Annotated in this window: 49 protein-coding genes, 1 pseudogene and 1 other annotated feature (2 of these 51 only partly in view); of the genes and pseudogenes, 40 read left to right on the forward strand and 10 right to left on the reverse strand. The window is 28.0% G+C overall.

Annotation, left to right across the window (positions count from 1 at the left end; genetic code table 11):
- The 12 genes from AACH12_RS03715 to AACH12_RS03770 all read left to right on the forward strand — a co-directional run.
- Positions 1–3283, forward strand: the 3' portion of a protein-coding gene (locus AACH12_RS03715; RefSeq protein WP_338536734.1) for a phosphoribosylformylglycinamidine synthase. Its footprint begins 602 nt before the window's first position; 3283 of the gene's 3885 nt are visible here — the last part of the coding sequence; the start codon falls outside the window, past its left edge; the stop codon is at positions 3281–3283.
- 177 nt (positions 3284–3460) lie between these two features.
- On the forward strand, positions 3461–3955 hold the full coding sequence (gene purE, locus AACH12_RS03720) for a 5-(carboxyamino)imidazole ribonucleotide mutase (RefSeq protein WP_338536735.1): 495 nt from the start codon (positions 3461–3463) through the stop codon (positions 3953–3955).
- A gap of 54 nt (positions 3956–4009) precedes the next feature.
- A complete protein-coding gene (gene purC / locus AACH12_RS03725; RefSeq protein ID WP_338536736.1) occupies positions 4010–4714 on the forward strand; it encodes a phosphoribosylaminoimidazolesuccinocarboxamide synthase in 705 nt (234 codons plus the stop codon).
- Between the two features lie 28 nt (positions 4715–4742).
- Positions 4743–6155 (forward strand): amidophosphoribosyltransferase, encoded by a 1413-nt coding sequence (gene purF, locus AACH12_RS03730; protein ID WP_338536737.1) that lies wholly within the window; start codon positions 4743–4745, stop codon positions 6153–6155.
- 113 nt (positions 6156–6268) lie between these two features.
- Positions 6269–7306 (forward strand): phosphoribosylformylglycinamidine cyclo-ligase, encoded by a 1038-nt coding sequence (purM, locus tag AACH12_RS03735; RefSeq protein WP_338536738.1) that lies wholly within the window; start codon positions 6269–6271, stop codon positions 7304–7306.
- Positions 7303–7884 carry a phosphoribosylglycinamide formyltransferase gene (gene purN / locus AACH12_RS03740; RefSeq protein WP_338536739.1) on the forward strand — a complete coding sequence of 194 codons (582 nt, stop codon included), beginning with the start codon at positions 7303–7305 and terminating at the stop codon, positions 7882–7884. The genes purM and purN overlap by 4 nt, the downstream gene beginning before the upstream one ends.
- A 40-nt stretch (positions 7885–7924) precedes the next feature.
- A complete protein-coding gene (gene purH, locus AACH12_RS03745) occupies positions 7925–9505 on the forward strand; it encodes a bifunctional phosphoribosylaminoimidazolecarboxamide formyltransferase/IMP cyclohydrolase (RefSeq protein ID WP_463670998.1) in 1581 nt (526 codons plus the stop codon).
- 55 nt (positions 9506–9560) lie between these two features.
- Positions 9561–10808 (forward strand): phosphoribosylamine--glycine ligase, encoded by a 1248-nt coding sequence (purD, locus tag AACH12_RS03750; RefSeq protein WP_338536740.1) that lies wholly within the window; start codon positions 9561–9563, stop codon positions 10806–10808.
- Positions 10809–11036: 228 nt separating this feature from the next.
- Complete coding sequence (locus AACH12_RS03755; protein ID WP_338536741.1) at positions 11037–12203, forward strand: efflux RND transporter periplasmic adaptor subunit; 1167 nt, start codon at positions 11037–11039, stop codon at positions 12201–12203.
- A gap of 17 nt (positions 12204–12220) precedes the next feature.
- Positions 12221–13402 (forward strand): ABC transporter permease, encoded by a 1182-nt coding sequence (locus tag AACH12_RS03760; RefSeq protein WP_338536742.1) that lies wholly within the window; start codon positions 12221–12223, stop codon positions 13400–13402.
- A gap of 60 nt (positions 13403–13462) precedes the next feature.
- The gene (locus tag AACH12_RS03765; RefSeq protein ID WP_338536743.1) at positions 13463–14101 is read left to right on the forward strand and encodes a hypothetical protein; all 639 of its coding nucleotides are present in this window, start codon (positions 13463–13465) and stop codon (positions 14099–14101) included.
- 25 nt (positions 14102–14126) lie between these two features.
- Positions 14127–14819 (forward strand): ABC transporter ATP-binding protein, encoded by a 693-nt coding sequence (locus AACH12_RS03770; RefSeq protein WP_338536744.1) that lies wholly within the window; start codon positions 14127–14129, stop codon positions 14817–14819.
- 30 nt (positions 14820–14849) lie between these two features.
- Here the strand turns inward: AACH12_RS03770 and AACH12_RS03775 are convergent, their stop codons facing one another.
- Positions 14850–15158 (reverse strand): hypothetical protein, encoded by a 309-nt coding sequence (locus AACH12_RS03775; protein WP_338536745.1) that lies wholly within the window; start codon positions 15156–15158, stop codon positions 14850–14852.
- 272 nt (positions 15159–15430) lie between these two features.
- On the opposite strand from AACH12_RS03775, the gene AACH12_RS03780 reads away from it, so the two are divergent.
- Together AACH12_RS03780 and AACH12_RS03785 are read left to right on the forward strand one after the other, a co-directional pair.
- Positions 15431–16051 (forward strand): HutD family protein, encoded by a 621-nt coding sequence (locus AACH12_RS03780; RefSeq protein ID WP_338536746.1) that lies wholly within the window; start codon positions 15431–15433, stop codon positions 16049–16051.
- 47 nt (positions 16052–16098) lie between these two features.
- Positions 16099–16743 carry a class I SAM-dependent methyltransferase gene (locus AACH12_RS03785; RefSeq protein WP_338536747.1) on the forward strand — a complete coding sequence of 215 codons (645 nt, stop codon included), beginning with the start codon at positions 16099–16101 and terminating at the stop codon, positions 16741–16743.
- A gap of 86 nt (positions 16744–16829) precedes the next feature.
- Here AACH12_RS03785 and rbr read toward each other — a convergent pair whose 3' ends face one another.
- A complete protein-coding gene (gene rbr / locus AACH12_RS03790; protein WP_338536748.1) occupies positions 16830–17408 on the reverse strand; it encodes a rubrerythrin in 579 nt (192 codons plus the stop codon).
- A gap of 178 nt (positions 17409–17586) precedes the next feature.
- Here rbr and AACH12_RS03795 point away from each other — a divergent pair, with 178 nt between their 5' ends.
- From AACH12_RS03795 to argH, 4 genes and pseudogenes are all read left to right on the forward strand, one after another.
- Positions 17587–18420: a GNAT family N-acetyltransferase gene (locus tag AACH12_RS03795; protein ID WP_338536749.1), complete on the forward strand. Its 834-nt coding sequence runs from the start codon at positions 17587–17589 to the stop codon at positions 18418–18420.
- A 67-nt stretch (positions 18421–18487) separates the two neighbouring features.
- Positions 18488–19648, forward strand: a complete 1161-nt coding sequence (locus AACH12_RS03800) for a sensor domain-containing diguanylate cyclase (RefSeq protein ID WP_338536750.1) — start codon at positions 18488–18490, stop codon at positions 19646–19648.
- A gap of 61 nt (positions 19649–19709) precedes the next feature.
- Positions 19710–19936: a binding site (T-box leader), on the forward strand.
- 127 nt (positions 19937–20063) lie between these two features.
- Positions 20064–21248 (forward strand): annotated as a pseudogene (locus tag AACH12_RS03805) (argininosuccinate synthase); the annotation flags it as partial.
- A 134-nt stretch (positions 21249–21382) separates the two neighbouring features.
- The gene (gene argH, locus AACH12_RS03810; protein WP_338536751.1) at positions 21383–22762 is read left to right on the forward strand and encodes an argininosuccinate lyase; all 1380 of its coding nucleotides are present in this window, start codon (positions 21383–21385) and stop codon (positions 22760–22762) included.
- A gap of 91 nt (positions 22763–22853) precedes the next feature.
- Here argH and AACH12_RS03815 read toward each other — a convergent pair whose 3' ends face one another.
- Entirely contained in the window at positions 22854–24203 is a 1350-nt protein-coding gene (locus AACH12_RS03815; RefSeq protein WP_338536752.1) for an MATE family efflux transporter, read from the reverse strand.
- 322 nt (positions 24204–24525) lie between these two features.
- Between AACH12_RS03815 and AACH12_RS03820 the strand changes: the two genes are divergently transcribed.
- Positions 24526–24873, forward strand: coding sequence for a cupin domain-containing protein (locus tag AACH12_RS03820; RefSeq protein WP_338536753.1), 348 nt, complete (start codon positions 24526–24528; stop codon positions 24871–24873).
- Between the two features lie 80 nt (positions 24874–24953).
- Positions 24954–25442: a QueT transporter family protein gene (locus AACH12_RS03825; RefSeq protein WP_338536754.1), complete on the forward strand. Its 489-nt coding sequence runs from the start codon at positions 24954–24956 to the stop codon at positions 25440–25442.
- Between the two features lie 74 nt (positions 25443–25516).
- Here AACH12_RS03825 and AACH12_RS03830 read toward each other — a convergent pair whose 3' ends face one another.
- From AACH12_RS03830 to AACH12_RS03840, 3 genes are read right to left on the reverse strand one after another with little or no spacing between them, the layout of a single operon-like run.
- The gene (locus AACH12_RS03830; protein ID WP_338536755.1) at positions 25517–26317 is read right to left on the reverse strand and encodes a metal ABC transporter permease; all 801 of its coding nucleotides are present in this window, start codon (positions 26315–26317) and stop codon (positions 25517–25519) included.
- Positions 26310–27065 (reverse strand): metal ABC transporter ATP-binding protein, encoded by a 756-nt coding sequence (locus tag AACH12_RS03835; protein ID WP_338536756.1) that lies wholly within the window; start codon positions 27063–27065, stop codon positions 26310–26312. The genes AACH12_RS03830 and AACH12_RS03835 overlap by 8 nt, the downstream gene beginning before the upstream one ends.
- The gene (locus AACH12_RS03840; protein ID WP_338536757.1) at positions 27066–28007 is read right to left on the reverse strand and encodes a metal ABC transporter solute-binding protein, Zn/Mn family; all 942 of its coding nucleotides are present in this window, start codon (positions 28005–28007) and stop codon (positions 27066–27068) included. It abuts the gene before it with no gap.
- A gap of 183 nt (positions 28008–28190) precedes the next feature.
- On the opposite strand from AACH12_RS03840, the gene AACH12_RS03845 reads away from it, so the two are divergent.
- From AACH12_RS03845 to AACH12_RS03865, 5 genes are all read left to right on the forward strand, one after another.
- Positions 28191–28835 carry a TetR/AcrR family transcriptional regulator gene (locus AACH12_RS03845; protein ID WP_338536758.1) on the forward strand — a complete coding sequence of 215 codons (645 nt, stop codon included), beginning with the start codon at positions 28191–28193 and terminating at the stop codon, positions 28833–28835.
- 16 nt (positions 28836–28851) lie between these two features.
- On the forward strand, positions 28852–29874 hold the full coding sequence (locus AACH12_RS03850) for an HlyD family secretion protein (protein ID WP_338536759.1): 1023 nt from the start codon (positions 28852–28854) through the stop codon (positions 29872–29874).
- Positions 29867–30685, forward strand: coding sequence for an ABC transporter ATP-binding protein (locus tag AACH12_RS03855; RefSeq protein WP_338536760.1), 819 nt, complete (start codon positions 29867–29869; stop codon positions 30683–30685). The genes AACH12_RS03850 and AACH12_RS03855 overlap by 8 nt, the downstream gene beginning before the upstream one ends.
- The gene (locus AACH12_RS03860) at positions 30675–31787 is read left to right on the forward strand and encodes an ABC transporter permease (protein WP_338536761.1); all 1113 of its coding nucleotides are present in this window, start codon (positions 30675–30677) and stop codon (positions 31785–31787) included. Before AACH12_RS03855 ends, AACH12_RS03860 begins: the two co-directional genes overlap by 11 nt.
- A 122-nt stretch (positions 31788–31909) precedes the next feature.
- Positions 31910–33139, forward strand: a complete 1230-nt coding sequence (locus tag AACH12_RS03865) for an aminopeptidase (protein WP_338536762.1) — start codon at positions 31910–31912, stop codon at positions 33137–33139.
- Positions 33140–33231: 92 nt separating this feature from the next.
- Here the strand turns inward: AACH12_RS03865 and AACH12_RS03870 are convergent, their stop codons facing one another.
- Both AACH12_RS03870 and AACH12_RS03875 read right to left on the reverse strand, forming a co-directional pair.
- A complete protein-coding gene (locus tag AACH12_RS03870; RefSeq protein ID WP_338536763.1) occupies positions 33232–34323 on the reverse strand; it encodes an alanine/ornithine racemase family PLP-dependent enzyme in 1092 nt (363 codons plus the stop codon).
- Between the two features lie 26 nt (positions 34324–34349).
- Positions 34350–35375 carry a threonine aldolase family protein gene (locus tag AACH12_RS03875; RefSeq protein WP_338536764.1) on the reverse strand — a complete coding sequence of 342 codons (1026 nt, stop codon included), beginning with the start codon at positions 35373–35375 and terminating at the stop codon, positions 34350–34352.
- 315 nt (positions 35376–35690) lie between these two features.
- On the opposite strand from AACH12_RS03875, the gene AACH12_RS03880 reads away from it, so the two are divergent.
- Genes AACH12_RS03880 through nuoB form a run of 6 tightly spaced genes read left to right on the forward strand, consistent with a single transcriptional unit; the run spans position 35691 to position 42845 of the window.
- Positions 35691–37478, forward strand: a complete 1788-nt coding sequence (locus tag AACH12_RS03880; RefSeq protein ID WP_338536765.1) for a proton-conducting transporter transmembrane domain-containing protein — start codon at positions 35691–35693, stop codon at positions 37476–37478.
- 53 nt (positions 37479–37531) lie between these two features.
- Entirely contained in the window at positions 37532–38461 is a 930-nt protein-coding gene (locus AACH12_RS03885; protein ID WP_338536766.1) for a respiratory chain complex I subunit 1 family protein, read from the forward strand.
- A 12-nt stretch (positions 38462–38473) separates the two neighbouring features.
- Positions 38474–39085: a hydrogenase gene (locus tag AACH12_RS03890; protein WP_338536767.1), complete on the forward strand. Its 612-nt coding sequence runs from the start codon at positions 38474–38476 to the stop codon at positions 39083–39085.
- Positions 39086–39088: 3 nt separating this feature from the next.
- The gene (locus AACH12_RS03895; RefSeq protein WP_338536768.1) at positions 39089–40552 is read left to right on the forward strand and encodes a proton-conducting transporter transmembrane domain-containing protein; all 1464 of its coding nucleotides are present in this window, start codon (positions 39089–39091) and stop codon (positions 40550–40552) included.
- Between the two features lie 5 nt (positions 40553–40557).
- Positions 40558–42126 carry a hydrogenase large subunit gene (locus AACH12_RS03900; protein ID WP_338536769.1) on the forward strand — a complete coding sequence of 523 codons (1569 nt, stop codon included), beginning with the start codon at positions 40558–40560 and terminating at the stop codon, positions 42124–42126.
- An 8-nt stretch (positions 42127–42134) separates the two neighbouring features.
- Positions 42135–42845: an NADH-quinone oxidoreductase subunit NuoB gene (nuoB, locus tag AACH12_RS03905; RefSeq protein ID WP_338536770.1), complete on the forward strand. Its 711-nt coding sequence runs from the start codon at positions 42135–42137 to the stop codon at positions 42843–42845.
- Positions 42846–42894: 49 nt separating this feature from the next.
- Here the strand turns inward: nuoB and AACH12_RS03910 are convergent, their stop codons facing one another.
- Positions 42895–43458 (reverse strand): 5-formyltetrahydrofolate cyclo-ligase, encoded by a 564-nt coding sequence (locus AACH12_RS03910; RefSeq protein WP_338536771.1) that lies wholly within the window; start codon positions 43456–43458, stop codon positions 42895–42897.
- A 90-nt stretch (positions 43459–43548) separates the two neighbouring features.
- On the opposite strand from AACH12_RS03910, the gene AACH12_RS03915 reads away from it, so the two are divergent.
- The 7 genes from AACH12_RS03915 to AACH12_RS03945 all read left to right on the forward strand — a co-directional run bounded on the left by AACH12_RS03915 (position 43549) and on the right by AACH12_RS03945 (position 51972).
- Positions 43549–43920 (forward strand): CGGC domain-containing protein, encoded by a 372-nt coding sequence (locus AACH12_RS03915; protein ID WP_338536772.1) that lies wholly within the window; start codon positions 43549–43551, stop codon positions 43918–43920.
- Positions 43921–44042: 122 nt separating this feature from the next.
- Positions 44043–45866 (forward strand): putative bifunctional diguanylate cyclase/phosphodiesterase, encoded by a 1824-nt coding sequence (locus AACH12_RS03920; protein ID WP_338536773.1) that lies wholly within the window; start codon positions 44043–44045, stop codon positions 45864–45866.
- A gap of 994 nt (positions 45867–46860) precedes the next feature.
- A complete protein-coding gene (gene ftsE / locus AACH12_RS03925; protein ID WP_338536774.1) occupies positions 46861–47547 on the forward strand; it encodes a cell division ATP-binding protein FtsE in 687 nt (228 codons plus the stop codon).
- A complete protein-coding gene (gene ftsX, locus AACH12_RS03930) occupies positions 47537–48433 on the forward strand; it encodes a permease-like cell division protein FtsX (protein WP_338536775.1) in 897 nt (298 codons plus the stop codon). The genes ftsE and ftsX overlap by 11 nt, the downstream gene beginning before the upstream one ends.
- 9 nt (positions 48434–48442) lie before the next feature.
- On the forward strand, positions 48443–49588 hold the full coding sequence (locus AACH12_RS03935) for a murein hydrolase activator EnvC family protein (protein WP_338536776.1): 1146 nt from the start codon (positions 48443–48445) through the stop codon (positions 49586–49588).
- 54 nt (positions 49589–49642) lie between these two features.
- Positions 49643–50830, forward strand: a complete 1188-nt coding sequence (locus tag AACH12_RS03940; protein ID WP_338536777.1) for a S41 family peptidase — start codon at positions 49643–49645, stop codon at positions 50828–50830.
- Positions 50831–50859: 29 nt separating this feature from the next.
- Complete coding sequence (locus tag AACH12_RS03945) at positions 50860–51972, forward strand: AI-2E family transporter (protein WP_338536778.1); 1113 nt, start codon at positions 50860–50862, stop codon at positions 51970–51972.
- Positions 51973–52260: 288 nt separating this feature from the next.
- Here the strand turns inward: AACH12_RS03945 and AACH12_RS03950 are convergent, their stop codons facing one another.
- Positions 52261–53976, reverse strand: a complete 1716-nt coding sequence (locus AACH12_RS03950) for an IS1634 family transposase (protein ID WP_338535872.1) — start codon at positions 53974–53976, stop codon at positions 52261–52263.
- A 935-nt stretch (positions 53977–54911) separates the two neighbouring features.
- Between AACH12_RS03950 and uvrB the strand changes: the two genes are divergently transcribed.
- A complete protein-coding gene (gene uvrB, locus AACH12_RS03955; RefSeq protein WP_338536779.1) occupies positions 54912–56900 on the forward strand; it encodes an excinuclease ABC subunit UvrB in 1989 nt (662 codons plus the stop codon).
- 9 nt (positions 56901–56909) lie between these two features.
- Positions 56910–57671: the start of an excinuclease ABC subunit UvrA gene (uvrA, locus tag AACH12_RS03960; protein WP_338536780.1), read on the forward strand. It continues 2079 nt past the right edge of the window; 762 of the gene's 2841 nt are visible here — the first part of the coding sequence; it begins with the start codon at positions 56910–56912; its stop codon lies beyond the right edge, outside the window.

Here is a 57671-nt window from a genome sequence, read left to right on the forward strand (position 1 = left end):
TCATATTAAGAATTATTTTAATGAAGAAAAAAGAAATCCAAGTTTAACTGAAATAAAAGTTTTAGATACTTATTGGTCAGATCATTGTAGACATACAACTTTTATGACAAAAATTAATAATGTTGAATTTGAAGATTTAAGCAATGAAAATCCAGTTTTAAATAGCTTTAAAAATTATATTGACCTAAGAAAAAAAGTTTACTTAAATAGAGATAAAAATATTTGTCTTATGGATTTAGCGACAATTTCTGCTAAATATCATAAATTAACTGGCGAGCTAGATCAGCTTGATATTTCCGAGGAAATAAATGCCTGTAGCGTAAATGCAAAAGTTCTTATAGATGGAAAAGAAGAAGATTATTTAATTATGTATAAAAATGAAACTCATAACCATCCAACGGAAATCGAACCTTTTGGTGGTGCTTCAACTTGTCTTGGAGGTGCCATTCGTGATCCTCTTTCTGGAAGAGCATATGTTTATCAAGGTATGAGAGTTACAGGTTCTGCAGATCCAAGAGAAAGGTATGAAGATACTCTTGATGGAAAATTACCTCAAAAGAAAATTACTAAAGAAGCGGCTCATGGATTTAGTTCATATGGAAATCAAATTGGTATGGCAACAGGTGAGGTTAGAGAATATTATGATGATGGTTTTAAAGCAAAACGAATGGAAGTAGGTGCTGTAATAGCAGCGGCTCCTAAGAAAAATGTTGTGAGAGAAGAACCAAGAAATGGAGATAAAATTCTATTAATTGGCGGTAGAACAGGAAGAGATGGTATTGGCGGGGCAACTGGTTCTTCTAAAAGTCATAGTGAAGATAGTATTAAAACTTCAGGTGCAGAAGTTCAAAAAGGGAATCCACCTGAAGAGAGAAAAATTCAGCGTTTATTTAGAAACTTTGAAGCTACGAAATTAATAAAAAGATGTAATGATTTTGGAGCTGGTGGTGTCTCTGTTGCGGTTGGCGAACTGGCAGACAGTATTGATATCTATTTAGAGAGAGTTCCTAAAAAATATGATGGTCTAACAGGAATGGAAATTGCAATTTCAGAATCTCAAGAGAGAATGGCAGTAGTTGTGGCAAGTGAAAATGTTGATGAATTTATGAAACTTCTAGAAAATGAAAATATAGAAGGTACTGTGATTGCGGAAGTTACTAATTCAAAGAGACTAAGAATGTTTTATAATGACCAAAAGATTCTTGACATTTCTAGAGATTTTTTAGAAACAAATGGTGCAAGCAGTGAAACGGATGCAATTATTGAAAAAATAAATTATAGGCAAAATCCACTTATATTTTCGAACTTAAATAAAGACAAAAGCAAGAAAAAAATAAATGAATTAAGTAAAGCTGAAAACGATGAAAGTATACTCGCTTTTGAAATTAAAAAAAGATTATCAGATATAAATATTGCATCTCAAAAAGGTTTAATGGATATCTTTGATAGCACAATTGGTGCAGGTACAGTTCTAATGCCATACGGCGGTAAAACATATAATACGAAAACGCAAGGTATGGTTGCTAAAATTCCATTATTAAAAGGAAATACTTCTACTGTTACAATAATGACTCATGGATATAATCCTAAAATTGGAAAGTGGAGTACTTATCACGGGGGCTATTATAGTGTTGTTGAGTCGATTGCAAAAATAGTTGCAATGGGTGGAAAAATTACCGATACAACTATATCTCTTCAAGAATATTTTAGAAAACTTGGAAAAGACAAAAAAAATTGGGGTCTACCTCTTTCAGGACTTCTTGGCACTATTGAAGCTCAGATAGGACTTGGTATTTCTGCTATTGGCGGAAAAGATTCCATGAGTGGAACTTTTAAAGATATTAATGTTCCTTCAACAATTATTTCATTTGCCGTTGCAACATCTGATGTTAGTAAGATTATTAGTCCAGAATTAAAATCAAAAGAAAGCGTGATATATAAGTTTAATGTAAATAGTAATGAAAAAGGTTTAAAAGATATTACTAAATTAAAATCTATGTATCAAACTATAGAAAAATTAAGTGAAAAAAGATTAGTTAAATCTGCATACTCAGTTTCTATGGGTGGTACGATTGTTTCACTAATGATGATGTCACTGGGCAATAAAATTGGATTTGAAATCAATAAGAATATTTCTTTAGATGAACTACTCAATGAAGATATTGGTTCAATTCTTGTTGAAGTTAATAAAGATATTAATATATTTGATGAAATTAATAAAGAAGAATATAGAGAAATTGATGAAGTAAATAATTTCGAAGTTTTAGAAATTGCTAAAACAAATGAATATGAAAGTTTAACATATAAAAACATGAAGATTAGTATAGATGAAGCTACAAAAATATGGGAGAAACCTTTAGAAGAAATTTTTCCAACTAAATACGAATTATCAAAAGGTGAAGAAGAAAATGAAAAGTTAGTTGATATAAAAAGTAATTTTTCAAAAAATAGAAAATATAAATCTAAAATAAAGATAGATAAACCAAGAGTTGTAATTCCAATTTTTCCTGGGACAAATTGTGAATGGGATACCATGCGAGCTTTTGAAAAAGCGGGAGCTAGTGTAAAACTTGTAAATATAAAGAATCTTAATTCTGAGTTATTTAAAGAGTCTATTATTGAGTTTGAAAAGGAAATAAAAAATGCAAATATAATAGCATTAGCTGGTGGATTTAGCGCTGGAGATGAACCTGACGGTTCAGGTAAATTTATAGCTTCACTTCTTAGAAATCCAATTATAGAAAAAGCAATAATGAAGCATATAAAAGAAGATGATGGTTTAATTATTGGTATATGTAATGGTTTTCAGGCTCTTATCAAAACTGGACTTCTTCCTTACGGTGAAATAAGAGAACTTGGTACTACTACACCAACTCTTACATTTAATAGAATAGGTAGACATATATCAGAGGTATTAAATACTAAAATCGTAAGTAATGCGTCTCCGTGGCTTATGAATGATAGTGAAGAAGATATCTTTACAACTCCTGTTTCACATGGTGAAGGTAGATTTTATGCAAAGGGCCAAGCACTAAAAGAGTTGATTGATAATTCTCAAATTGCTACTGTCTATTCTGATTCAAAAGGTAAAATTATTAATTCGCAGAATGTAAATCCCAATGGATCCGTTTTAAATGTAGAAGGTCTTATAAGCAAAGACGGAAGAATCTTTGGAAAAATGGGGCATATGGAAAGAGTGGACAATGGTCTTTATAAAAACATCACAAACATTAGAGCAATGCGAATTTTTGAAAGTGGTGTTAAATACTTTACTCATAAGTAATTTAAGCAGTTTAGAGATAAGTATATAATTGAAAAATCAATAACACGCACAAAAACTAACAAAAGTCATAAAACGTTCGACTTTTTATTGACTAAGGAAGAAGGCTAATTTATTATTAAGGTAGGATATAAATGATAGATTGTTTTAAAGGTATATTTAAAAACTATATTAATATCTATGGAGGTTATTTTGAAAATAGCAATTGTAATGGGTAGTATTTCTGATCTTGAAGTAGTTAAAAAAGGAATTAATATTTTAAAAGAGTTTGATGTTGATTTTGAAGTAAGAATATTATCAGCTCATAGAACACCTATTGAAGCTCTAAATTTTTCTAAAAATGCAGAAAATGAATTTGATGTTATTATTGGTGCTGCTGGTAAAGCGGCACACTTACCGGGAGTAATTGCAAGCCATACTATTTTACCTGTAATTGGACTTCCTATTAAATCATCAACTTTAGATGGATTAGATTCATTATTATCAATTGTTCAGATGCCAAAAGGAATACCAGTTGCAACAGTTGCACTAAACGGATCTGAAAATGCTGCTCTTTTAGCAATTCAGATTATGTCACTTAAATATGAAGTTTTAAAAGATAAATTGAAAATATATAGAGAAAAAATGAGAGAAGATGTATTAAAGCAAGATAAAGAATTAGTGTATAATTTGTAAAATTAAAGTATATATTTTGCATTAATCTAAGAACCTACAATAGGAGGAAAAACATTGAGTAAACTAAATATGTTATATGAGGGAAAGGCAAAAAAAGTATATAAAACAGAAAAAGAAAATGAGTATATTGTTGAATATAAAGATGATGCAACAGCATTAAATGGGCTTAAAAAAGGAACAATAAGTGATAAAGGTATTGTTAATAATAAACTTAGTGCAATTATTTTTAAAATACTTGAAGAAAAAGGAATTGAGACACATTTAATTGAATTATTAAATGATAGAGAAACTTTAGTAAAAGCGGTTGAAATTTTACCTCTTGAAGTTATTGTTAGAAATATTGCAGCGGGTTCAATTAGTAAAAGACTTGGTATCGAAGAGGGAACAGTCTTAAAAAAACCTCTTTTAGAATTATGTTATAAAAATGATGAACTAGGTGATCCTTTTATTAGTGAAGACCATATCGAAATTTTAAATTTAGCAACGCCAAAGGAAGTAGAAATTGTAAAAGAAAATGCTCTAAAAATAAACGAAGTATTAATAGAATTTTTTAAAGGAATCAATTTAAAATTAGTTGATTTCAAAATTGAATTTGGAAGATATGATGGAAGGGTTATCTTAGCAGATGAGATTTCTCCAGATACATGTAGGCTTTGGGATGTAAATACTAATAAAAAAATGGATAAAGATAGATTTAGACGAGATCTTGGAGATGCCGAGAGCACATATCAAGAAGTGTTAAAAAGAGCAAGTAAATAATAAAATCTATGTTTTACTGGAGGAAATAATGTATCATTCAGATGATAAATTAAAGGAAGAATGCGGAGTAGTAGGTATTTATGATCCACAAAAAAACGATAAAATTTCAACATTAACTTATTTTGGACTTATTGCACTTCAGCATAGAGGACAAGAAAGTGCTGGTATAGCGGTTTATGATGAAGGTAATGTTAAATATTATAAAGAAATGGGACTAGTTCAAGAAATATTTAATGCAAAAAATTTAGAATTATTAAAAGGAAATATTTCTATAGGTCATGTTAGATATTCAACTACTGGAGAATCATATGTTACAAATGCACAACCTTTAGTTGTTAGATATAGAGGTGGAAGTATTGCACTAGCGCATAATGGAAACCTTATAAATGCGGGAAAGATTAGAAATGAACTTGAAGACAATGGTTCTATTTTTCAAACTTCAATCGATAGTGAAGTTATTGCAAATTTAATTGCTAGAAATTACAAACGTGGTTTTGAAGAAAGTATTATAAATGCTGTTACAGAAATTGAAGGAGCATTTGCACTTACTATTATTTGTGAAGATAAATTAGTTGGGGTACGTGACCCTTATGGGCTTAGACCTCTTAGTTTAGCTAAACTTGGTGATGGATATGTTTTAGCATCTGAAACATCAGCATTTGATGTTATGGGAGCAAAATATATTAGAGATATTAGAGCGGGTGAAATGGTTATTATAGATGAAGATGGAGTTAAGTCTTATATGTATTCATCAGAGAAAAAACAAGCTCTATGTTGTTTTGAATATGTTTATTTTGCAAGACCAGATTCAGTAATGGATGGAAAAAATGTTTACTCAACAAGGCAAAATGCTGGCAAAATACTAGCAAAAGAGCACCCTGTTGAAGCTGATATGGTAATAGCTGTTCCCGATTCAGGAATTGCAGCTGCTATTGGATATGCAGAGGAATCTGGTATACCTTATGGTGTAGGGCTTATAAAAAATAAATATCTAGGAAGATCATTTATTCAGCCTGATCAAAAATCAAGAGAACTTGCTGTAAAACTTAAGTTAAATGTACTTTCGGATAGTATAAAAGGAAAAAGGCTAGTTTTAATTGATGATTCAATAGTAAGAGGAACTACAAGTGGAAGAATAGTTTCAATGCTAAAAGAAGCTGGTGCTAAAGAAGTTCATGTTAGAGTTAGTTCGCCTCCTGTAAAATTTAGTTGTTACTTTGGAATTGATACTCCGTCAAGAAAACAATTGGTTGGAGCTATAAAAACAATTGATGAAATAAGAGATATGATTGGTGCAGATTCACTTGGATATATATCTATAGATGGCCTAGTTGAGTCTATTGGTAAGAATGCGGATTCTCTTTGCACTGCATGCTTTAAAGGTAATTATCCTATGGAAGTACCAAAACTTGGTAATAAATACGTATTTGAAAAAATATAGGGAAAAGGTCATATACTATTAGTAATTAATAGTGTATGACTTTAATTGTTTAAATTAATTAGACTTAATATAAAATAATTAAACTTAATATAAAATAATTAGGATGGTGTAAAATGAGTGCAAATAGAGATGAATATAAAAAAGCTGGAGTAAATGTTGAAGAGGGATATAAAGCTGTTACCCTTATGAAAGACCATGTTAAAAAAACATTTAATAATAATGTTTTAATGGGTCTTGGTTCTTTTGGTGGAATGTTCGATTTATCTTTTATTCATGAAGAGGGAATAAAAAAACCCGTATTAATTTCTGGAACTGATGGAGTTGGAACAAAATTAAAAGTCGCATTTGAATTAGATAAGCATGATACTGTAGGAATTGATTTAGTAGCAATGTGCGTAAATGATATATTATGTCATGGTGCAAAACCGCTTTTCTTTTTAGATTATATTGCAACTGGAAAGTTAGAAGCTGAAAAAGCTGAAAGTATAGTAAAAGGTGTAACTGACGGTTGTCTTATGTCAGGACTTGCTTTGATAGGTGGTGAAACAGCAGAGATGCCTGGTTTCTACAGTGAAAATGAATATGATTTAGCTGGTTTTACTGTAGGAATAGTTGATAAAGATAAGATTGTAAATGGAGCAAATATTGATGCAGGCGACGTAATTATTGGACTTCCATCAAGCGGAGTTCATTCAAATGGATTTAGTTTAGTAAGAAAAATTTTAAATGACAATAATATTGATTTTAACACAAAATTTAAGAATACTGATAAAACTTTTGGTCAAGTTCTACTTGAACCAACAAGAATTTACTATAAAGAAGTTAAAACTTTGCTAGACAAAGTTAATGTAAAAGGTATGGTTCATATTACTGGTGGTGGATTTTACGAAAATATACCAAGAGTTCTTCCAAAAGGTATGGGAGCCAAAATTGATAAAAATTCATGGAATAAACCTGAGATATTTGATGAACTTAAAAGATTAAATAATATTGATGACAATAATATGTATGCAACTTTTAATATGGGTATTGGATATATGGTGATTGTAAGTAAAGGAGAATCTTTAAAGGCAATTGAAGCTTTAAAAAATGAAAATTTACTTGGATATATAATTGGAGAAGTAGTAAGTGAAGAGGGAGTCTCTTTATGAAAAGAATAGCTGTTTTTATCTCTGGAAGTGGCACTAATCTTCAGCAAATAATTGATAATACAGAAAATAAAAATATTGACGGGAAAATAGTTTTAGTAATTTCAGATAGAAAAAATGCATTTGGACTTGAAAGAGCTGAAAATGCTAATATAGAAACTTTATATATTGGAAAAGCTAAATTTATAGATGTAAATGAAAGAGATAAATTTATAGAAAATAAATTAAAAGAATATGATGTTGATTTACTTGTTCTTGCAGGTTTTTTATCAATACTTCCTAAAACTATAATTAATAATTATGATAAGAAAATAATTAACATCCATCCATCTTTAATACCCAAATATTCAGGAAAAGGGTTTTATGGTGATAAAGTACATAAAGCTGTGCTTGAAAATCACGATAAGCTAACTGGTGTTACAGTCCACTATGTTGATGAAGGAATTGATAGCGGTCAAATAATTGAACAAGTAAAAATAGAAGTAAAAGATGATGATACGCTTGATTCACTTACTCAAAAAGTTCATAAAGTAGAACATAAATTAATAGTTAAAGTTATTAAAGAAATATGTTCGATTTAATGTAAAAGCCTTATTTATGTAACTATTATCTACCATATAAATGAAATTTAATAAAAAAGGAATGGTGAATATTTTGAAAAGAGCATTAATTAGCGTTTCAGACAAAAAAAATGTAGTTAAATTTGCATCTAAATTAATAGAACTTGGATATGAAGTGGTTTCTACAGGCGGAACTGCAAGACTTTTATTTGATAGCGGTGTAAAAGTTACACAGGTTGATGAAATAACTGGTTTTCCCGAATGTTTAGATGGAAGAGTTAAAACTCTTCACCCAAAAGTTCATGGTGGGATTCTTGCAAGACGTGATCTTAAAAGCCATATGGATCAGGTTGATAAACTTGAAATTAAACTCTTTGATATGGTTGTTGTTAATTTATATCCTTTTAAAGAAACATATCTAAATGAAAATGCCACACATGAAGATAAAATTGAGAATATAGATATTGGCGGACCAACTATGATACGTTCAGCTGCTAAAAATTACAATGATGTATTAGTTGTTGTAGATTCAAGTGATTATACTTCAATTCTAGAAGAATTTGAGAAAAATAATACAACTAACGTTAGTGATTTAAGTGAAAAATTTAAAAGAAACTTAGCGCTTAAAGCTTTCGAAATGACAGCTAGTTATGATGCTCTTATTTCAAGATACTTTAGAGAAAGCTTAAACAAAAAAGATGAATTTAATGATAAAATTACTCTTACCTTTGAAAAAGGTGAAGAACTTAGATATGGAGAAAATCCTCATCAATATGGTTGGCTTTATAAAGAAATTTCAAAAAATACTAATACGCTTGCAAATGCAATTCAGTTAAATGGAAAGCAATTGTCCTTTAATAATATTAATGACGCAACGGGAGGAATTAATTTAATAAGAGAATTTAAAGAACCTGCGGTAGTAGCTGTTAAACACACAAATCCGTGTGGAGCTAGCCTTGGTGTTAATATATATGAAGCCTTCGAAAAGGCCTATAAATCTGATCCTAAATCTATTTTTGGTGGTATTGTAGTAGCTAATCGTGAAATTGATAAAGATACAGCAGTGGAGCTAAGTAAGATTTTTCTTGAAATAGTTATTGCTCCGTCATTTGAAGAAAAAGCACTTGAAATACTCAAGTCTAAGAAGAATTTAAGAATACTTAAATTAGATACTTTATATAAAAAAGAGAGTGGATATGATATAAAAAAAGTTGATGGTGGCATACTTATTCAAAATGAAAATGATATTTTGATTAAAGATATGAAAGTTGTGACTGATAGAATCCCAAATAAAACAGAATTAAAGGATTTAGAGTTTGCTATGAAAGTAGTAAAACACACGAAATCTAATGCTATTGTTCTTGCTGGTGAAGGTGCAACTGTTAGTGTTGGTCCAGGTCAAACGAGTAGAGTGTGGGCACTTGAAAATGCAATTAAACAAAGCAATATTTCTACTAAAGGCACAGTATTAGCATCAGATGCATTTTTCCCATTTTCAGATAGTGTAGAGGCTGCAGCTAAAGCTGGAATTACAGCAATTATTCAGCCAGGGGGTTCTATTAAAGATAACGAATCAATTGAAATGGCAAATAAATATGGTATAGCAATGGTCTTTACTGGCATTCGTCATTTTAAGCATTAATATAGGTTAAAATGAGTAAATATAAGTATATTATTTATAGAAGTGGAGGTGCTAAATGAAAGTTTTAGTTATTGGAAGCGGAGGGCGAGAAAGTGCGCTTGTTTGGAAAATAAATCAAAGTAAAAATGTTGAAAAAATTTATATTGCTCCGGGAAATGGTGGAACAAAAGAAATTGGCGAAAACGTTAATATAGATGCTACTGATATAGAGGCTCTTTTAAGTTTTGCTTTAGAAAATAAAATTGATTTAACAGTAGTTGGGCCAGAAGATCCACTTTGTATGGGTATTGTAGATTTATTTAGAATGAATAATTTAAAAATAATAGGTCCAGATAAAAATGGGGCTTTACTTGAAGGTTCAAAGAAATTTTCTAAAGAATTTATGATAAAGTATGGTATTCCAACTGCTAGATTTGTTGAAACAGATAATTATGAAGACGCTCTTAGAAAAATTAATGATTTTAGTATACCTCTTGTGATAAAAGCAGATGGACTTGCAGCAGGTAAAGGTGTAATTATTGCATTAACAAAAGATGAAGCTAAGACTGCTTTAAGAGAAATTTTGCTTGAAAATAAATTTGCAAATGCAGGCAAACTCGTAATAATTGAAGAATTTCTTAGTGGAGTAGAGGCATCAATTATATGCGTATGTGATGGTGAAACTATTTTACCTCTATCATCAGCAAGAGATTACAAAAGAGCTTTAGATAATGATTTAGGCTTAAATACAGGTGGTATGGGTGCTATTTCTCCAAATCCTATTATAAGTGATAGTGTGATAGAAGAAATTGATAGATTAGTGTTAAAACCATTTATTAAAGGCATCAAAAATGAAGGTTTTGACTTTAGAGGAATTTTATTTGTTGGAATTATGATGGATAAAGATATTAATGTCCTTGAATTTAATGTTAGATTTGGTGATCCTGAAACTGAAGTAATCCTTCCAAGACTTAAAAATGATATTGTAGATGTATTTATGGCTATTGAAAATAAAACATTAAAAGATATTAATCTAATGTGGGATGATAAGTCCTCTTGCACTGTGGTGCTTACATCAAAAGGATATCCTTATTTTTATGAAAAGGGTAAAAAGATTACTATTGAAAAAAGTATCGAAGGTTCATTATTATTTCATGCAGGAACCAAAGAAGTTGATGGTGATATAGTAACTAACGGTGGAAGAGTTATTAATGTAGTTTCGCTTGATGAAAATTTAGAAAATGCAATAAAAACGTCTTATAGTAATATTGATAAAATTAATTATGAAGGATTAACATATAGGAAAGATATAGGAAAACTATAGAAAAATTAAAAAAATTTAAAAATGAATATGTTTGTTAAAATAAAACGAATAAAAATTATATTTAACTAAGTTTTGATAAAAATACAAGCACAACCATAAGTTAATGGTTGTGCTTGTATTTTTTTTGCAAAAAAAATACTATTCAATCACAAGCTTGTAACAATTGAATAATATAATTATAGAAGACAAATAATGTTTTACTATGTACAAAAAAAGGGAGTGAAAAGAATGAAAAACAAAATAGTAATAGGAGCTGTAATTACAGCTTTAATAGTAATTGGAAGTTATTATTTTATTAGTAGTGGTAAAGAATCAACTGACGAGTCAGGAAAATCATATACCTTCGCGGACGTTTCAAAGGGAGATATAGTCGTTGATATAATTGCGGATGGTCAAATCGAAATTCCAATTAGAAATTATAATTTTGATTTATCAGGTAAAATAATGAATGTAAATGTGTCTTTAAATCAACGTGTTAAAAAAGGTGAGGAGTTAATATCGATTGATTCTACAGACCTTATAGCATCATTAAATGATGCAAAGCTTAATTTAAACAATGCAATATTAACTAAAGAAAAGAATGAGAATGAGTTTTCAAAGAATACTACAAATTATAAATATCAACTTAATAAATTTATAAATATATATCAGATGAATAAAAAAAATCTTGAAAATATGAAAAATTTATCATCATCTTATTCTCAAAATGAGATAGATATTGCTGAAAATAATTATAATCTTAGTTTAGAAGAATATGAGAACTATAAAATTGTAAATAAACCAATTTCAACTTTAACGAGCGATAATATTGCTATTAATAAAGCTGATAATACTGTAAAAAAATTAGAGAATGATTTAAAAGATAATACGCTTACTGCCCTAAAAAGCGGAAAAGTAATTGAAATAAATAGTGATATTAATGAAAGTGTTAATAATTCAGATGTTGTGATGAAAATTGAAGAAGATGGAAAAACATATGTGACCACTGAAGTACAAGAAATAGACATATCAAGCGTTTCAATTGGCCAAAAAGCATATATTGAAATAGAAGCGCTTTCGGATAAAAAATTTGTAGCAAAAGTAACAGAAATTGATAGAGATCCTATAGTAGACTCTAATGGTATTGTTAATTATAAAGTTACACTTTTACTTGATGAAAACGATGAAAATATTATGGATGGTATGACATCTACAGTTAGTTTTATTTTATTAGAAAAATTAGGAGTTATTAAAATCCCAAATAAAGCAGTTAAAAAAGTTGGTTCAAAACAAGTCGTAATAGTATCTACAGGAGAAGGTACTGGTGAAGAAAGAGTAATTGTAACAGGTCTTACAGATGGTAAATACGTTGAAGTTATAAAAGGTATTGAAGTTGGACAAAAACTTATATATTAATGTTAGGTGGTGTAAAAATGAGGTTGACTGAGATATTTCGTTCGGTTATTGCAAATTTAGCTTCAAATAAATTTAGACTTTTTCTAACTACTCTTGGAATTATAGTTGGTTCTGCTACTATTGTACTTGTAATATCAATTGGTAGTGGAGGTCAAAAATCTGTTGAAGAACAATTTTCAAGGTTAAATGCGGATATTATTACTGTTATGGGTGGTAGAGAATCAAATCTAGAAATTTCTGATGATGATCTTGAATATATAAGAGAAAATTCTACTTTACTAAAAAATTCAGAAATATTTTATCAAGGAAATGTATCGGTAAGTGCAGGATATGAAGATTTTTCAGGTAGTGCACTTGGAGTGCATGAAAATTTTTCTAATATTAATAATTTTGTAGTAGAATATGGTAATTTTATTGAAGAAGAAAATGTTGATAAAAGGGAAAAAAAAGCTGTTTTAGGTAGTGAAGTTGCTTCATCTCTTTTTGAAAACTCATCTGATGCAGTTGGAGAAACACTTAAAATAAAGGGCAGACGATACTTAATTGTTGGTGTATTAAAACAAAATGGTAAGATGGTCGGTTTTTCATCGGCTGATGAGGCAATATTTTTTCCATACTCAACATATGAATCATATATTGCTGGAAAAAAATCGAAGGCAGCTATTATGCTTCAAGCAAGTAGTGTTCAAGAAACGAGTGATTTAAATACAGAAGTAACGGATATACTGAATAAAGAGTATGCATCAACTGGTGGGAATCCATTTATGATTAGAGATGCAGGAAGTGCACTAACTTCAGCAAAAGAATCAGCTAGTTTAATGACAATATTACTTACATCGGTAGCTGTAATTGTTCTAGTAGTAGGTGGAATTGGAATTATGAATGTACTATTTGTTTCTGTAAAAGAAAGAACAAAAGAAATAGGTATTCTAAAAGCTCTTGGAGCAAAGAGAAAAGATATACTTTTAATTTTTTTATTTGAGTCAATTGCAATTAGTGTGATAGGAGGCACTCTAGGAATTGGAATTAGTTTTATCGCAGTACCTCTTATGAAATATACATCAATACCAGTAATTCCATCATTTGATGCATATATTTTAGCAGCTTTATTTTCTTTAGTAACAGGAGTATTTTTTGGATATTATCCAGCGCTTTCAGCATCAAAATTAAAACCAATTGACGCACTTAGATATGAATAAAGATAAAGTATATTTGAATAAACAAAAAAAATAAAAATTAATTATAATAGGGAGGTAAATATGAAATATAAGATAGTAATATTGGGATTAATTATTATACTCGCATTAACGGGATGTTCTTCTAAAGCTACTGATAAAAATGAAATTAAAATAAAGACATTGGAAGAACAAAATATTGATATTAACGTAAATGACGAGGAAAATGTATCAAGTAGTAAAACAGACTCAAATTATGTAGATAGTGCTAATAAAACGAGAATTATGGGCCAGGTGAGTAAAAAAGTTGGAAATGTAATAACTCTTGATTTGTATAAAATGCCAGAGAGAAATGTAAGTAGTGAAAAAGATAGTACCAGCGAATCTAATTCATCAACTACTAAAACGGTTTCATTAGTAGCTGGCAGTGCTCCAGTAGGTGGAGGGATGAAACCACCAGGTACTTTTGGAAAAAACAATGGATTTAGTGCTAGGACTTCTTTTGAAAAAACGGGTGAAACCATAAGTCTTGTGATTCCAGTAGGAACTGATATTATTTCTAGAAGTACTCCGAATACTAGTTTAGATATTGATAGTTTAGTAAAGGGTATTAATATTATGGTGGTTATAGACGATGAGTTAACTAATAGTGAAAAATTGGAAAATCCATCTTCAAAAACTATTTATGCAGATAGAATAAATATTATTCAAACTACTAAATAATGATTTTAATAAAGTGGGTGAAAAAATGAATGAATCATTAATTAATTTAACAAATTTAAATAAATCATATAAAATGGGAAGCTATGAACTTGAAGTATTAAAAGAAATTAATTTATCTATCAATAAAGGTGAATATGTTGCAATCTTTGGACCTTCAGGTTCTGGTAAATCAACTATTATGAATATTTTAGGTTGTATTGATACTAAAAGTAGTGGAAAGTATTTTTTGAACGGAGAAAATATAGACAAAAAAAATGAAGATGAGCTAGCGGTTATTAGAAACAGAGAAATAGGTTTTGTGTTTCAAAAATTCAATTTGATTAGCAAATTTGATGTATTATATAATGTTCAACTTCCTTTATTAATAAAAGGATTAAAAAAAAGTGAAACTAAAATGATTGCTACAAAATATATTGAAAAAGTTGATCTATTAGATAGAATAAATCACAGGCCTACAGAACTTTCAGGAGGTCAACAGCAAAGAGTTGCAATTGCAAGAGCTTTAATTTGTAATCCGGAAATAATTCTAGCAGATGAACCAACTGGAAATTTAGATACACATTCTGGAGATGAAATACTTAAATTATTTGAAAGTCTTCATAAAGAAGGTAAAACAATTATTGTTATTACTCACGATGAACATGTAGCTAGTTATGCAAATAGAATAATTAGGCTAAGAGATGGAGTAATAGAATCTGATGAATACAAAAGTTATTGATAATATTAATCAATAACTTTTGTATTTTTACTATTCATAGATTTTTCTAATTATTTCTTGATTTATCATTCCTTCAAATTCTTTGTTCCATCTCTCGGTTCTATCACTTCCATCAGTTTCACTGTATTCTTTGAAAAATTGATCTTCGGTGTTAATTAATTCTAGATTAATATCTTCAAGTTCTTTGTAAGCTTTTTCATTGTTAATATCTTGCTTAATTAGCAACATTTCTTCTTTTGAGAAAATATGAGTGTTTTCAGAAGATAGTCCGAGTTCAGCTTCAATTATTTTTCTTTTTTCTCTAAGTGAAATAATTTGGTTAATTAGAGCTTTTTTCATATCATCACCACCTTTAAGATAAATGAATTTCTTGGATTCAGAGGGAGTTTTTACTCCCACTGAATCTTAGAAAACATAATCCAGAGCCTTTTTAGAGTTCTTTATCCCACCCGCTTTTTTTAAGAAGTGGGGGGATTAGAACTTTAAGACATCGGATAAATTGATACCAATATTTCTAACATTATATATACCCTAAATATGGCTTTTTAATCATAAATAACTTATAATAAACTATAGATTTAGAAAAGTTTAAGTAAATTTGGAGTGATAAAATGAATTATAAAATAATAAAAAAAGAAAATATGACTTTAAAAAAATGGAGTGGTGGGACTACTAGAGAAATAGCAATTTATCCGGAAAATGCTTCTTACAAAAAAAGAGAATTTATTTATAGAATAAGTAGTGCAACTATTGATGTTGATGAATCACTCTTTACACCTTTGCCAGGTGTAAAGAGAATATTGATGATATTAAAAGGAAACGTTAAATTATCACATGAAGGTAAGTATGAAAAAACACTTTTTCAATATGAAACTGATGAATTTTGGGGCGACAATACGACAAAAAGTTTTGGACGGGCAAAAGATTTTAATTTGATGATGAAAGGAGAAAGTGAAGGGGAAGTAATATCAATTGACTTAAGGAAAAAAATGTTGTTTAGTGGTAGTTTAAATACCAAAGATGATTATGAATATCAAACTAAAGTTATTTATAATCTTTCAAGTAATATAATGATTAGTTTCATGGATAAACACGTAAAACTATATAAAGGAGATGCCTTTATTTTAAATATAAGTAAAAATGAAAGTTTGGACTTCAAATTACTTGAACTCGATAGTGACACATTTTTTGAATCTTCAGTGTGTATTGTTTCAACAATTAATCATAATTAATTATTAGATATGCATATAATATAAATAGAGGAATTAAGGAGTAAAAATTGAATAATTGTAAAATTTGCGGCAAGGAAACAGAAATTTATTACGATAAACAGTTTGACACTGAGTATTTTCATTGCACAAATTGTGAATTTATTCAGATGGATTTAGAAAAAAAAATTACTTTTGCACAGGAAAGAGAAGTTTATAATCTACATGAAAATTCTCTTGAAGATGAAGGTTATGTGTCTATGTTTAATAATTTTCTTGATAAGGGTGTATTAGATTTTATAGATAGTGGTAAGGCCCTTGATTTCGGGAGTGGCCCTACGCCTGTTTTATCTGAAATAATAAAAAGAGAGTATGATTTTAGCGTTGATTGTTATGATTTACATTATCAACCTAAAAAAATATATGAGGGAAAAACTTATGATTTAGTTTTATCTACTGAAGTTTTAGAGCATATTGAAAATCCAATTGAAGTATTTACATTGATTTACGACAGACTTAGAATTAATGGAATATTTTCTTTTATGACAATTTTTCATTACAATGATAAAGAAAAATTCCTTAATTGGTGGTATAGACGTGATAAAACACATATATCATTTTATTCGATTAAAACACTTCAGTTTATTGCAGAAAAAATAGGATTTGAAATTATATATACTGATAATAAAAGGATTTGTACCTTTAGGAAAATTTAATGATAAAAAAACCGACTATTTGATGGAAATTAAAAAGTCGGTTTTTTTATCGTTTTTTAAATGAATTTTAAAGTTCTAATAAATATTTAATAGTTACTTTCTTTTCTCTCAAAATAACCTTGTGGATGGGAACATGCTGGACAAACATTTGGAGCTGATGTTCCTTCATGAACATAGCCACATTTTCTGCACTTCCATTTTACATTTTCTTTTGAAGTAAAAGATTTATTATTTTCAATGTTTTTAGCGAGTTTTAAATATCTTGCTTCATGTTCTTTTTCAACTTTTAATATATTTTTAAATGCTCTTGCAATATCATCAAATCCTTCTGCTTTTGCAACTCTTGAAAATTCGGGATATAAATCTGTCCATTCTTCATTTTCACCAGCAGCAGCAGCTTTTAGGTTTTCTAATGTGCTTGCAATTTTTCCAGCAGGATATTTTGCGATTATTTCAACGGGTTCACCTGAAGGCAAGAATCTAAAAAATGTTTTAGCATGCTGCTCTTCGTTTAATGCAGTTTCTAAAAAAAGTGCGGATATTTGCTCAAATCCATCTTTTTTAGCTTGCTTTGCAAAAAAAGTATATCTGTTTTTAGCTTGAGATTCACCGGCAAAAGCTTTTAATAGATTTTTTTCTGTTTCAGTTCCAATTAATTTTGACATAATACCTCCTATAATTTTATTATATTAGTTATGCTTTACTATTATAGTTTATCATTAATAAATAAAATGTGCAGGATAAATTTAAAAAAGGTATGATTTTTTCTTGCAATATAATAAAAATATTGTTATTAGAATTTTGAAAGGTTATAATATAAACAAATATGAAAGTTGGTGACCTATGGTTAGAGTTGTAAATGAAGAGGATAGAAAAAATGTGTTAGAATTTTTATTAGTTGAGCCATCTATAAATATATTTATAATTGGTGATATTGAAAATGAAGGATTTAATAAAGATTATCAAACTTTATGGGGATATTATGATAGTGATAATGTGATTAAAGGTGTATTACTAAAGTATTATAATTATTTTATTGTTTATTATAATGATCAATTATTAGATACTTTAGAAGAGGAATTAATGATTATTGCCGAATTTAAAGAACTATTAAAAAGCTTTCCTGAATTAAATATTTTATCTGGAAAGTCTTCAATAATTGAAAAATTTTCTGACGTGTTTTACAAATCAACTATTAGAAGAGAATATTTTTTAGAATTATCGTCTAGTGAATTATTAAAAGAAAAAGATGCAAATGTGCAAATTGCAAAATTAGAAGATGCAAAAGCAATATATGACCTACGAAATACAATTATAGAATTTAGAAAAATAGGCCAAGTACCTTTAGAAAGAATTCAAAAAGAAATTTCTGAAAATAAGACAAAAATTTATTTTTATAAAAATAGAGAAGGAGAAATAATTTCATTAGCGCAGATAACAGCTGAAAACAAAGATTCGGCTATGGTGATTGGAGTATGTACCAAAGAAGGAGACAGAGGAAAAGGTTATGCAAGTAAATGCGTTTCTAATTTGGCAAGGGACCTTCTTTTAAAAAATAAAAAAGTATGCCTTTTTTATGATAATGAGTTAGCTGGTAAGATTTATCATAGATTAGGATTTGAAAATATTGGAAATTGGTCTATGCTTATAAATAAATACTATAGTAAAACAAATTAAAGTGTATTTTGATTTTATGAATACTAAAAATTATTACTTATTAAGTAAAATAGTTGGAGGAGGTAATATGACAAGAAAGCAAAAAAGAATTTCAATTTATTTTTTGGTATTGACAATTTTTCTTGAAACTACTTACATTATACATAATATATTAAATATCAAAGTTAGATTTTTTATGTTTATACTTCCAGCTATAACAGCCTTAGTATCGTATTACTTATTTGAGAAAACAGTTTTAAAATATAATAATAAATTTTCGACTAGCGATGATTCTAATAATGATATAAAAATGATAAAAAATTCTTCTGATGAAGATTCTGAATTATATACTACTATAAAAAAAATAAAAAAAGAATTTGAGGGTTATTTAGAATCTGCAAATATTATTTTTTTAATTCTTGGAGAAAAAGCAAAAATTAATATGATAAATAATAGAGGAGCAAATATTTTAAAGACAAGTAAGGAAAAGGTTTTAGGGAAAAATTGGATAGAAGAATTTGTGCCTTTAGAAATAAGATCTTCAGTAGAAGAAGTTTTTTATAATATTTATAGTGGCAGTGAAGAAATGGAAGAATATTATGAAAATGAAATTATTGCAAAAGATGGTTCTGTAAAAATACTTGGATGGTATAATACTGTTCTAAGAAATGATGACAATAAAGTTATTGAGATATTAAGTGTTGGAATTGATTTAACAGAAAAGAAAGAGCTTGAGAAAAAACTAAATGAAAAAGCTACAATCGATATAATGACAAATACCTATAATAGAAATGAAGGAATCGAGCTTTTTAAAAAACAATATCATATTGCTAAAAGAACAAAACAAAATTTGACAGTATGTTTTATTGATATAAATGGACTAAAAAAAGTAAATGATACAATGGGACATGATTTTGGAGATGAATTAATTACAATTGTTACCAAGGTTATTAATGACGAAGTAAGAGAATCTGATATTGTATCAAGATTAGGTGGAGATGAGTTTTTAATTGTATTTCCAAATACAACAATAGATGAGGCTGAAGTTGTACTTAAAAGAATTAATAATGAATATTCAGAACTAAATACTTTTGCAAATAGAGGATATGATATATCTGTTAGTTATGGCTACTCAGAATATCACGGAGAAGTTGAAAAAAGTCATGATAGCATAATTATTGAAGCAGATAAAAATATGTATAATATGAAAAAAAAATTTAAACAGTCTAAAAATATAAAAAATTTATAAAAAAATATTAAAAACTATTGACAGCATATTTATGCATGTGTATAATAAGAACAAGTTAAAAATAAAAACGTTTGAAAACTAGAAAATATATATGAATTTAGTTCAGCGATGCAATGTTGGTGTGAGATTGCACAATAATGATTATATTGAGAACTAGTTTGAGTTCCTCAAAAGAAATTAGTAAGTTGAGGCGGAATCCTTCCGTTATCATAAGGATAGGTATCGATTAATTTCCGTACTGATTAGAGTTATAAAAAAGGGTGGTACCGCGGATAATTCGCCCCTTATTTTTAGGGTTGATTACACAATAAGTTGAAAAAGTTCTTAATCTAAAAAGATTAAGGGCTTTTTTTTATTTTATTTTTCATATTTATACATATAGGTGTATAAATAAACGAAAGTGAGGGGTTATATTATGAAAGAAAAAGTTGTATTAGCATATTCAGGTGGACTTGATACTTCAGTGATATTAAAATGGTTAGAGGTAGAAAAAGGTTATGATGTTATTGCAGTATGTGTAGATGTAGGTCAAAAAGAAGAATATTCTGATATATGGAAAAAAGCACTTAAAACTGGTGCAAAAAAAGCTTATATTGTTGATGTTAAAGAAGAATTCGTTAAAAATTACCTATATAAGGGAATAAAAGCGGGTGCAATTTATGAAGATGATTACTTACTTGGAACTTCATTTGCAAGACCTCTAATAGCTAAAAAACTTGTAGAAATAGCTAAAATAGAGGGTGCTAGTGCTATTGCTCATGGAGCTACAGGAAAAGGTAATGATCAAGTGAGATTTGAAGCTGGAATAAAAGCTTTATCTCCAGAATTAAAAATTATTGCTCCGTGGAGAGAATGGAATTTAAAATCAAGAGAGGATTGTATTGAATATGCTAAGGAAAACAATATTAGTCTTACTGTAACAAAAAAGAATATTTATTCAAGAGATGAGAATTTATGGCATATCTCTCATGAAGGAGGAAATTTAGAAGATCCTTGGAATATTCATAGTGAAGATGTCTACAAATGGTGTGTATCTCCTGAAAAAGGGCAAGATGAAGTTGAAGAGATTTCCTTAACTTTTGAATCAGGACTTCCAATAAAAATAAATGGTATTTCTTACAGTCCGGTAGATCTTATTTATAAACTAAATGAAATTGGTTCAAAACATGGTGTAGGAATTATTGATATTGTAGAAAATAGATTAGTAGGTATGAAATCAAGAGGTGTATATGAAACTCCTGGTGGAACTATAATTTATGAAGCCCATAAATCATTAGAAAAACTTGTTTTAGATAGACAAACACTTTCTTTTAAAAAACAAGTATCTCAGAAATATGCAGATCTAGTATATGATGGATTATGGTTTTCACCCCTTAAGGAAGCTATAGATTCATTTATTGATTCAACTCAGGAGAACGTTACTGGTGAAGTTAAATTAAAACTATATAAGGGAAAATGCACATCAATTGCGACAAAATCAATGTATTCATTATATTCAGAGGAATATGTTACATTTGGTGAAGATGAAGTATATAATCAAAAAGACGCTGAGGGATTTATTAATTTATTTACTCTTCCATTAAAAATAAAAGCAATATTAAATAATAATCTTAATGAAAATAAAACTAATGAAATAGAGTTTGACAATATGTATATGTATGATAGTGAAACTTTAGTTGATTTTATTAAAGAAGATTTAGATGAAAAAATGTTTTCAAAATCAAAGGCTGCAATATGAAAATGTGGGGAGGAAGGTTCAGCGAAGAAAGTTCAAATTTATTAGAAATTTTTAATGAATCAATTTCATTTGATAAAGAAATGTATAAAGAAGATATTGAAGGATCTATTGCTCATGCTAAAATGTTAAATAAAATTGGTATATTTAATGAAAAAGAGCTTAGCCTAGTAGTAAATGCCTTAGATAAAATTAAGGATGAAATTTTACTTGGAAAAACTAAGTTTTCTACAAAGCTCGAAGATATTCATATGAATATAGAATATTTGCTTACAAAAGAAGTAGGTGAACTTGGTAAGAAACTTCATACGGCAAGAAGTAGAAATGATCAAGTAGCATTAGATGTAAAAATGTATACTAGAAAACAAACTGAAATGATAATAAAAAAAATTATTAAGTTGCAAAAAAAAATAATTAAAATATCAGAGAAAAATTATGATGTTATTTTACCTGGTTATACTCATTTGCAAAGAGCACAGCCAATTACTTTAGCTTTTTATTTTATGACTTACTTCAATATGTTAAAAAGGGATTATGAAAGATTTTCTAATTCTCTTGAAAGATTAGCCACTATGCCACTAGGATCAGGAGCACTCTCAGGAACTCCATATAATTCAGATAGATTTTTTTTATCAAAAGAATTAGGATTTGATATGCCAAGTGAAAATGCTCTTGATTCAGTGAGTGATAGAGATTTTATTGTTGAATTTCAAAGTAATTCCTCGATGCTAATGATGCACCTTAGTAGACTATCTGAGGAAATGATACTTTGGGCATCAAGTGAATTTGCTTTTATAGAAATATCAGATAAATATTCTACGGGAAGTAGTATAATGCCACAAAAAAAGAATCCAGATGCATTTGAACTAATTAGAGGTAAAACTGGAAGAGTATACGGAAATCTTTTTTCTATATTAACAGTTATGAAAGGACTTCCACTTGCATATAATAAAGATATGCAAGAAGATAAAGAAAGTTTATTTGATACAAGTAAAACAATAACAATTGTGCTTGAAGTTCTAGAAGACATGATTTCAGAAATAAAATTTAATAAAGAAAAAATGCTCTCTAGCGTCAAAGATGGATATCTAAATGCAACTGATCTTGCAGACTATTTAGTGACAAAAGGCTTAGAGTTTAGGAATGCACATTCTGTGTCAGGTAATTTAGTGAAATATTCTATAGAAAACAATAAAAGATTAGAAGAATTAACTATTAAAGAATTCAAAAGTATTTCTGAAATAATAGAAGAAGATGTATACGAATATATAAACGTCGAAAAATCAGTTAACAGAAAAATATCTTATGGAGGAAGTGGAAAAAAATCAGTAGAAAAATCAATAGAAAATGCCAAAGAATGGTTAAATAAACTGTATTAGAACTCTAAGGCATCGGATAAAGCTCCTAAAAGGTTAAAATCAAATAATAAAACGAAGCGCCTCACGGCAAAGCCGTTGAAGCGTAGTTTTACTATTTGATTTTTTTTCTTTGCCACTTACCTGTTTTATATATTATATATCCTACTATACAGATTATTAGGTTACTAAGTATCATAGCATACCATACAGAGTTTGTTCCAAGATTTGTATAATTTTTAAAAATAATTATCATTGGTATCCTAAGAGCCCAGAGTCTTCCCATCATCATAATCATAGCTGAAAGCGTATGACCAGAGCCTTGAAAAGTTCCAATTAATATCTGAAAAAATCCCATAAGAGGAATAGAAAGAGTGACTAGTATCAAATAGTATGTTCCTTGAGAAATAACTGAAGGATCACTAGAAAATAATTTTACAATTGGTGAAGCAAAATAAATTAGTATCATTCCACCAAGAACTAAAAAAGCAGTAGTAATTACAGTGCTTGAAAATACAGCTTTTTTTGCTCTTTTAGGGTTATCAGCTCCTAGGTTTTGTCCTACTATTGTTGCAAGTGCGCTACCAATTCCCATTGCAGGCATAAGTATAAGACTATTTATTCTATTTCCAATAGCAAATGCAGTTAGAGTAGCTTCTCCAAATGAAACAATAAAAATATTGAGAACCATAAATCCTACTGCCGTTGTAGATTGACCAATTGATGAAGGTATACCGATTTTAATAATTTTACTTAATAAGGATTTATCAATTAGTAGATGTTTATATGAAATGTAAAAATCATTATTTTGATTAAATAAAGTTAAAATAGCGTAAAGTCCAAAAATTGCTCTTGAGATAACAGTAGCAATTGCAGCACCTTTAACTCCCATATGAAAATAGAATATTAAAACGGGGTCAAGTATAATATTAAGTATCACAGATAATAAACCGATTATCATAGGTTTCACTGTATCTCCAAGACCAGATCTAATTGCGTTATATGAGAACATGGCAAACATTGTTGGTGAACCAATAAATATTATTTTCAAGAAAGAAGTAGAGTATAGTAGAAACTCACCTTTTGCACCCATAAATTTTAGAAGTGGGCTAGTTAGAAAAAAACCTACGACTCCAAGAAATATTGAAATCAAGAATGAAAAAGAAATAACTTGTCCAGTTACCTTTTTAGCATTTTCTAATTCATTTGCGCCTATATATTGAGATATAAGACTTGTACCAGCAATAGATACTCCCATTCCTATTGAAATCATAAAAAATATAACTGGCCAGATAAACTGAATAGATGCAATTTGTGTAGTTCCAAGTTTACTTACAAAATACGTGTCAGTAAGATTATAAATAGTTTGTATTAAATTGTTAGCCATTACAGGAAGAGCTAAAATTAGAATCATTCTGTTAATATTGCCATTTAGTATTAAATCTCTTTTGTTATTTAAACTCATTTTGCCTCCTTTCATAAATGAATTTATTGGGTTCAGAGGGAGTTTTTACTCCCACTGAATCTGATAAAACATAATCCCAGGCCTTTTTAGAGTTCTTTATCTCCCACTTTTTTAAGAAGTGGGGGTATTAGAACTCTAAGGCATAGGATAAAGAAAAATGTAAAAAATTATATGTAAAAAAAAATTTATATGATTATCTTTTGACTGAAAGTATAACATTAATAATATTATTAATCAAATTTATTTTAAAAAGGGTAGCCAGGTCTGTTTTAAAGCCAATAATATGTTATAATTTTATTAAAAGGATAGGAGGTGCTAAGTTATGGCTTTAGGGCATATTGACGAATTAGAAGGTAAAATTATTGAAAATGATGAAGTAAAAGGTGCTGTTATGAAAGTTTTAATTTCACCAGAAGAAGGTTGGGATAGTCATGTAATGAGAGTATTTGAAGTAGCTCCAAATGGATTTACTCCTAAACATACTCATGATTGGCCACATATTAATTATATAATTGAAGGTGAAGGTACTTTATTTTTAAGTGGAAAAGAGAATCCTATTAAAGCAGGTTCATATGCATATGTTCCTTCAAATGAACTTCATCAATTTAAAAATACAAGTAACAAAGCAATTAAATTTATTTGTATTGTACCAAAAGAGGGTCATTATTAAAAATAGTTGATAAATTTTTTTATTTAAGTTAAAATAATTTTTACTAGAAGATTGATTTAGATTAGTAAAGGAGAAAAAATTTGAAACTTAAACCAAGGGATATCACTAAATTAGGTATAGTTGCAGCACTCTACTTCGTTCTAACAGTATCTTTTGCTCCAATAAGTTATGGCAATATTCAGTTTAGAGTGTCAGAAGTATTAACACTATTTGCTTTTATTGATCCATTTTATATTTTGGCGTTAGTACTTGGAACATTTTTATCAAATCTATTTTCACCGCTTGGTGTGGTAGATATTATTTTTGGAACATTAGCTACATTTATAAGTGTTTATTTAATGAGCAAAACTAAAAATATTTTAGTAGCATCAGTTATTCCTGCTATTGTAAATGGTTTAATTATTGGAATTGAACTTTTCTATTTATTTAAAATTCCACTATTACTTGCAATGGGCGAAGTTGCTTTTGGAGAATTTGTTGTAGTATCAATAGTAGGTGTTACTATATTTAAATATGGAATATTAAACAATGAATATGTACTAAATATTATTAAAATCAAAAAAGATTAACTAAAAAACACCTAATATTAAGTGTCCTTGGCATAGGATTGCTTTAGTATTAGGTGTTTTTTGTAGGTAAATAATTATTTTTTAAATATTCTTAGTATAAAATAACAAGAAGCAGAAAAAATTATTATACTTGATCCTGATGGAATATTAAACGTATATGAAATAAATAAACCTATAAAAGTAAATAAGATTCCAAGTAGTATAGATAAAATCATAATATTTCTTAAATTTCTCGTAAATAATTTTGCTACTGAAGGTGGTATAGTCATTAAAGCAATTACTAAAATTATACCAACTAATTTTATAAGGGATACAATTGAAAATGACACTAATAGAAATAATCCAAAGTCAAAATAACTTGTATTTATACCGTGAATTCTAAGAAATTCATGATCGAATAGATAGCTTTCCCAGTATTTAAAAAATGGCAATATAAGAGCTGAAACGACTATAGTTGTTAATAACATTAAAGAAATATTAAATTTTGTAATAGTTAAAATATCACCAAATAAATAAGACGTCATATCAGGTGGATAGCCGGGTGCAATTGAAATAAAAAGAATTCCAAGAGACATTCCAACCGCCCATAGTATTCCAATAGCAGCATCATCTGACTTTGCATCGTTTTTTTTATGAACTAGGGTTAATCCTATGGCAGAAAGTGTAGATATTATATAAGCTCCGATTATAGGTTCGATTCCTAAAAAATAACCAAATCCTATCCCTCCGAAAGAGGTATGAGCGATTCCACCACTGAGCATAATAAGTTTCTTTTCTATAATAATAGTGCCAATAATTCCACATAAAATACTAGCAAGGATTCCTCCAATTATTGCATTTTGCATAAATTCATAAGTGAAAATTGAATTAATCATTTTTTTCCTCCTTATGAATTGATAGAACCCTATGAGGTACAGGTCCGTGCGAAATAACATCAATAGGACATCCATAAACTTCATTTAACATATTTGTTGTAAGTTTATTTTCATCATGGTAGTAGAGCTTTTTATTTAAGCATGCTATATCTTTTACATAAGAAGAGATTACATTTACATCATGAGAAACTAAAATAATTGCCTTTTCTTTATTTAATTTATGAAGTATTTCATAAATGTCTTTAGTAGATGTACTATCTAAACTTGCAGTTGGTTCATCTAAAATTAATATATCGGGATTAGTCATAAGCGCTCTTGCAATAAGAGTTTTTTGAAGCTGACCGCCGGACAGTTCATTAATATTATTATCTTTTATGTCTTCAATTCCAATTAGTTTAATAATATCCTCTGTTTTTTTATTGTCAGAATCGCTAAACTTAAAGAAAGGAATAATTTTATTTGATATTGAACCCATTTTAACGACTTCATTTACTGAAATCGGAAAGTTTTTGTCAAAATTTGAGAACTGAGGTACGTAGCCCAATTTTATTTTTGACTCTTTTTTTATAGTTCCAGAAATAGGTTTTATTAATCCTAAGATAGTTTTTAGTAAAGTAGTTTTTCCAGTACCATTTTGTCCAATAATTCCTAAAAAATCATGTTTTTTTATAGTTAGAGATACGTCATCTAAAATTATTTTATCAGAATATTTAACAGTAATATTTTTTAGTTCTAATAGAATGTCCATTTAATTTCCTTTCATAGAAGTTTCAAAAGTGTCTGCAAGGCTTTTTAAATTATTAATATAATCTTCGCTAAGTGGATTAATTTCAAGGGTTTTGCCTTTGATTTCATTAGCTATAAGTTTAGCTTGAGAGCTATCTATTTCAGCCTGATGAAATACAACTCTTATATTGTTTTCCTTTGCAAAATTAATTATTTTTTCAAGACCTTTTGGAGTTGATTCTTTTCCATTTTCTTCAATAGAAATCATATTTAAATTATATTCATCTGCAAAGTAACCAAGAGCAGGATGATAGATTATAAAAGTTTTATTAGGTAAATTATTCAGTTTTTCTTTAACATATAAATCAGCATCATTAATCTTATCAATAAATTTTTTGGCATTTTCATTATATAAATCTTTATTTTCTGGCATTAATTTTATTAAATTATCTCGAATAATTTCACTTATAAGTATATATCTTTTAGGTGACATCCAAATATGAGGATCACGTCCTGTGTGTTCATCTCCGTGAGATGAATCCACTGATGAATCAGTAGAAAAAAATACATTGTTTTTAAATGTTCTATCTGGATATTTTTCGCTAACTAATTTATTAAGATATATTATTTTAGGTGGATTTTTCATTGATTCAACTCTAGGCAAGATATTTGCAGTTTCACTAGCAACTCCAATTGAAAAATATAATTTAGAATTTTCAAGTTCTTCTAGTTCAGATGGCTTGGGTTGATAATTTGCAGGACTTGCGCCTAGAGGAATAGTAGGTATAATTCTTAGAGTATCACCAGCAATGGCTTTTACAATTGTAACTTCTGGCATAATAGCAACAGCAATTGTAGGAACATTTTCATTAAGTTTATTATTTTGCTTGCTTGGACTATTTGAACACGCACTTAAAGATAATATTAAAATCAAAATTAACGAAACTAATGTTATTTTTTTCATAAGAACCTCACTTTCTATGTATGGTAACTTGAGTATATTTTATACCCCAACATAGATAGTATAACGCAGATTGTAATGATTTCAAGAAGAAAATTAAAGTTGACAAGAAAAAAAAAGCTAGTATACTAATAAATGAGTGATTACTCACTTAATTATTGATGGTTGATTTTAGGAGCTGAGGATATGAAAACGAAAAAGAAGAAAAGCCAAATTACAGAAGATAAAATAATAGAATCCGCATTAAATTTATTTTCGGAATATGGCTATTCAGCAACACCAACGAGTATGATTGCAAAAAAAGCTGGAATTTCAGAAGGTACAATTTTTAAGTATTTTCCAAAGAAAAAAGATCTTTTGGTTTCAAGTCTTACTAGATTTATTGATAAATATGGGGAGAAACTTGTTATTTCACCACTCGAAAATAATTACCAAATACACAAAAACGAAAAATTCGAAGATTTAATTAAGGTAATTATTAAAGAAAGAATACGTTTGTTTATCAAACAAAGCGTTCCTATTAGGGTGCTACTAACCGAAGTACAATATCATGAAGAATTAAGAGAAATTGTAATAAACAAATTATCAAAAAAAATAATTTACTTTGGAACTAATATGATAGAAGATTATATAAAAAAAGGAGAATTAATTGATAAAAATTCACTTGTAATTTTTAGGAGTATTATGGGAGCAATTATGCTTATGGTTATTCAAAAGTTTACTGCACCAAATATTGGCCAAAATAATCTTAGCATGGACGAGGAAATTGATCTAATTGTGGATATCTTTTTAAATGGAATAAAGAACTCTAAGGCATCGGATAAAATATAAAAAAGAGGTGGTAAATTTGAAAAAAATCGTAATTTTATTAGTATTTATGTTAATTTTCTTAACAGGATGTGCAAAAGAAAATAGAAATTTAAGTTTTACTGGAAGTGTTGAAGCAGATGAAATTGATATTTCTTCAGAAATTTCAGGTGTAATAGATAATGTTTTTGTTAAAGACGGTGACTTAGTAAAAAAAGGTTCATCATTAATTAGACTAAATACTGAAGATATAAAAATAAAATTAGAAAAAGCAAAGCTTGCTAAAGAAATAGCCGAATTAACTTATAATGACATAAAAAATGGCAATAGTGACAATTTGATAGATAGTGCGAAATATAATGTAGAGAGTATTAATTCTGAGATAAATGGTGCAAATAAAGAAATAAAATTTCTAGAGGATAATTATAATAAAATTTTGGATTTATATAATAGTGGTGCAGAAACTAAAGTTAATCTTGACAGTGCAAAGAGAATGCTTGACAATGAAAATTCTAAAAAGAACGTTCTAATAAAAAAATATAATGCATTAAAAAAATCTTACCAAGAAGTAAAAAGTGGTTCAAATGAAGAAACGATTAATAAAGCCAAGCTTAATGTTGATTTGAAGGATTTGGAAATAAAAGACTTAGAGCAAATAGTAAAAAAATCAAATTTAACTTCGCCAATCAATGGAACCATACAAAATGTTAATTATGGAGTTGGAGAACTTATAAGTCCGGTGAAAAAAGCTATAACAGTAGTGGATTTAAAAAGTATATTTCTAAAGATATATGTTCCTGAAAAAGAGTTAAATACTATAAGCTTAGGTGAAAATGTATCATTTACTGATGAGTTTTTAAAAGGTAAACAAATATCAGGTAAAATAGTATATATTTCCTCAAAAGCTGAATTTACTCCTAAAAATATTGAATCAAAAGAAAATAAACAAGAAATGGTTTATGAAGTAAAAATTAAGATTACAGATAATAATAATATAATAAAACCCGGAATGTTTTTAGATGTAGACTTAAATGATAATAAAGAAGGACAAAATAATGACTAATATAATAGAAATTAAAAATTTAAATAAGACTTTTGGTAAACTTACTGCAGTTAATGGACTTAATTTAAGTATACCAAAAGGTTCTATTTATGGAATACTTGGACCAAATGGTGCTGGAAAATCAACAACAATTAGGATGATTTGCGGAGTTCTCACACCAACTAGCGGTGAAGGAACTATAGATGGAATTAGTATATATGATGAATCTGAGAAAATAAAAAGTAAAATTGGTTATATGTCACAAAAGTTTAGTTTGTATCAAGATTTGACTGTTCTCGAAAACATAAGATTTTTTGCGAGTTTATATGGAATAAAAGGTAAAAAAAGAGATGAAAGAATAAAACAATTAATATCAATGGCTGGATTAAATGGAAGGGAACATCAGATTACTAAAAATCTTTCTGGTGGGTGGAAACAAAGGCTAGCACTTGGCTGTGCTCTTGTTCATAAACCTGAAATACTTATACTTGATGAGCCAACAGCAGGAGTTGATCCAGTTGCTAGAAGAGTATTTTGGGAGCTTATATTTATGCTTTCAAAACAAGGAATTACTGTTTTAGTTACTACTCACTATATGGATGAAGCTGAGAGCTGTGATTATGTTTCTTTTATTTTTAATGGAAGTGTTATTGCGAAGGGGACACCTAAAGAATTAATAGAGAGTAAAAAGGTAGAGACTTTAGAAGATGTTTTTATTGGATATGTAGAAGAAATTACAGGTGAAAAAGTGAAAAGTTCATTCGAAGAAATAAAATTTTTAAGTAATAATGAAAATGAATCTAAAAGTGGAAGTGAAAATAATGAAATTTAATTTTGGAAGATTTAATAGTATTGTAGTTAAAGAATTTATTCATGTTTTTAGAGATCCTGCAAGTCTTGGCGTAGTTCTTATAATGCCCTTCATATATATAATGTTATTTGGATTTGCAATAACTACTGATGTTAATCATATTAAGCTTGCAGTTTATGATGGTGATAAAACATATGAAAGTAGAGAATTAGCAAGAAAATTCGTTGCTTCAGATTATTTTATTATAAGTGATGAACTTGATAATATGAATGATATTGAGAATTTAATTGATTCTTCAAAGGTAAAAGCTGCATTAATTATTCCAAGTGGATATAGTAAAAAACTTAAAAGAGGAGAAAATCCATCGAGTCAACTTATAATTGATGGAACTGATCCAACTATTGCAAGGCAAGCTCTTCAAAGCGGAGTTTTAGTATCCAATATGTATAATATTAGTGTAATAGGCGAAGGAAATATCACTTTACCTGAAATGAGGACTAGAGTATGGTATAACACTAATATGGAGAGTACAAAATTTATTATACCAGGACTTATCGGATTAATCATGCAAAATATAACGGTTATGCTTACGGCGTTTGCACTTGTAAGGGAAAAAGAATCTGGAACAATTGAGCAATTATTAGTATCACCTTTAAAACCATATGAATTAATATACGGGAAAATGGTGCCTTATGTCTTAATTGGAAGTATAGATTTTATTGTTGCGCTTTTTTTTGGAACCTGGTTTTTTAAAGTTCCGATTGAAGGTAGTCTTTTTTTACTATTAGTTTTAGGATTTGGTTTTATTATTACATCACTTGCGATTGGAATACTCATATCTACTGTTTCAAAAAATCAGCTTCAAGCAATGCAATTATCATTTGTTTCAATACTTCCGACTGTGTTATTATCAGGATTTATGTTTCCAATTGAAAGTATGCCTTACGCAATTAAATTACTTTCAAATGTAATTCCACTTACGTATTTTTTAAATATATTAAGAGGAATTATATTAAAAGGAATAGGTTTAGAATTTTTATGGAAAGACGTACTTGGAGTTACTGCAATAGGATTATTCTTATTAATTATGGCAGTCAAAAGATTTCATAGTAAATTAGATTAAAACAAAAATGTTAAGAAATGTTAATAAAATTTACCATACAAAAACATTTTTATGGCTTCAAAATATGGTATTCTAATTATATACAGATATTGCATAAAAATAAATACATGAAAGGTGATAATATGAATATTAATATGTTAGAAAGGTACGCTGAGCTTGTTGTTAAAATGGGGTTGAATATTCAAGAAAATCAAATTCTCGTAATTCACTCTCCCTTGGAAAGCAGAGAATTTGCTAAATTAATAACTGAAAAAGCTTACAATGAAGGCGCTCGTGAAGTTATTGTAAAATGGGCTGATGAAGAATTTACTAAAATGAAATATATGATGGCAAATGATGAAGTATTTGATGAATTTCCAAGTTATGAAAAAGAATTTTATCTTTCACTAGTTAGAAAAGATGCTGCTTTTTTAAGAATATCTGCATCTGATCCTGATATGATGAAGGATGTTGATCCTAGCAAAATGGTTAGATTCCAAAAAGCTGCTGAGCCAGAAATTAAGGAATATAGAGATAGAATGATGAGCAGTAAAAATGTATGGTCAGTTGTATCTGTTCCTACTAAAGGCTGGGCAAAGAAAGTATTTCCAAATGTTACAGTAGATGAAGCTACTGAAAAATTGTGGGATGCAATATTTAAAGCTGTAAGAGCAGATAAAGAAGATACAATTGCTGCATGGGAAACTCATAATACAAATTTAAAAAATTATAAAGAAAAACTTAACGAATATAATTTTAGAACTTTAATAGTTAAAAATGAAATAGGTACAGATTTAGAAATCAATCTTCCTAAAGGACATATTTGGGATGGTGGTAGTGAGCACTGTGAAAAAGGGACAAGATTTTTTCCAAATATGCCAACAGAAGAAGTTTTTTCAATGCCTGAAAGAAATGGTGTAAATGGTGTAGTAGTTAGTTCAAAACCGCTTAATTACAATGGTTCTTTAATTGAAGATTTTTCTTTAACTTTTAAAGAAGGTAGAATTGTAGATTTTACAGCAAAAAAAGGATATGAGCAATTAAAGAGTTTAGTTGAAACAGACGAAGGCTCACATTATCTTGGAGAAGTTGCCTTAGTAGCTTATGATTCGCCTATATCAAATATGAATATTATGTTCTATAATACATTGTTTGATGAAAATGCTTCATGTCATTTGGCAATTGGAAAAGCATATCCTACATGTATTGAAAATGGTGAAAATATGACAAAAGAAGAAATGCTTAAAAACGGTGTAAATGATTCTTTAGTCCATGTTGATTTTATGTATGGAACAAAAGATTTATCTGTAGTTGGAATAAAAGAAAATGGTGAACAAATAGTAGTAATGGAAAATGGAGATATTGTTATATAGTTTTAAACTCTAAAAAGGACATCAAAGTTTTGTAATTGATTTTACAAAATTTGATGTCCTTTTTTGTTTATGTGTTGTCTTATTGTTTAATATTAAATTAATTCCTTAACGACATATTCAGATCTACTTAAAAACAACATTGCTTCATAGTATAAATTAAAGGAAATTATATCTCCAAGATTATAGTCAATTTTACAATCTGTTATATCTACTATTAAATGATCTGAGCTACTGCCAATGATTTTAATATTTTTATTGGTAGGTATCAGTTTTGTATGATCTCCAAAGTCCTGTTTACCAATATTTAATATAGCTCTTTTTCTTATACCTATATCTGTATAGGTTGGTCTGTTGCCAAAAGCATCTATAAAAATTTCGCCAACTGGATATGAAGGTTTATTTTTGATTTCAATAATTTCAGCTTTTAAAGTAAATATATCATTATATAAATTACTAAAATCATAACCCCAATATTCCTCTAAATCTCTATTAATTAATATAGCTTCGCCTATTCTTAGGTGATTTATTTTTTTTGGCATAGTATTATTTTTTAACATGCTAAGTGATGTAGATGCTCCTCCAGAAATTATTTCGAGTTTTCTTCCTATAATAGTTTCAATGTTTTCTGCAATGGAAGAAAGTCTGGTTAGATTTTTTATACTAGGTTTTATTGATCCGTAGCAGCCTAAATTTGTTCCAATTCCCTTTAAATAAATATTACTCAAATTATTTTCAATATTTTTAGCAGCCATAATGAATTCATTTTCGTTAAAAAAGCCTTCTCTTAAATCACCCAAATCAAACATTAATATAACACTGTGTTTAATATTTAGTTTTTTACATAATGTATCTATTTTTTTAACTACATCATATTCTGAATTTAGGCTAACATCAGCAGATTTAATGATTCTTTCAAGATTTGAAATTGAAGGAATTCGTATTAATAAAGTTTCAATTGAAGGATTGAGTTCCTTGATTTTTTCTAGTTGCTCAATTCTTGAACTCCCAATTGATTTAATATTATTATCTATAAAAGCTTTATCAACTTGAGTAATGCCATTAAATCCTTTTATTACAGTTGTTATTGCAATGTTATTTTTAGCGCACAAATTTGATATTTCACTGATATTTTTTTTTAGATGATTCATATTAATAGTTAGCTTAGGATAAAAGATAGTTTTCATAGTATCATCTCCTTATGAAAATTTTACTAATTTTTCGCAAGTCTCTTTATTTCATCAATAAATTCATTTATTTCGCTTTCTAAAGTGTCAAATGATGCAACCCATCTTACTAAATTAGTAGGTTCTTCTAGTAGGTAAAAATATGTTTTCTTTTGAAGTGGTTCAATCCATTCTTTTGGTATAGTTGCAATAATTATGTTTGCATCAGGGCTATCAATTATTTTTATTTCTTTAATTTCTTTTACTCCATCAACTAATAATTTCGCCATATTATTAGCGTGAGAAGCAGTCTTTTTCCATAAATCGTTTTCTAAATAAGCGATAAATTGTGCAGAAATATATCTCATTTTTGATATTAGTTGCATACCTTGTTTTCTTGCAAATAGCAAATTTTTTGTTGCTTCTTCATTAAAAGAAATAATTGCTTCCCCGTACATCATTCCGTTTTTTGTTCCTCCAAATGAAAGTAAATCAACACCTGTATCAACAATCATTTCTTTAAAGCTTATATCAAGAGCAGCTGCAGCATTTGAAATTCTTGCTCCGTCAACATGTAATAGCATATTGTTTTTATGGGCAAAGTCAGCTATTTCTTTTATCTCGTTAGAAGTGTAGATAGTTCCAGATTCACTAACTTGGCTAATTGATATTACTTTTGGCTGAGTTCTATGTTCATCACCCTTTGCAAGTAGTAACCGTGTAATATCTTCAGTTGAAATTTTACCGTTTCTAAGAGGTACTGTAAGAATTTTTGAACCAGTAAATCTTTCAAATGCACCACATTCATCTACGTTGATGTGCGCGTTATCTACGCACACAACGCCTTCAAAAGGTCTAAGTAGGCTAGAGAGGCCAACTACATTTGCTGCTGTACCATTAGGAACAAAAAAAACATTTGCTTTTTCAGTAAAGATTTCCTTAAATTTTTTAATTGCTTTTTCGCTGTAAGTATCATATCCATATGGATTTTCGTGTTCTTTATTACAATTAACTATAGCTTCAAGTATCTTGCTATGCACTCCAGAATCATTGTCACTTCCAAACATTTTCATAAGTTATCTCCTTTTCAATATGTATATAGTTTTAAAAAGCTTTAACTTTTACTTAATATATTATAACATAATCATGAATTTTAAGAGTGTTATATCATTTGATTTTTAAGTATAGTTACTTAAAATATTATTATATAAGATAAAAAAACTAGATATAGCAATAACATTGTTATGATTTTAATGCAATATTATATTTGAATGCAATTAATTGATGAAAAATATATTGAAATAATATAACTAAGGAGTATACTAAGGTAGATGTTTAGGGAGTAAAGAAATAATTATAATATATATTTTTTTTAAGGAGAGGATTAATTGATTTCAATTTTATTTAACAATGGCTTATTAATTGACAATTTATCTTTGTTTTTTGTGTTTACAATTCTTTTAATATCTATACCAGTTTTTATATACACTTTTGGTTATATTAAAGAATACAAAGATGAATATTCAAGAATTTACAATGTTTTTTTAACAACAATTTTTATTCTTTCAATGCTACTCGTAGTACTTGCAAAAGATAGTATTACTTTTATAGTATTTTGGGAAATTATGTCGGTAAGTTCATTTTTCTTAGTTATTTATGAACATAAAAATTTTATTAATATTAAGAATGGAATTATGTATTTGATAATGACGCATATTAGTGGATTTTTTCTAATGACTATGTTTGCTTTTCTATATAAATACACAGGATATGTTGATTTTGTGGGAATAGCACATAGGTCAAATTTAGTAGTTGGTTCTAAAGCTATTGTAGTATTTGTACTTGCTTTATTTGGGTTTGGAGCAAAAGCTGGTTTTATGCCGCTTCATGCTTGGCTTCCAAAAGCACATCCGAGTGCGCCTTCAAATGCATCTGCTCTTATGTCAGGTCTTATGTTAAAGGTAGCTATATATGGTCTTATTAGAGTTAGTTTTTATTTTATTGGTCTAGTTTCTTTACCATTTTCTTTAGCTTTAGTTATTATTGGAGTAATTACTGCAATATATGCAATTCTAAATGCAATTGTTCAAAAGGATATAAAAAAACTACTAGCATATTCAAGTGCAGAAAATATCGGAATTATTGCGAGTGTAATTGGACTTTCACTTGTATTTAAGCACTATGGTATGTATGATTTTGCCCTTTTAGCTTTTGTTGGAGCAATATTTCATATATTAAATCATGCTGTATTTAAAAGCTTATTGTTTATGAGTGCTGGAAGTGTTTTATTTGCTACTGGTACAAAAAATATGAATGAACTCGGCGGGCTTTATAGCAAAATGAAATTTGCAAGCATTGCCGCTTTTATTGGTACTTTATCAATCTCGGCTATTCCGCCTTTAAATGGATTTGCAAGTGAATTTTTAATATTTAAAAACTTTATATATGGTCCAAAGATGATAAATGATATTTGGGTAGTTGTTGTTTTACTTTTTTCGGGTGCAATAATTGCTCTTACTAGCGGAGGAGCATTATTTGCTGCTGTTAAAAGTTATGGTATGACATATTTAGGATCATCTAGAACTAAAAAAGCTGAAAAAATTCATAAAATTCCACTTACTATGAATATAGGTCTTGGAATATTAGCGATTGAGTGTATTATACTAGGAGTATTTTCTCCATTTATTATAAAAAAGCTAATACTGCTAATGAGTGAAAGTTTTTCTGGTATAAATTTAAATTCATCTTTATTTAATATTAACACTGAATTAACTAAAGTTTCACTTATTCTTATTGCTGTAGTAACTATTATTTTGATTATTAATAAAATTCTAAGTAGTAAAACTAAAATAGTATATTCCGATACATGGGGATGCGGATTTGTTAATCAATCAAATAAAATGCAGTATACATCAAACGCTTTTTCTCAGCCGCAAACAAGGTTGTTTGCAAAAGTTCAAGGGTATTCAAAAAATACCAAAGTTTCATCGGTAATTCACTTAAGTAACAATATATTTGATATTTGTGAAAATTATCTTTATACTCCTACTTTAAATATAGTAAATTACATTTCTAAAAAAGTTGTTAGAATTCATCTTGGGAAAGTTAGAATTTATGTACTATATATATTTATTGCACTTACAGCTACGACTTTTACAATATATATATTACTTTAATAGAGTTTAGATTTCTTTAAACGTTTTTATCACAAAGTAATGGAGGGATAATTTTGAGTTACAATATATTTTTAGCAGTAAGTAGTATTATATTAATATTTTTAGCTCCACTTTTTTCAGGAGTATTAAAAAAAATAAAAGCTTTTTTAAGAGGGTATCAAGGCCTTAGTATTTTTCAGGTGTATTATGATATATATAAACTTTTTAATAAAGACACTTTAAGATCAAGCAAAAGTTCATTTATTACAATAATAGCTCCCATAGTCTCACTTAGTGCTGCAATAACTTCAGCATTTATGATTCCAATTTTCTATACAAATTCAAGTAATATCTTAGGAAATATGATTATTATAATATTTCTACTTGGAATTATTAAGTTCTTTAATACTCTGCTTGGTCTTGATTCATCTTCAACGTTTGGAGGAATGGGAAGTAGTAGAGAGTTATTTTTATCAATGCTCGTAGAGCCAGTAGTGTTTTTAGTTATAATGTTTTTATATTTTCAAAAGGGAACATTTAATATATTTCAAATTTCAAACAGTAGCATAAATGAAAATATGTTTACAACGAGTAATATTTTAGCATTTGTAGCATTTTTCATTGTGGTACTTGTTGAAAATGCAAGACTTCCAGTTGATAATCCAGAAACACATCTTGAATTAACTATGATTCATGAAGCAATGGTCCTTGATGTATCGGGTAAAGATTTAGCATATATTGAGCTTGCATCAATGATTAAGTTTTCAGTTTTACTTACAATGCTTATAAACATATTTATTCCATTTGGATTAACTAATATTATTTCAATTGCTTCTTTATGTATATCGATTGGAATGTATTTAGTTAAAGTTATAATTGTTATAAGTATTATTTCATTTATTGAAATTTTAATTGCAAAATCAAGATTATTTAGAGCTCCTGATTTAATTGCTGTTTCATTTTCATTAATTATTGCAGCAATTTCATTGAGTTATTTCATATAAGGAGGAAAAGATATGCTTCAGCTATTTATTGCAATTATTATTATCTCTGGAATATTAATTTCAGGAACGAGCAGGATAAAGATAGTTATTGCAAGTTTCACTTTTCAGTCATTAGCTATTGGTCTTCTATGTATAGGTCTTGGATATACTTATGGGGAAGAACATTTTTACATTTTAGCTTTAATAACTGTATTAGTTAAAGTTATAGCAATACCATATATAGTTAATGTATCTATTAAGAAATTAAAAGTTAATAGAGAACTTAATTTAGTTATTAATGGATATTATTCTTTTATTTTATCAAGTATATATATTCTTTTAATTGCAGCTTTTTTTAAAGGTTTTGACAATGTTTATTTTAAAACAGCAGTATTTTTAGTTTTAATTGGAGCAACTGTAATTGTAGGCAGAAGAAAAGCAATTACTCAAATGTTTGGTTTTTTGATTTTAGAAAATGGAATTATTTTGTTTGAAATTTCTTCTATTAAAATTCCTATGGTTCTAGAAGCTGGAATGGCATTTGAAGTATTGATATTAGCGCTTATTATGGGAATAATGATTTTTCATATAAACAGAACATTTGACAGTGTTAATACAGATTTTCTTACTGATTTAAAGGAGTAGAATATGATATATATATATTTAATACTACTAGCATGTGCGCTAGTTATAACATCATTAAGCAAAAAAACAAAATTAGTATCATATGCTACAATATTTACTATGGCATCATTAGTGTTACTTGCAATAGATATATTTTTTAAATTATCTACTACTAGCAGCGTTATTTTGTTAAATGGAATAATAGTAATTGATGGACTAAATTTTATACAGATTAGTCTTATAAGTGTGGTTTCATTTATAGTTTCATTATATTCTCATAAATATATTTTGCATGAAATTCATGAGAAAGAAATTGAAACTTCTGGAGTAAAAATTTATTATTTACTTTATAATTTATTTGTTTTTTCAATGATGGTGGTTGCATCAGCAGATAATATTATTCTTATGTGGATTGGACTTGAAGCTACAACGCTTTCTACTGCATTTTTAATAGGTTTTAATAGACATAAATTATCGCTTGAAGCAGCTTGGAAATACGTTATTATTTGTTCGGTTGGAATTGGAATTGGACTTATTGGAATTATATTTTTCTTGTTTTCAACTGGTTCGTCATCTAGTGATATGCTTAGTTGGAATTATCTAATGAGTAATTTTAGTTTTATTAATCCAAAGATTGCTAAATATGCCTTTGGTTTTATTTTTGTTGGTGTAGCAACTAAAGCAGGACTTGCTCCAATGCATACTTGGTTGCCTGACGCACATAGTGAATCACCTTCACCAATAAGCGCAATGATGTCAGGAGTACTACTAAATTTAGCTATGTATTTTGTAATTAGATTTTATCTAATTTTAAAAAATGTACCTGGTCTTATTAACATGAGATATATGTTTTTAATTTTTGGATTTATTTCACTTTTTATATCTTCATTTTCTATTATTAGGCAAAAAAATTACAAAAGATTACTTGCATTTTCTTCAGTAGAAAACATTGGGATTATTGCAATAGGAGTTGGTGTTGGATCAAGTTTAGCGCTTTATGGTGCTCTTCTTCATTCGATAATTCATGCTTTTGCAAAATCATATTTGTTTCTTATTTCTGGTAATATTTTAAATGTATATAAAACTAAAAAAATTGAAAACGTAAAAAATATTATTAAAGTTATGCCAATTAATGCAGTGCTACTAATAATTGGTATACTTGTTATTACGGGTGTACCACCATTTGCAGCCTTTATTAGTGAGTATAGTATACTTATTTCTTTAATTAGTAATAGTAACTATATTTTAGCTTTTATATTTTTAATTTGTTTACTAATTGTTTTCTCTGGTTTTGTAAATGTTTTTATAAAAATGATTTTTTCTAGGGAACGTGAAATTATAGATAAAAAACATGAAAAAAGTAAATTAGATAGGGAAAATATTATACCTTTAATAGTATTATTTTCAATAATTATTTATATAAGTTTATTTACTGATAGTATAAATGGAATAATAAATAATGCTGTTAGAGTCATTATAGGAGTGTGATAATAGTGAATATTAATGATTTTAAAGATGAATTAATGACAGTAGGATGTAGCGAAAGTAAAATCTTAAACGATAATGAAATATATTCAAATTGCACTCAGTTTAATGTACAGGCAATCTCACTTTTACTTAAGAAAAAATATAAACTCAAATTTATTGGTGAATTTTGTTATGAAGTGGATTCTAGTAAATTTATGATTAATATTCTTTTTACAAATAGCAAAAATGGTTATTTTATAACACTTCGTTATATAAGTGAAGATATTATTGTTTCACTTCAAGATGTATTTGAACAAGCAAATTTATTTGAAAGAGAAATTTCAGATTTATTTGGACTTAAAATAAATGGTGGGAAAGAAACAAGACATATTGTTAAGCATGAAATTTGGGAAGATGGAGTTTATCCTCTTAGAAAAGATTTTGAAATTGATAGAAAAATAAATGAAAAATTTGAAATAAATAACTATAAATTCAAACAAATTATAGGTGATGAAGGCTTTCAAATTCCAGTTGGACCTATTCATGCTGGTATAATTGAACCAGGTCATTTTAGATTTAGTGTAATAGGGGAAGAAATTGAAAACCTTGAAATTAGACTAGGTTATAAGCATCGTGGTATTGAGAAAATAGCAGAAAATATGGATGCTAATAAATTAAATTTATTATTTGAAAGAATTGCATGTGAGTCAAGCGTTGCTTATAGTGTGCTTTATGCTCAACTAGTTGAGAAGCTTCTTAAAGAAACTGTAAATCCGGATATAAAATCTTTTAGAGTTATACTACTTGAACTTGAAAGAATTCACAATTTTTTAGCGGATATTGCAGGTATATGCACAGATGTTGGATTTTCTTATCCATCAAAAAAATTAAATTATATGTCAGAAATAATAAAACAGTTGTGTGAAAATCTTACTGGGAGTAGATATATGAGAAATACTGTTATCCCGCTAGGCATCAATATTGATGTGGATAAAGAAAAACTCTTATATGTTAAAGATACTTTAGAAAATTTACTTGTAAGAATTAAATACATTATTGGCATAACACTTGAATCTTTTACTTTTTTAGATAGAGTTGAAAATACGGGAATTGTAAAAATGAAAAAAGCTAAAAAACTTATGCTTACTGGAGCAGTAGCGAGAGCAAGTGGATTAAACTACGATGTAAGAAAAAGTTTTCCATATGAAACATATAGTAAATTAAAAATAGAAAATAACACTGAAGAAATTGGTGGAGTTTTTGAAAGATATAAAGTAAAAATAGCCGAACTTTATGATGCATTTACCTTTATTTATAAATCAATTGATAGTATTTCAAATGACATAAAAAGAGATAGACCTGTAATTAGACTTAAAAATGGTACCGAAGGAATTGCTATTGTAGAAACTGTTAAAGGTGAATTAATTGTTTATGGAAAGGTTGGAGAAAATAACAATTTCGATAGATTGTATTTTAAAACTCCTTCATTTACAAATTGGCAGGGACTTTCTGAAGCAGTTTTAGATGAAATCGTTCCAGATTTTCCTCTTTGTAATAAAAGCTTTAATATGTCATATTCAGAAAATGATAGGTAGGTGAAAAAATGAAATTTATCTTTGATAGAATAAAAAATGGTAAAGAAACTATTAAAAATCCACTTGAAAGTAATAGTAATAGTTATGGCAAAATTATAGTGGATACTTCAACTTGTAATTTGTGCGGAATTTGTGAAAAAGAATGTATTAGCGGTGCATTAAAAATTAATATCAATAAAGTTGAGATAGATCATAGTAAATGTTTGTTTTGTAAGGATTGTATTAACTCATGTCCTAAAAGTTCTCTAAAAATGACTAATGATTATAAATTATCGTATTTTGAAGAGCTTGGAAATGAAGTAAGAGAACTTGTATATAAAAAATTTAACCGTTCACTTTCTTTAAGGGCAGTTGATGTTGGCTCTTGCAATGGGTGCTTTTTAGAGCTTTCGGCTCTTAATAATACCTATTATGATTTATCAAGGTACGGTGTTCATATGGTGGCGTCTCCAAGGCATGCAGATGGTTTAATTATAAGTGGTGCTCTTTCAATAAATATGAAAGAAGCTGTTTTAAAAGCATATGAAGCTACTGCTGAACCTAAAATAATAATAGTGCTTGGTGCGTGTGGTGTTGATGGCGGAATTTATAAAAAAGGTTATGCTGTTAATGAAAATATTAGCGATATTATTCCAGTAGATATGTTTATACCGGGATGTCCTCCTTCTCCTAGTGCAATTTTAGAGGGTATACTTAAACTAATGAAGTCTAATAAATAAATTAAAGCATATCTATGATAATTAAATACAATCATAGATATGCTTTTTCTTACTTTTTATATAATTTTTCTTCGGTTTGTACAAAATCTAGTTGTTTATCATGGCTTTCTATCGGAAGTGAATCTACTATTTGCATTTCAAATGCTAAGGCAATGGTTATTATATTTTCATTTGTTTTTGTAAGAAGTTTATCATAAAAACCTCCACCATACCCAATTCTATAACACTCTTTTGTAAAAGCTACTCCTGGCGACAAAATCAAATCAATTTCTTTTGGATTTACTACTTTTAATAAATCAGAGTTTGGTTCCTTTATCCCATAATTTGAAAGAATTAAATCATCATTTCCTTTAATTTCATATATATCAAGCTCATTAGAGGCTTTATTTACTTTTGGAATAAATACATTTTTATGATTTTCTAGCAAATAATTTATGATTTTATCAGTTTTTACTTCATTTCTAAAATCCATATAAAGTAATATATTTGTTGCCTTATTTACAGTAGGATTTTCTTTTAATTTTAGAAAAATTTTATCGCTTTTTTCATTAACTTCATTTTTAGATAAGTTCATTCTATTTTGTATCATAGATTTTCTAAGAGTTTTTTTCATAATTACCACCTTTTTAAGTTGCTATTTACATTATTATAAATGAAATTCTGTTATAATGATACTGTTAAAAATACTAAAAAGGAAAATACTATGAAGAATATTGCTATATATGTATGTGGAGAAGTTTCTAAAAAATGCACTGCAAATGGATGTTTAAGAGCTTTTAACAATAAAAGTGAGTCATTTGAAAGGTACGGTGGTGAGAAAATTCAGTTGGTATCCTTTAATAACTGCCCAGGCTGCGATGAATTGCCAATAGAAAATTTAACTAAAAAAATAGAAAAATTTAAAAAAGCTAAGGTAGATGTAGTTCATTTATCAACTTGTATAAGGGGAAGATGTGAATATTATGAAGACTTTGCTAAATTACTTTCAAAAGAATTTGAAGTGATTGGATATACACATGGTTCGAGAAATGGTAAAAAAAATAACAATATTGATATATATAAGAGTAAAATTTGAATATGGATTATGAAGTTAAGGGTATTTTATAAATAGTTATAAATGTTTTTTTACATAAAATAAGGGTAAAAAATAAAATATGCTAGGAGTGTAATTAAATCTGATATTTGCTGGAGGTTCATATGATTAGAAAAAATTATAATAATATGATACTAAATAGAGCAGAAAAAAGCTTTGATAAAATAATTCCTTTTGCTATAATTGCTTCTTGGATTTCGGCACTAGTTATTTATTTTAGTAAGATTCCTAAATACTTTGTCTATCTTGATATAATATTAGGTTTAGGGTTTGTATATATGTTAATTAGGCGAAAAAATTTATCTATGGAAACAAAAATAATGATGACTGTTTTAATGCCTATTTTAATTGGTATATTTTCATTTTTAGATGGAGCGTTTACTAGTTCTGCTATAACATTATTTATGCTTAGTGAAAGTGTTGCAGTTTTATTATTGTCAAAAAAGAAGAGTCTTATTTTGTCCTCAGTTTTGATTGGAGTATTTTTAAGTCTATGGTTTATTTCATTTAATGAATTGTTTGGGACAACAAATCCTATGGGTAACGCAAAGTGGATTGTACAGTTTATAACATTTGTTTTTTTTATTATTGTTATACATATTTTGATTTTTAATATTCGAAATTATTTATTAGAGAATATTATAGAATTAGAAGATAAAGTTGAATTGACGTATAAGTTAGCTTATTTTGATTCGTTGACTGGTTTAGCTAATTTAGCGATGCTAAAGAAACATCTTAATGAATGTATTAACACTTCACTCGAAGGAGGATATATCGTTAGCATAAGTTTAAAGAATTTAAATTTGATTAATTCAATTTATGGAAATGCTATGGGGGATAAAGTGTTAATAGAAGTCGCGAATTTATTGATTCAAATGAAGGATACTTCTGAATTTATTTCTCGTGTAAGTGGAAATGACTTTGTAATATGTGTTGAAAATGTTAATAAATATGATTTGTTAAAAAGATTGAGATATTTGAAAGAAGAATTTTATAAACAATTTAATGTTTCGAATATGCAAAAAAAAGTTGAATTCTATATAAGTTATTCAAAGTGTAAAACAAATGATGATATTGAAGAATGCTATAACAAAGCTATGCTAGCTTTGACTTATGCTAAATCACATGATGTTCCGTATTTTGTTGCTTACGGTCAAACTTTAGATGATATTGTACGGTATGAGGAAACCCTTAAAGAAGAATTAAAAATTGCTGTTTCATTAAATGAATTTGAACTATATTATCAAAATAAAATAAATGCTAAAACAGGTTTAATAAAAGGTGTTGAAGCTCTTGCAAGATGGAATTCAAAATCTTTTGGTATTATTGGTCCAAATGAGTTTATACCAATAATAGAAAAAATTAATATGGCGGTAGCTTTTGGTGAAATAATTATAAGAAAAGCTTTTAGTGACTATGCTGAATTATGTAAAAAAACTAATAAAAAAATTACTTTATCGATTAATATTTCGCCTCTTCACTTAAGCTCTGATAAATTTATAACATTTATAACGACTGTATCTAAGGAATTTGATATAGATCCCAAATATATAATTTTAGAAATAACAGAAGTTTCACTATTAAAAAGTAACGATATAATTATTGATAGAATTCGAGATTTAAGAGAATTAGGCTTTAGTATATCGCTAGATGATTTTGGTACAGGATATTCATCTCTTAATTATTTAAATAAATTTGATATTGATGAGATTAAAATTGATAAATCTTTTATTGATCAAATAACGGATAGTAACAAAAATAATGCACTACTAAAAACTATTATTAATTTAAGTAAAGAGTATAATTTAGATTTAGTAGCAGAAGGTGTGGAGACAAAAGAACAATGTGATTATCTAGTTGAATTAGGTTGTTATGTTATTCAAGGGTATTATTTTTCTAAACCAGAACCATTGGGAAATAGTAAATAACTTATCTCTATTATATTGATAAGAGTATGTGCTTGTAAGGGGTTTGGGAGCCGTGCGACCTATCTAATCTTCGATTAGCTAAGTCACGGGCATTTTGCCCTATAATAAAAAACATAAAGCAATAAAAATGCTAAATTCTTGCATTTTTATTTACTATATTGATAAAAGTATGTGCTTGTAAGGGTTTAAAAGCCGTGCGACCTATCTAATCTTCGATTAGCTAAGTCACGGGCATTTTGCCCTATAATAAAAAACATAAAAGAATAAAACTGTTAAATGCTTACAGTTTTATTGCTTTATTGTTAAAGTGTGTGTGGTTGTAAGGGTTTAAAAGCCGTGCGACCTATCTAATCTTCGATTAGCTAAGTCACGGGCACTTTGCCCTATAATAAAAAACATAAAAGAATAAAACTGTTAAATGCTTACAGTTTTATTGTTTTATTGTTAAAGTGTGTGTGGTTGTAAGGGTTTAAAAGCCGTGCGACCTATCTAATCTTCGATTAGCTAAGTCACGGGCACTTTGCCCTATAATAAAAAACATAAAGCAATAAAAATGCTAAATTCTTGCATTTTTATTTACTATATTGATAAAAGTATGTGGTTGTAAGGGTTTAAAAGCCGTGCGACCTATCTAATCTTCGATTAGCTAAGTTACGGGCATTTTGCCCTATAATAAAAAACATAAAACAATAAAACTGTTAAATGCTTACAGTTTTATTGTTTTATTGTTAAAGTGTGTGTGGTTGTAAGGGTTTAAAAGCCGTGCGACCTATCTAATCTTCGATTAGCTAAGTCACGGGCACTTTGCCCTATAATAAAAAACATAAAAGAATAAAACTGTTAAATGCTTACAGTTTTATTCTTTTATGTTTTTTATTGCACGGCTTTTTTTTATCGCGAAACTTAATATATTTGTAACTTCAAATGGCTTACAATTTCTTTGTTTTGTATTATAATGTAAATGGTAGTGTTATTTTTATGTAGGAGTGATTTAATGATAAAACTTGAGAGAGTTTCTAAAAAATATAAGAATGGAACTTATGCTCTTCAGGGTGTGAGTTTAAATATAAAAAAGGGCGATTTTGTTTTTTTTGTTGGTCCTAGTGGTGCTGGTAAATCAACCTTGGTTAAACTTTTATTAAAAGAAGAAAATGTTACTTCTGGAAAAATTATTGTTGATAAAAAGGATGTAACTCATATACATAATCGTAGGATACCTTTTCTTAGAAGAAAAATGGGAGTAGTTTTTCAAGATTTTAGACTTCTTCCTAATAAAACAGTGTATGAGAATGTTGCTTTTGCTATGGAGATAATTGAAGCTAGTCATAGAGATATTAGAAGTCAAGTGCCTATGATTCTTAGTATAGTTGGTCTTAGTGATAAACAGAAAAGTTATCCTAGTCAGCTTTCCGGAGGAGAACAGCAAAGAGTTTCGATTGCGAGAGCGATTGTAAATAATCCTCCCATACTTATTGCTGATGAACCTACTGGAAATTTAGATCCTGAAAATTCATGGGAAATTATGAAATTGCTTAAATCTATTAATAGAAGAGGAACGACGGTTATAATGGCGACTCATGATAAAGAAATTGTTGATATTATGAAGCAAAGAGTTGTTGAACTTAAAAAAGGAAGGATTTTAAGGGACGAAGAAAAGGGAGGCTACGGTTATGAAGGTTAGGACTGTAAGTTATACCTTTAGGGAGAGTATTAAAAATTTATGGAGAAATCGTGCTATGAGTATGGCATCATTATCTTCAGTAGCTGCAACTCTATTAATTCTTGGAATTATATATATTCTTATAATTAATATCAATAGTTTAGCTGATGGTGTTAAAGATCAATTTGACACAATAAATATATATTTATCAGATAATTTAACCTTAGATGACGTTAATACAATTGGTGATGAAATTTATAAACTTGAAGGGGTAAAAGATATAACGTTTGAAACAAAAGAACAAGCTTTAGAAAAATATAAAGTCGAATGGGGAGATAACGGATATTTATTAGACGGTCTTGAATCGAATCCTCTTCCAAATTCCTACATAATAACTTTAAAAGATATTGGATATGCAAATTATGTTGTAAATAAAATAAAAAAAATGAATGGAGTAGAAGAGGTAAAATATTATCAAGATATTATTGTAAAAATGATGAGTATTGCAAAGTTTGTTAGAAATGTTGGAGTGGGATTAATATTTATACTTATTGCAATTTCCACGTTTATTATTAATAATACGATCAAGTTAGCTCTTAATTCGAGAAAAACAGAAATTAGTATTATGAAATACGTAGGTGCTACTAGTTGGTTTGTTAAGTGGCCATTTTTACTTGAAGGAACATTTTTAGGTATTATGGGTGCTCTTGTTTCAACTGGTATAATATATTTTATTTACAAATATACTTTTGTTTTATTTACTAGTCATTTTTACGTTTTGATTGCAGCATATATTGTTAATGTCGATATCGTTATTAAAAATTTATTGATTATTTTTGTAATTATTGGTGCGGGTATTGGAGCACTTGGAAGCATATGGTCTATGAAAAAATACTTAGAAGTTTAGGAGGCTCATATGAAAAAAAGTAGACAATTTATACTAGTGATTTTGATGCTTTCTATGGTTTTTATGTATTCAAGTTTTGTATTTGCAAATGCAGATAGTGATATTGAACTTAAACAAAGTGAGCTTAAAAATATTAATAACAAGCTTAAGGAAATTGAAAAATCTAAGACGAAACTTAAAAAAAACAAGAATGAAATACTTAATAAAATTAATGGTATAGAAGATAATGTAAAAAACCTTGAAGGTGAACTTAATTTAATAAATAATAATGTTGAAAAATTAACTGTTGGTATCGCAGATACAGAAAATATTCTTAAAGATGCCACTGTAAAGTTAGAAGATAAAAAAACTCTTGTAAATGATAGACTTAGAATTATGTATAAATCAGGTTCAGTAGGCTATATGGAAGTATTACTTGGTGCTGAGAGTTTTTCTGATTTACTTACAAGAATGGATATGATACAAAAGATTTATGAACATGATAAAAATATGATTTCATATATGAAAGAACAAAAAAATTTAATAATTGAAAAAAAGAATAAATTATCTGATGAAAAAATTAAATATCAGGAGTTAATTAATGATAGAGAGACTAAAAAAATTCAACTTAGCACAAGCTTGAAAAAATTAAATTCTACTCAGATTAAATTAAAAAAAGATTATTCGGCTTTAGAGGAACAAGAAGATAATTTACTTAAAGATGCAAATGAAGTAACAAATATTATAAAAAAATTAAAATTAGCTAAAAATTATGTTGGTGGCAAAATGGCGTGGCCTACGCCAGGATATACGAGAATAACTTCACCTTTTGGCTATAGAATTCATCCAATAACTCATAAGAAAAAGCTTCATACAGGAATAGATATTGCAATTCCCTATGGTGAAAAAATATATGCAGCTCAAAGTGGTACAATTATTTATGCTGGATGGTTTGGAGGCTATGGAAAAGCAGTTATGATTGATCATGGTGGTGGATATGTTACTTTGTATGGACATAATTCGAAATTACTAGTTAAAGTTGGACAAAAAGTAAAAAGAGGAGAGGCGATATCGAAGTGCGGTACGACTGGTGCTTCAACGGGTCCTCATTTACATTTTGAAGTTAGAGAAAATGGAAAATATGTAAATCCTTTAAAATGGGTAGTGCCGTATTAAATAAGTAGCTACATTAAAAAAATAGTAATATACTAAATAAAAGGAATGATAAAAATGATGAAGAAAAGAAACGCAGCGCTAATCGTAGTACTTTCAATAATACTGTCTGCCATAGTAACATTCACTTTTAGTAATGTCGTACAAATAAAAATGGATGATAAAGTTGTGCTTACAAAAGATGATTATAACTACTTAATATCACTTAAAAATAGATATTCAAAAATTGAAAAATTAAAGGCTTATATTGATAAAAATTATTATATCCCTGTTGATGATAGTGTTTTTCAAGATGCAATGATTAAAGGTATGTTTTCTTCTTTAAATGACCCATATTCGGTATACTTTGATAAAAAAGCTTTTAAAGATTTTAATGAGCAAACGTCTGGTAAATATGCAGGAATTGGTATAATTGTATCTATTAATGATGATGGTTTAATTGAAATTATCTCACCAATTGAAGATACTCCAGGTGAAAAAGCTGGATTACTTCCAGGGGACAAAATTATTAAAGTAAATGGAGTGGTTGTTGGAAAAGATAACTATGCAAAAGCTATTGATATTATGAAAGGTGAACCTAATACTGATGTTACAATTACGGTATCAAGAGAAGGCCAAGATCCTTTTGATTTAGTTATAACTAGAGAAATAATTACTGTTAAAGCCGTTAAATCTAAAGTATTAGATAATGATATCGGATATATTAGAATTACTTCATTTGATACATCTTCGCATGATGAATTTAAAGATCATTTAAAAGAGCTCACAGATAAAAATATTAAAGGTTTAATAATTGATTTAAGAAATAACCCTGGCGGGTCACTTTATTCAGTTGATAAGATTGCTGATATGCTTTTAGGAGAGCAAGTAATAGTTTATACTGAAGATAGAGCAGGAAAAAAAGAATATTACAGATCTGATCCACGAAAAGTCAATGTTCCTATAGCAGTCCTTGTAAATAAGGGAAGTGCTAGTGCGTCAGAAATTCTTACAGGTGCAATAAAAGACTCTGGTTCAGGAACAATAATTGGAACACAAACTTATGGAAAGGGTGTAGTTCAAACAGTTAATCCGCTTGATGATGAAACAGGATTTAAACTTACTACTTCACAATATTTTACACCGAATGGAAATAATATTAATAAAATTGGTATTACACCAGATATTATAATTGAAAAAACAGACAAAGGTGACAACCAATTAGATAAAGCATTAGAAGTTATTAAAAATAAAATGATCAAATAATTATTGTATAATTATTTTAGGAGAAGTTAATGAAAAAAGTTATGAATATTCCATATATTAGATTGTTACCTATGGTAGTGATTTCAATATTAGCGTTTAAAATTATAAATCAAATGGGAGATGTTAGTAGGTATATTAATGCTTTTATTAATATATTAGTTCCATTCTTTTGGGCTTTTGCAATCGCTTTTATTGCTCATCCGTTGATGAGTAAAATTGAAAAAAAATTTAAAGTTTCGAGAAATATTAGCTTAATAATTGTATATACTATTTTGTTTAGTTTGTTAATTATGGTTATTTTATTTGTTTTACCAAGTATTGTAAAAAGTATAAAAGATATAATGGAAAATATTCCTATGTATGTTTCATCAATTGAAAATTTCTTGAAGACTAATTCTATTGATGTTTCACAGTTTAAGACTTTTGATGCATTCAAGAATTTTGATTACAAAAACATTGATAATACTCTTAAGAATTTAGAAAAGTATTTTAATGTTCTTTCAGGAGTTTTAACAAGTGTTATTAATGTTACTTCTAGTATATTTAAACTTTTAATTGGTGTTATTATTTCGATTTATTTATTAAAAGATAGAGAAAAATTTAAATTGTCTTTTAAAAAAACAATTTATGCTTTTTTAAAAAAAGATTTTGCTGAAAAAATAATACAACTAGGAAGAGAATCGAGGGATATATTTTCAAGTTTTTTTATGGGCAAATTATTGGATTCATTAATTATTGGAACTATAGCTTTTGTTGGATTTTTAATAATGGGTGCACCATATGCAACTCTTTTAGGACTTATTATAGGTATCACAAATATGATACCATATTTTGGACCATTTATTGGTGCAGTTCCAGTAGTACTTTTGGTGATATTTCAAAGTCCTATAACTGCCTTATATGCAGCGATATTTATACTAATATTACAACAGTTTGATGGATATATATTAGGGCCCAAAATACTAGGTGATTCAGTAGGTGTAACACCATTTTGGATAATACTTGCAATTATAATAGGCGGAGGCTTATTCGGAGTACTAGGAATGTTCCTTGGAGTACCAACATTTGCGGTTTTAAGAGTTCATTATCTAAAATATATAGATAAAACACTTGAATATAAAGGAATAAAAGAAATAAAATAACGTTATAGAAATATTTATTTTTGCAAGGTAGAATAAAATGTATATAAAATAATACTTCACACCAAAACTAGGTGTAAGTCGTATTATTTTATATACATTTTTATTAACAAGGTAAAGTCAAAAAATAGCCATCTAAAGTATGAAATTATGAATTTGTATTTAATTTATTAAGGTAAAAAGAGACGCCATGCACTTGTTTCTGGCATAAGATACCGTCATAAAAGTGTATGTTTTATAACCTGAGTTTGACACTTTTTAAAATACAAAACCAGCTATAACGTTGATTTATCAATATTTATCTGGTTTTGTATTTTGTTTTTTTGTGTTGTACGACAATTCTTTTTTCCAATTTCTAAGTTGTTCAATTCTGACTTTGCTATAATTTAATGATACGTCAAATAGTTTTTCTATATCTCTAAAAACGTCATTTTGTTTATTTAGTGAATATAATCCATTTCCAATTTTTCTGCACGTTGCATTTTTTAACGTTTCTTGTATTCTTCTAATTGAATATTTATTATCTAGTTTCATCTCTAATATTCTACTAATTAGAAGTGCTATGAAGCATACTAAAAAATGTCCTTCTATGTGGTCTTGATTTTTTACATAAACCGGTCTACCTTCTAAATCCGTTTTTAGCACTCTGAAACTTTCTTCTATTTTCCATAGTCCACGATATTTTTTTATAACTTCTTCATTATTAAGATCAAGTTCACTAGTTACTATTGTATAATAACCATCTAGACTTACGTCTCTTTTATATTTTTCTTCATCAAACTCTATATATGGCTCTATATCCTTTATTTCACCTGTTTTTTTATCTAGATTTTGTAACTTTAAATATTTTTTTATACCATAACTATTTGATGATTTATACTTTGATGGCGACTCTAAATATGTGGTAATTCTTTCTTCTAACTTTTCTCTTTTATGTTTTTCTCTATCATCAAAATTTTTTGACCAGAAACAAACTACTTTTTCTTTTAAAATAATTTTTTCTCCATTTTCATCTTTTGTTTCTCTTTCTCTAAAAAATGATTTTATTTTAAAGGTTCCATTTGGATTACATGCATAACCTTCATCTGATAATACTTCATCCATAAATGCTTTAGACGTACCTCTTATTTTCTGTGAAACGATGTAACCATCATTCTTAGATTTTAAATAAGCCAGATTTTTACCACTATTCAAACCTTTATCAGCAGTTAATATAACTCTTCCAAAGTTATATTGTTTTCTCATATTTTTAATGAATGGAATAAGTGTACTACTATCATGAGTATTACCAGGAAACAAATCATAAGCTATTGGTAAACCATTTGAATCTATAAGTAAACCCATTTGAACGATTGGCGTACTCTTTTTTTCTTTTGATGGTCCCTTTTTCTTTAAATCATCTTCTATTTCCGTTTCAAAATAATAATTTGTAACATCATAAAAAACAAGTGATGTATCTCGACCATAAGTCTCTGAAACTTTTTTATTTAAATGATTTTGTAAATCTATTTTTATTTCTGAAAGATTTGATAATGATTTGTAGACTGATTTTAAAGCTACATTAAATTCTTTAAAGTATTCATCCTGATGAGCTACAGTAGCTTTTTTACTCATTGGATTAAGTATTCTAGAAAAAGTAAGTAATCTCAGTATTTCATCAAGATCATATTTAAAGTTTTTTTCAAATTTATATTTTTTTATAAATTCAGCTATTTCAAGACTTTTATAGATGTTGTCTAAGAAAAAATATCCATAATTTTTATCTGTTTCTTGTTCAGAATTTGCCTTTAAAAGGTTATGAGTAATAACTACTTCGTTTTTTTTCATATTTTTAGCTTCAAATTTTAATTTTTCTAATATGTTTGGATCTTTAGCTTCTAATTCTTCTAAATTTCCATATTTTTTAATTGTTCTTTGTTTAGACTTACCAGTTTTATCTCTATATCCCTCAACTAAATAAACTTTTGTAAATTTAGATTTTTTACTTGTTGTTAATTTTATAAACATAAAAGTATCACCCATTATTATTATATCACATTGTAGCACACCGTACAACAAATTATTTTAAATTTCAGCATAAAAAAACGCCTAAAATTCAATCTTTAGACGTATTTTTTTTATTTTAAGTGTCAAACTCAGGAACGTTATAGAAATATTTATTTTTGCAAGGTAGAATAAAATGTATATAAAATAATACTTCACACCAAAACTAGGTGTAAGTCGTATTATTTTATATACATTTTTATTAACAAGGTAAAGTCAAAAAATAGCCATCTAAAGTATGAAATTATGAATTTGTATTTAATTTATTAAGGTAAAAAGAGACGCCATGCACTTGTTTCTGGCATAAGATACCGTCATAAAAGTGTATGTTTTATAAGGTAGAAAAAAATATGTATAAAATAATACGCCATGCACTTGTTTCTGGCATAAGATACCGTCATAAAAGTGTATGTTTTATAAGGTAGAAAAAAATATGTATAAAATAATACGCCATGCACTTGTTTCTGGCATAAGATACCGTCATAAAAGTGTATGTTTTATAAGGTAGAAAAAAATATGTATAAAATAATACGCCATGCACTTGTTTCTGGCATAAGATACCGTCATAAAAGTGTATGTTTTATAAGGTAGAAAAAAATATGTATAAAATAATACGCCATGCACTTGTTTCTGGCATAAGATACCGTCATAAAAGTGTATGTTTTATAAGGTAGAAAAAAATATGTATAAAATAATACGCCATGCACTTGTTTCTGGCATAAGATACCGTCATAAAAGTGTATGTTTTACAAGGTAGAAAAAAATATGTATAAAATAATACGCCTTACACCTGATTTTGGTGTGAAGTATTATTTTATACATATTTTTTTCCATTTGACGAAATATAAAAAAAATAATATAATAAAAAACGAACATATGTTTGATAAATGGAGTGTAATATGAATGAATTTAAAATAGTATCAGAATACAAACCTACGGGAGATCAACCTGAAGCAATTGAAAAATTAAGTGAAGACATTATTTCAGGGAAAAAATTTAATACCTTACTTGGTGTAACAGGATCAGGAAAGACATTTACTATTGCGAACGTTATAGAAAAAACACAAAAACCGACATTAGTTATAGCTCATAACAAAACGCTTGCCGCTCAGTTATGTAGTGAATTCAAAGAATTTTTTCCAGATAGTGCAGTTGAGTATTTTGTAAGTTATTATGACTATTATCAGCCTGAGGCTTATGTTGCTGCAAGAGATCTTTACATTGAAAAAGACGCATCAATTAATGATGAAATTGATAAGTTAAGGCATTCGGCAACTGCAGCACTTTTTGAGAGAAAAGATGTTATTATAGTTGCTTCTGTATCATGTATCTATGGTCTTGGTAATCCAATTGATTATAAAAATTTAGTCTTGTCTTTACGACCGGAAATGGAAAAAACAAGAGATGAAATAATTGAAAAATTAGTAGACATTCAATATTCAAGAAATGATATCAATTTCAAAAGGGGTACTTTCAGAGTTAGAGGTGACGTAATAGAAATATTTTCCGCTCAGTCGAGTGAAAAAGCTATTAGAATAGAAATGTTTGGAGATGAAATTGAAAAGATATGCGAAATTAATGTTATAACAGGAGAAATATTAGGATATAGAAATCATGTTTCGATTTTTCCGGCCTCTCATTATGTAACAACAAAAGAAAATATTGAAAGATCAATAATTGAAATAGAAAAAGAACTTGCAGAGACGATTAAAGCTTTTAAAGATGAAGGGATGTTAGTTGAAGCTCAAAGAATAGAGCAAAGAACCAATTATGATATTGAGATGCTTAGGGAGGTTGGCTTTTGTCAAGGTATTGAAAATTACTCTAGAATTATGGCAAACAGAAAACCTGGAAGCAGACCTTATACATTAATAGATTTTTTTCCTGACGATTTTTTAATAGTTATAGACGAATCACATGTATCGATTCCTCAAATAAGAGGAATGTACGGAGGCGATCAATCTAGAAAAACAAATTTAGTAGATTATGGATTCAGACTTCCATCGGCTAAAGACAATAGGCCACTTAACTTTACAGAATTTGAAAGTTTAATAAATCAAGTAGTATTTGTAAGCGCGACTCCAAATGTATATGAAAAGGAAAAAAGTGAGACTATAGTAGAACAAATAATTAGGCCAACTGGGCTTATTGACCCTACAATTGAAGTAAGAAAAATAAAAGGTCAAATTGATGATTTATATAATGAAATTCAGTTAAGAGTACAGAAAAATGAAAGAGTCCTTATAACAACTTTGACAAAAAAAATGTCAGAAGATTTAGCAAAATATTTTGAAGAAATGGATATGAAAGTTAAGTACCTCCATTCTGATATAAAAACTATGGAAAGAATGGAGATAATTAGAGATTTAAGACTTGGGAAGTTTGATGTTTTGATAGGAATCAATTTATTAAGAGAAGGTCTTGATATTCCAGAGGTTTCCTTAGTTGCAATTTTAGATGCAGATAAAGAAGGATTTTTAAGATCAGAAACTGCATTAGTACAAACTATTGGTAGAGCTGCTAGAAATGTAAATGGAAGAGTTATATTATATGCGGATAGGATTACAAAATCAATGAAATTTGCAATTGATGAAACTGAAAGAAGAAGAATTATTCAGAAAAAATACAATAAAGTAAATAACATTACTCCTACATCAATACTTAAAAATGTTAGGGATGTTATTGAAGCAACAAAAACAGTTGAAAACAATGAACTTTATAATTTTAATTTAGAAGAAAAAGAAATATTAAATGATATGTCTAAAGAAGAAATTATATCATTATTAGAAGAATTAGAAGGACAAATGTATGAAGAATCACAGAAGTTGGAATTTGAAAATGCAGCAAAATTAAGAGATAAAATTGAAGAGCTTAAGACAATGATATAGGAGAAAATAATGAGTAAAAAATATATTAGAGTTAAAGGTGCTAAAGAGCATAATCTTAAAAATATCGATATTGATATACCTCGTGATGAGTTTGTTGTTATAACTGGGCTAAGTGGATCAGGAAAATCTTCATTAGCTTTTGATACGATTTACGCTGAAGGTCAAAGAAGGTATGTAGAAAGTTTATCTTCTTATGCTAGACAATTTTTAGGGCAGATGGAAAAACCGGATGTTGAATATATAGAAGGTCTTTCTCCTGCTATATCAATTGATCAAAAAACTACCAATAGAAATCCACGTTCCACAGTTGGAACTGTAACAGAAATATATGATTATTTAAGACTGCTTTATGCGAGGATAGGTCTACCACATTGTCCGATTTGCGGAGAAATTATTGAACAGCAAAGTGTAGATCAAATTGTAGATAGCATTATGAAAATTAAAAGCGATACTAAAATTCAAATTATTGCACCAATAATTATAGGTAAAAAAGGTGAGCATAAAAATGAAATTGAAAAAATAAGAAAAGAGGGCTTTGTAAGAGTTAGAATTGACGGTGAACTTAAAGATATAAGTGAAGAGATTAAGCTCGATAAAAAAATTAAACACTCTATTGATATAATTGTTGATAGACTTAAAATTAAAGAAGGTATTGAAACAAGACTTACTGATTCTATAGAAACTGTTCTAAAATTAACTGAGAATCTTATAACAATTAATATTATCAATGAAGATAAAGATTTATCTTTTAATACTAAATTTGCATGTTCA

The organism is Helicovermis profundi, from assembly GCF_033097505.1.
Classification (GTDB): domain Bacteria; phylum Bacillota; class Clostridia; order Peptostreptococcales; family Acidaminobacteraceae; genus Helicovermis; species Helicovermis profundi.

Bases quoted from the DNA above. Each gene is read 5' to 3' on its own strand.
- rbr (WP_338536748.1), bottom strand. From the start codon at position 17,408: ATGTCAAAATTAATTGGAACTGAAACAGAAAAAAATCTATTAAAAGCT.
- AACH12_RS03765 (WP_338536743.1), top strand. From the start codon at position 13,463: ATGAAATATAAGATAGTAATATTGGGATTAATTATTATACTCGCATTA.
- AACH12_RS03845 (WP_338536758.1), top strand. From the start codon at position 28,191: ATGAAAACGAAAAAGAAGAAAAGCCAAATTACAGAAGATAAAATAATA.
- AACH12_RS03815 (WP_338536752.1), bottom strand. From the start codon at position 24,203: ATGAGTTTAAATAACAAAAGAGATTTAATACTAAATGGCAATATTAAC.
- AACH12_RS03775 (WP_338536745.1), bottom strand. From the start codon at position 15,158: ATGAAAAAAGCTCTAATTAACCAAATTATTTCACTTAGAGAAAAAAGA.
- argH (WP_338536751.1), top strand. From the start codon at position 21,383: ATGAAAATGTGGGGAGGAAGGTTCAGCGAAGAAAGTTCAAATTTATTA.
- AACH12_RS03945 (WP_338536778.1), top strand. From the start codon at position 50,860: ATGAAAAAAGTTATGAATATTCCATATATTAGATTGTTACCTATGGTA.
- AACH12_RS03920 (WP_338536773.1), top strand. From the start codon at position 44,043: ATGATTAGAAAAAATTATAATAATATGATACTAAATAGAGCAGAAAAA.
- purM (WP_338536738.1), top strand. From the start codon at position 6,269: ATGAGTGCAAATAGAGATGAATATAAAAAAGCTGGAGTAAATGTTGAA.
- purD (WP_338536740.1), top strand. From the start codon at position 9,561: ATGAAAGTTTTAGTTATTGGAAGCGGAGGGCGAGAAAGTGCGCTTGTT.
- AACH12_RS03755 (WP_338536741.1), top strand. From the start codon at position 11,037: ATGAAAAACAAAATAGTAATAGGAGCTGTAATTACAGCTTTAATAGTA.
- ftsE (WP_338536774.1), top strand. From the start codon at position 46,861: ATGATAAAACTTGAGAGAGTTTCTAAAAAATATAAGAATGGAACTTAT.
- uvrB (WP_338536779.1), top strand. From the start codon at position 54,912: ATGAATGAATTTAAAATAGTATCAGAATACAAACCTACGGGAGATCAA.
- AACH12_RS03770 (WP_338536744.1), top strand. From the start codon at position 14,127: ATGAATGAATCATTAATTAATTTAACAAATTTAAATAAATCATATAAA.
- purH (WP_463670998.1), top strand. From the start codon at position 7,925: ATGAAATTTAATAAAAAAGGAATGGTGAATATTTTGAAAAGAGCATTA.
- AACH12_RS03890 (WP_338536767.1), top strand. From the start codon at position 38,474: ATGCTTCAGCTATTTATTGCAATTATTATTATCTCTGGAATATTAATT.
- AACH12_RS03780 (WP_338536746.1), top strand. From the start codon at position 15,431: ATGAATTATAAAATAATAAAAAAAGAAAATATGACTTTAAAAAAATGG.
- purF (WP_338536737.1), top strand. From the start codon at position 4,743: ATGTATCATTCAGATGATAAATTAAAGGAAGAATGCGGAGTAGTAGGT.
- purE (WP_338536735.1), top strand. From the start codon at position 3,461: ATGGAGGTTATTTTGAAAATAGCAATTGTAATGGGTAGTATTTCTGAT.
- AACH12_RS03915 (WP_338536772.1), top strand. From the start codon at position 43,549: ATGAAGAATATTGCTATATATGTATGTGGAGAAGTTTCTAAAAAATGC.
- AACH12_RS03855 (WP_338536760.1), top strand. From the start codon at position 29,867: ATGACTAATATAATAGAAATTAAAAATTTAAATAAGACTTTTGGTAAA.
- AACH12_RS03910 (WP_338536771.1), bottom strand. From the start codon at position 43,458: ATGAAAAAAACTCTTAGAAAATCTATGATACAAAATAGAATGAACTTA.
- AACH12_RS03760 (WP_338536742.1), top strand. From the start codon at position 12,221: ATGAGGTTGACTGAGATATTTCGTTCGGTTATTGCAAATTTAGCTTCA.
- AACH12_RS03870 (WP_338536763.1), bottom strand. From the start codon at position 34,323: ATGAAAACTATCTTTTATCCTAAGCTAACTATTAATATGAATCATCTA.
- AACH12_RS03830 (WP_338536755.1), bottom strand. From the start codon at position 26,317: ATGATTAATTCAATTTTCACTTATGAATTTATGCAAAATGCAATAATT.
- AACH12_RS03860 (WP_338536761.1), top strand. From the start codon at position 30,675: ATGAAATTTAATTTTGGAAGATTTAATAGTATTGTAGTTAAAGAATTT.
- AACH12_RS03935 (WP_338536776.1), top strand. From the start codon at position 48,443: ATGAAAAAAAGTAGACAATTTATACTAGTGATTTTGATGCTTTCTATG.
- AACH12_RS03950 (WP_338535872.1), bottom strand. From the start codon at position 53,976: ATGTTTATAAAATTAACAACAAGTAAAAAATCTAAATTTACAAAAGTT.
- AACH12_RS03820 (WP_338536753.1), top strand. From the start codon at position 24,526: ATGGCTTTAGGGCATATTGACGAATTAGAAGGTAAAATTATTGAAAAT.
- AACH12_RS03800 (WP_338536750.1), top strand. From the start codon at position 18,488: ATGACAAGAAAGCAAAAAAGAATTTCAATTTATTTTTTGGTATTGACA.
- nuoB (WP_338536770.1), top strand. From the start codon at position 42,135: ATGAAATTTATCTTTGATAGAATAAAAAATGGTAAAGAAACTATTAAA.
- ftsX (WP_338536775.1), top strand. From the start codon at position 47,537: ATGAAGGTTAGGACTGTAAGTTATACCTTTAGGGAGAGTATTAAAAAT.
- AACH12_RS03865 (WP_338536762.1), top strand. From the start codon at position 31,910: ATGAATATTAATATGTTAGAAAGGTACGCTGAGCTTGTTGTTAAAATG.
- AACH12_RS03940 (WP_338536777.1), top strand. From the start codon at position 49,643: ATGATGAAGAAAAGAAACGCAGCGCTAATCGTAGTACTTTCAATAATA.
- AACH12_RS03875 (WP_338536764.1), bottom strand. From the start codon at position 35,375: ATGAAAATGTTTGGAAGTGACAATGATTCTGGAGTGCATAGCAAGATA.
- AACH12_RS03895 (WP_338536768.1), top strand. From the start codon at position 39,089: ATGATATATATATATTTAATACTACTAGCATGTGCGCTAGTTATAACA.
- AACH12_RS03835 (WP_338536756.1), bottom strand. From the start codon at position 27,065: ATGGACATTCTATTAGAACTAAAAAATATTACTGTTAAATATTCTGAT.
- AACH12_RS03795 (WP_338536749.1), top strand. From the start codon at position 17,587: ATGGTTAGAGTTGTAAATGAAGAGGATAGAAAAAATGTGTTAGAATTT.
- AACH12_RS03840 (WP_338536757.1), bottom strand. From the start codon at position 28,007: ATGAAAAAAATAACATTAGTTTCGTTAATTTTGATTTTAATATTATCT.
- purN (WP_338536739.1), top strand. From the start codon at position 7,303: ATGAAAAGAATAGCTGTTTTTATCTCTGGAAGTGGCACTAATCTTCAG.